Genomic DNA, 57671 nt, shown 5'->3' on the forward strand with positions numbered 1-57671 from the left:
GCCGGTCTCCTGCTCGCCCCAGCCGAAGCAGGCCTCGGTGAACAGGGCGAAGGTCGCCTCCATGGCCGCGAAGGCGCAGAAGAAGCCGAAGTAGATCGCGACCATCACGCCGATCTGTCCGCTCCAGAACGCCGGGTCGCGGGCGACCGCGAGCAGCGACGGGCGCGGCGGCGGCGGCCCGGCGAGCGCGCGCGGGCGGTGGCTCTCGGGCAGCCACAGCACCGCCATGAGGAAGTTGAGCAGGCTGAGGCCCGCGCCGACGAAGAACGGGAACTGCGGCCAGTCGGGCCGCGCCAGCAGGCCGCCGAGCGACGGGCCGACGATGAAGCCGAGGCCGACGGCGGTGCCCATCATGCCCATGTAGCGGGCGCGCTGGTGCGGCGGCACGCGGTCGGCGACGTAGGCGTGCGCGGTCGAGACGTTGGCGTTGCACACGCCGCTGATCGTGCGCGACAGGAACAACATCCACAGCGCCTGCGCGAACCCGAGGGTGAGCATCGCCAGCGTGCTGCCGGCGATCGAGATCAGCATCACCGGGCGGCGGCCGTGGCGGTCGCTGAGGCGGCCGAGCACCGGCGACATCACGAACTGCGCCGCCGAGTACGCGGTCGCCAGCAGCGCGATGAGCCCCTCCGAGGCGCCGGTGTCCTTGGCGTAGAAGGGCAGCACCGGGATGACGATCCCGAACGACACGAGGTCGAGGAACAGGGTGAACCACACCGTCGCCAGTGCGCGCGCGTGGCCGGTCGGCGCCGGTTCGGTGGGTGGTGCCGTGATTTCGGGGCCGGTTGTCATCGGCGACCGCGCGAGCCTACCGCGTCGGCGCCCGCTTGTCCTTCACGCACGCGCCTGCGCCACGATCGATCGCAGCCCGCGGAGCGCGCCGACGCTGCCGAGCGCGGTGAAGAACTCGTCGGCGTCGTCCCGCGGCCCGGTCCAGCGCGTGTGCGCGTGTAGGTCGAGCCCACCGAGCGGCACCGCGTCGTGCAGCCGCACCAGCGAGCGCGCGAGGAAGGCCGCCTCACGCCCCGCCTCGAGCCGGGCCGCGAGCCCCTTCGCGCCGCGCAGCGGCAGACCGGCGACCTCGCCGAGCGAGGCGTACAGCGCGTCGAGGTCGCCGAACGCGGCGAGCAGCGCCTGCGCGGCCTTGGGCCCGACCCCCGGCACCCCCGGCACGTTGTCGCTGGTGTCGCCGACCAGCGCCAGGTAGTCGACCACCTGCGACGGCCGCACGCCCATGCGCCGCACCACGCCGGCCCCGTCCCAGGTGTCCCCGGTGCGCGGGTCTTCGAGCACCACCGCCGGCGCCTCGTCGCGCACCAACTGACACAGGTCCTTGTCGACGCTGAGCAGCCGCGTGCGCAGACCGGCGGACGCCGCGCCGCGGGCGAGCGTGGCCATCAGGTCGTCGGCCTCGAAGTCGGGCACCGACAGCGTCACGAACCCCGCGGCCGCGCCGAACTGGCGCGCGCGCTCGAACTGCGGCGCCAGGTCGGGCGGCGGCTCGCCGCGGTTGGCCTTGTAGCGCGGGTCGATGCGGTTGCGGAAGGTCGTGCGCCCGGCGTCGTAGACCAGCACCACCCGCTCGGGCGCGCGCCGGAGCAGCCCGCGCAGCAGGTGCCCGAGCCCCAGCACCGCGCCGACCGGCTCGCCCGCGGGCGACAGCTTCGGCGGCATGCCGTAGTAGGCGCGGAACAGCAGCGCCGTGGCGTCGATCACCCACAGCTCCGGCGCCGGCGGAACGGACATGTCCGTCGCGACATGTCCCGTAGCTACTGTCTCCAGGGTCATCGTCGCCTCCGGCTCACTCGCCGGTGATCTCCTTGACCGCGGCCGCCGCGGCCCGCGCGGTGGCGGCCCGGCCGGCGTTGAGCTGCCCGACCATGGCCTCGACCTCGCGCTCGAACCGCTCCTTGGCCTCGCGCTCCTCGGCCTCGCGGTGGAAGCTGACGTAGTCGGAGATCTCGCGCTGGACGCCGGCGATGTCGACGCGGCGCGACAGCTTGTGGATGAGCGCCCTGCGGCCCTCGTAGTCGGCGCGGAAGTACTCGTCGGGGTACTCGAAGTCCTGCACGTAGGCGCGGATGTTGTTGGCGACGCTCTCGACCGAGCGGCCGCTGAGGTCGGCCTTGACCAGCGCCGCGCCGACCTCGGCCCAGCCGGCGTCCTCGCCCTGGGCGACGAACGGCCGGAGGTCACCGAGCAGGACGTCGCGCAGCAGGTGCACGTAGTCGTCGGCGGTGGTCGGCCCGCGCACGGTGAACGGGTTCTGGGCGATCCGCGAGCGCGTCGCCTCGTCCATCTGCATGTAGTTCGCGTCGCAGATCATGAACCACTTGCCGTCCTTCGGGATCAGCGTGCCGTCGAAGATCCCGAACACCGCGCCGAGGTTGTTCTTCTCCTCCGAGCGCAGGTCGCCCGAGCCGCGCGACGCGAACGCGGTGTCGATGTCGGGCCAGTAGACCCCGCACACGCCCTCGAAGCCGTAGACCTCCTCCTTGAAGATCTTCACCAGCGTGGCCGCGCTGGCGTTCTGGTACGACGAGGCCCAGTCGGTGCGGCGGATGACCTTGAAGCGGGCCGGGACGTCGCGCTGCTTGCAGAAGTCGAGGAAGTAGTTGCCGATCGCGTGGGCGGTGATCGTCTTGCCGCAGCCGGGCCGGCCGAGGCCGAACAGCACCGGGTTGAGCTGCTTGGGCCCGCGCCTGGCCTTGAGGTCATACGCGGCGACGTCGCGGGCCAGCTTGAGCCCGGCCTGCAGGTACTCCTGGTTGCCGACGATGTCGCCGAGCTTGACCGGCTTGAGGTCGCTGGCCGGGCCCTCGGGGCCGCGGGCGACGAAGCCCTCGTAGCGCAGATCGCCGACCACCACCTTGCGCTGCGCCAGGGCCACGCCGAACGGCCGCAGTCGCCCGGCGTGGGTCAGCCGGCGCAGCGCGCCCGCGAGCTGCAGCACGAACGCGTGCAACGTCGTCACCGCCCACACCTCGCGCTCGTCGAGCCGCGGCGCCGTGGCCCCGGGCTGGCGCTGGGCCTGGACCTCGAGGTACTTGCCGGTCAGCGCCAGCGCGCTCTTCAGACCCTCGCGCGTCGGCTTGACCAGCAGGTCCTCGAGGCCGTCCGACTCGAGCTCGCCGTGGACCTCCGGCGTCGGCGCGATCAGGGCCAGCCGCGGCGCCAGCACGTCGCCGAGCACCGTCAGCGTGAACGCGCCGACGAACATCCGCTGGTCGCGGGTCGGCTCCGGCAGCGCCAGCGAGCCGGCGCGGGCGATGTCCTCGAGCAGCGCGGCGTGCAGCGCCTCGCCGGCCTGCAGCGCCAGGTCGGCCGCCTCGATCGCCGCGTCGAGCGCCCGCAGGCTGAGCACCGTGTGCCCGAACGGCGCGCGCACCAGCTTGTGCAGGGCGGTGGCGAGACCTGACTCTTTGACCAGGTCACGCGCGGCCGCGCGATCGAAGCCGCCGGCCGGCGGGGTGACGAGCAGCGGAGGGAGATTGGCAGCGCTCGCGGTCATGGGCCGCGAGCCTATCAGTCCCGCCGGGGCTCGGGAGCACCACCGGCGCGACGCGGCGGCGGGCGGCGCCGACGCCCGCGGGCGCGCGGCCCCGAACCCGGCGGAGCTGCTGGACGCGCTCGTCGAGGCCGCGCGACGAGGAGCGGCACGCCGCGCGGATGCTCGCGCTGGCCGAGGCGCGCGGGGCGGTCGTCGCCGCGCCGGCGATCGTCGCCTGGCCCGACCGCGACCTGCGGGCCATCGCCGTCGAGAACGCGGTCGAGGGCTGCGTCCTCGAGACCTGGGCCGCGCTGGTCGCCGCGCATCAGGCCTGCGCCGCCGAGGACCTCGAGCTGCGCGTCGAGTTCGCGGCGATCGCCGGCGACGAGGCGCGGCACGCCGAGCTGGCGTGGCGGCTCGACACCTGGCTCTCGGGACAGCTCGACGAGGCCGCCCGGGCCGAGGTCGCGGCGGCGCGGCAGGCCGCCGCGCGCACGCTCGCGGCTGCGCTGGCGGCCGCCCCCGACCACGCCGAGGTCATCGCGCTGGGCGTGCCCTCGTCGCGCGCCGCCGCGCAGCTGTGCGCCGGCCTCGACGCCGCCTTGTGGTCGCAAGCCGCGTGAGCGCGCCACCGTGAGCTGCGACATGCACCAATGATCGTCGCGACTCGAGGCGAGGCGCGACGGAAGATCTGCCGCTCGAGGTGGATGTGAGATCTCAGGGCGCGGCTGCGGCGCCGGCCCCGGCACTGGCGACCGCGGCTTCCGGCACGTCGATGCGCCAGCGCGCCCGCACGCGCGCGACGGCCTCGCCGATGCTGTTGCGCAGCTCGCCCTGGACCTCGAATTCGTGGGTGCCGGGCCCGGCCGGGACCTCGACCTTGGCGTCGCCGGTGATCGTGCCGCGGGCCTTCTTCACGTAGTCCATCGACAGCTGGGTGACGATGCCGCGGGCGCCCGGGGGCAGCAGGCTCATCACCGCCAGGCCGGTCACGGCCTCGCCGAGGTTCATCAGCGCGACCGCGTGGACGCAGCGGAGGTGGTTGCGCACGCTCCAGCGGTCGCGCATCTGCACCTTGGCGCGGCCGGCCTCGAGCTCGAGCACCAGCGGGGCGATGCTGCCGGTGTAGGGCACCGCCAGGGCGATGGCGCGGGCGAACAGCTGCTTCCCGAATGTCTTTACGGACAGGCTCTTCCACATGTCGAGGACGCGAGTCGGGTCACGCAGCGATTCGATGCCGAGCTTCATGCGCGCGCAGTGTGTTGCCGAAGCCGGGGGCGAGTCAACGCGCGCGCTGCCGCGCGACGGGCGGCGCCTGGGCGGCTGTCCGTGAGGGGGGTGCGCAAGAGCGGGCGCACCTTCTCCGCGGTTGCCGGACACCATCGCATTGTGGATTATGCCCCCCATCCGAGGCGGAACAATGAACACGGCGGCAATCCTCCGGTCGCTCACGACCAGCACTTCGCGCTACGAGGAGCGCGCCGATGGCGTCATCGTCCAGCGGCTGCTGACCACGCGCACCCAGACCCTCACCGACGCACGCGAGAACACCGTCGCCTTCGTGCGGATCGCCGGCGGCATCGCGCGGCGGGTGCTCCTCGACCTCCGCATCACTCGCGCCATGCAGCCCGGCGTCCGCGAGCACTACGCCGAATCCGATCTCGCCAAGTGGTGCACCGCGGTGGCGCTGCTGGCCGCGACCCCGAGCAGCCACCAGCTGTGCCGCTACTACCTCGAGGTGAACAGGCAGGGCAGCAACCTGCCGATGATGCTGTTCACCGACGAGGCCGAGGCGATCGGCTGGCTGCACCTCGTGACCAGCGATCAGCCGACCTTCGCCGGCAACGCGGCGCTGTGACGCCGCGCCGCCCGGGCTCGCCGCAGCGGCGCGGCGAGCCCTCGTCCGTCGCTCACCAGCCGCACTGCTTGCCCTGGTTCTGCTCGTCGAGCCACTTCTCGAGCGGCGCGAAGTACTCGATCAGCGGCCCGGCGTCCATCTGCCTGGTGCCGGTGATCGCGGCCAGCGCCTCGGGCCACGGCTTGCTCGCGCCGAGCGCGAGCATGGCCTTGAGCTTGTCGCCCGCGGCGGTCTTGCCGTAGATCGAGCACTCGTGCAGCGGCCCGGTGTGGCCGGCCGCCTCGCACAGCGCCTTGTGGAACTGGAACTGGAGGATCCGCGCCAGGAAATAGCGGGTGTACGGCACGTTGGCGGGGATGTGGTACTTCGCGCCGGCGTCGAAGAACTCGGGGTCGGGCCGGTCCTCGGGCGGCGCGATGCCCTGGTACTTGGCGCGCAGGGCCCACCACGCCTCGTTGTACTTCTCGGGCGCGGTCTTGCCGGAGAACACGTCCCAGCGCCATTGGTCGATCAGCTTGCCGAACGGCAGGAACGAGATCTTCTCGAGCGCGTCCTGCATCTGCAGGTTGACGAGGCCCTTCTCGTCGGCCGGCACGTCCTTGATGAGGCCGATCTCCTTGAGGTAGGCCGGCGTGATCGACAGCGCGATCGCGTCGCCGATCGCCTCGTGGAAGCCGTCGTGGGCGCCGTTCTGGAACAGCACGGGCAGCTTGTAGTAGTAATGATAATAGTAGTTGTGCCCGAGCTCGTGGTGGACGGTGACCATGTCCTCCTGGTTGATCTTGATGCACATCTTGATCCGCAGGTCGTCGTTGAGGTCGACGTCCCAGGCGCTGGCGTGGCACACGACCTCGCGGTCCTTCGGCTTCTGCAGCATCGAGCGCTCCCAGAAGGTCGCCGGCAGCGGTTCGAGGCCCAGCGAGGTGAAGAACGACTCGCCGAGCTTGACCAGCTTGACCTCGTCGTACTTGGCCTTCTTCAGCGCGGCGGTGACGTCGAGGCTGGCGGCCCCGGGGAACGGCTCGACCAGCGGGTAGATGTTGGCCCACTCCTGCGCCCACATGTTGCCGAGCAGGTGCGCCGGGATGAGGCCCGCCTCCGGCACCTTGTCCTTGCCGTACTTGTCGCCGAGCTTGCCGCGCACGTAGCAGTGCAGCTTGTTGTAGAGCGGCTGCACCTGCGTCCACAGCCGCTCGGTCTCCTGCTCGAAGTCGGCCGGGCTCATGTCGTAGCCGGCGCGCCACAGCTCGCCGAGGTCCTTGTAGCCGATCTCCGCGGCGCCCTCGTTGGCGAGGCCGACGAACTCCTGGTACAGCGGCCGCAGCTCGACCGCGATCTTGTGCCAGCCGGTCCACGCCTTGAGCAGCTCGTCGTACTTGCGGCTCGAGGCCATGATGTCCTCGAGCGCGCCGAGGTCCTTGCACTTCGTGCCCTCGCACGCCTTGCCCTTGCCGTAGATGCCCTCCATCTTGGCGCCGATCTCGGCCAGGCGCTTGCGCTTGTCGGCGTCGCCGGGGGCCGGCGGCGGGCTGCCGGTGACCTTGAGCAGATGCAGCTTGCGCGCCGTCTCGGGGTCGATGTCCGAGCCGGTGAAGGTCGTGGCCTCCTTGATGGTCTTGGCCATGAACTCCATCAACTTCTCGTTGGCGTCGGCCGCGGCCTTCTCGGTGGCGTCGGTGATGTTGGTGTTCTTGTCCCACTCGGCCTTGCTGGCGGCCACGGCGAGGGCGCGCAGCTCGCTGTCGACGCGGTCGACGAAGGCCTTGGCGTCGGCGGCCTGGCTCGCCTTCTTCTCGACCTCCTTGCCCTCGACCTTGGCCTCGCCCTTCTTGTCCATGGCCCGCGCCGGCTTGCCCTTCGGCGCCGGCGGCGGCTGTTGTTCGGCGCCCTGACAGGCGAGCGCGGAGAGCAGCGGGAGGACCAGGAGTGCGGCGGCGCGTGGACGGAGCATGAGCGCGAGAGTACGCCGCGGCGCGACGCCCTGTCACCCGCAAATCAGCTCCCGGCGCCCTAGACCTGAACACCCGCGCAGATCGAAATCTACTGCCTCGTGATGTCCAGCGAATAGTTGTGCAGCGTCCTCTCGCTTCCCTGGCCGATCCACAAATCATACACCCCCGCCTCGAGCTGCAGCGTGGCATCCACGATGCCGACCTCTGATGTTCGAGGCGCCATCGACGCCACCACTCAGGACTGGCGGCAGACTCGTAACGATTCGTGGTCGTCGTGCCCGTGCACGCCAGCTCGCCCGTAAGATGCAATTCATCCCCGTCCCACGCCACCGGCTCGCCGCTGCCGCAAGCGAACGGCCCGACCCCAGGGTAAACCTCGGTTGCCGAGGTAGCGTACAGCGCGAGGATGTCGGTCATGTCTTCTCCCAGCGCCGCCTTGAAGAGCGCCGCCAGCCCGCTGGAGGTCATCCTGACCGTGGAACTGGCATAGAGATCGCGGATGCGATCGATTCCGTATCGTTCGATCGACCAATGCATGAAGTGACCAGCGATCGCGTACGACTCGGGAATGGCGGCCAACTCGGCGCTGCTCATGGACAGATAATTTGCAATTTCCTTCCTGAAGAACTCATGCCCGATCATCACGGTGCCCTGCATTCTCACGGCCAACCCCTCGCTGAAGAAGTCCAAGGGCTCCGGGTTCAGCGCGGAGGCGCGCGTATGCACGAGTTCATGTGACGCCGCGAGGTCCCACTTCGCATAGGCCGCCGCACCGTTCCAACAACCAGAAGCCCCGAAGATCTCCCCAATTTCGCATTCCGACGCCGTCTGATCGGATGTGTACAGCTTCAGCCACACCGGTTCCGTCTGCGGAACGCCGAGTGCGCCATCCAACCACGCCAAATGTTCGTCCATGAGAAGGAGACTGCCCGCGCAGAGCTCGGCATCGAACGCGGTCCCGACCCGAAGGCGATCCGTGGAGTACTTCGCCTCGAAGTCGATCTCGGGCGCCTCGATTGGATCGGAGACGCAGGACCACGTGCATAGACCAGGCGATCAGGCCATGTCGGACGCAGGTGCTCTCGCTCGATCTTGACGTCATGACGCTTCTCAGTGTGTGGTCAATGTCACGGACAGGTTCGCATCGACCATATTATACGTCGCATTGAGGGTGAGCCGACCCCGACGAACGAAGCAGGGCCTCTCCGGATGTCGCTCTGAGATAGCGTCCATGTGCGCCGCTCAGCGAACGATGTCCGGATCGACGGTCACGCTCACCGGGCAATGATCCGAGCCGAGCACGCTCGCGTGAATCGCCGCGGCCTTGACGAACGGCAGCGCCCCGGCGCACGCCAGCACGTAGTCGAGGCGCCAGCCGACGTTGCGCTCGCGGCAGCCGCCGCGCTGGCACCACCACGAATAGTGGCCCGGCCCCGGCTCGAAGCGGCGGAAGGTGTCGTGATAGCCGCGCTTCAGCCAGCGGTCGAGCTCGGCCCGCTCCTCCGGCAGGAACCCGCTGGTGCCCTGGTTGTCGCGCGGGCGCGCCAGGTCGATCTCGCGGTGCGCCGTGTTGAAGTCGCCCATCACCAGCACCCGCAGCCCCTCGCCGCGCAGCGCGTCGAGCCGCTTGCGCAGCGCGCGGTAGAACGACAGCTTGTACGGCACGCGGTCGTTGCTGCGGTCCTGCCCGTTGCCGTTGGGGAAGTAGACGTTGGCCACCACCAGCCGGCCGAAGCGCGCCAGCTGCAAGCGGCCCTCGACGTCGAACTTGGGCCCGAGCGCGGTGTCGACGCTGTCGGGCGCGAGCTTGCTGAACAGCGCGACCCCGCTGTAGCCCGGCCGCCTGGCCGGAGAGACATGCGCGAACGGCCAGCCTTCGGGCCGGGCCAGCTCGCCGAGCTGCTCGGCGCTGGCGCGGACCTCTTGCAGGCCGACGATGGACGGGCCGCTGGCGAGCCAGGGCTGCAGGGCTTGCTTGCGGGCGACGGCGCGCAGGCCGTTGACGTTCCAGGAGGCGATCGTCAGCACGGGAGGTCTCAGTGGGCGGGGCCGTCGCTGCGGGTCGTGACGAGCGGGGCGACCAGGAACACGAGGCTCATGAGCGCGTAGCCCTGCACGAACGGCCAGGCGGGCGACAAGGATAGTACGGTGTCGGCCGGGGTCCACACGTACGAGTGCATGAAACCCAGCGCCGACAGCGCGGCGCCGGCGAAGCACCACGCCGCGGCCTGGCGCAGCTTGCGTTCGATGACCGCGACCGTGGCCGCGGCCAGGAACATCGACGTGAAGATGAAGCCCTGCTCGAGCGCGAAGGCCCCGTCGATCCACACGTCGGCGCGCTGGAAGACCGGCACCAGCGCGGGTGACATGGCGCTCGTCGTGCCGTCGACGCCGCCGGCGCGCAGGCCCGCCTTCGCCATCATCGCGCCCCAGGCGCCGACGCCCGGCAAGATCCCGATCACCACCGCCGGCGCGTGGTGCCGCGGCGTGACCTCGAACGCCTGCGCGGTGATGACGATGCCGATCCACAGGATGATCGCCATGCCGGCCTCGATCGGCACCGCCCAGGCGATATACGTCAGCGTGCCGGTGAGGCACACGAGCGTGGCGAACACGCCGTTGAGGATCGAGTAGCCCGCGCGCGCCCCCATGGCCTTCCACCCGGGGTGGCCGATGTAGATCGCGGTCGGGAAGCACGAGCCGAACAGCGCCGCGGCGAGCGTGCCGAGGCCGTTCATCGCCAGCGACGGGGTGGTCGGGAACGGGTCGCCCGCGGCCTCGGCGGCCTCGATGTTCTGCAGCGAGCCGACCACGTTGAACACGCCCATCGGCACGATCACCGCCAGGTAGGCCCACAGCATGTCGCCGGTCAGCGCCTCGATCAGCGGGCCCAACACCGGCAGCGGGACCTGCAGCCCGTGGCCGTGCGCCGGCGCCTCGCCGACCGGCGCGATGCCGGTCAGCCACGCGATGACCGTGCCGAGCACGACGGCGACGAGGCCGCCGGGCACCCCGCCCTTGAACTTGAGGCGGCCGAAGTACACCAGCAGCAGCACGGCGAGCGTGACGAGGCCGACCACCGGGCGGGCGAAGCTGCGGTAGAGGAACCCGAGGCTGATAAACCCGAGCGCCACGCCCGACAGCGTCGACAGCAGCGCCGCCCGCGGCGTGGCCTTGCGCAGCCGCTCGGCGACGAAGGCGCCGGACAGCTCGATGAGGCCCGAGCCGAAGCAGGCCACGAGCCCGGCCTGCCACGCGATCGTCGTCGGGTCGGCCGCCCCGGCGGCGGTCGCCGCCAGCTTCGCCGGCAGCATGACCAAAAAGACATGTGCGAACACGGACACCGTGTTGATGCCGTAGGGCAGCGCGCAGATGTCGGAGCGGCCGAGCGCCTGGCCGAGCCGCCGCGCCTGCCAGGCGTAGTAGAGGTTGCCCACCAGCAGCGAGACCGCGGCGCCGGGCAGCACCTGTCCGTAGAGCAACGCGTCGGAGAAGCCGAGCACGTGGCGACACAGCGCGTCGATGAGCAGGAGCTGCACGAGGTTGTCGACCGCGAGGCCGAAGAACCCGTCGATGTCGCCGCGTTGGAACCAGCGCATGCCGCCCGATGTACCAAACCGCGCCCCGCTGGACCAGGACCCTGGGCCCGTGCTACGGAGACGAAGACATGCTGATCCGCGAGCGCCTGGCCCACAAACGGCCTGTGTTCAGCTTCGAGTTCTTCCCGCCCAAGACCGAGAAAGGCGAGGCCGTGCTGTGGCGCAGCCTCGAACAGCTCGCGCCGCTGTCGCCCGACTTCGTGTCCGTCACCTACGGGGCCGGCGGCAGCACCCGCACCCGCACCCTCGACATCGTCGCCCGCATCAAGCGCGAGCTCGGCATCGAGCCGATGGCCCACCTGACCTGCGTCGGCGCCACCCGCGACGACCTCGCCCGCACCCTCGACCAGCTCGGTGACCGCGAGATCTGCAACATCCTCGCCCTGCGCGGCGACCCGCCCAAGGGCGAGGCCGCCTTCGTCGCCGCCGAGGGCGGCCTCCGCCACGCCAGCGAGCTCGTCGCCTTCATCCGCGAGCGCGGCCCGTTCTGCATCGGCGCCGCCTGCTACCCCGAGACCCACCCCGAGGCCGACGACAGCGCCACCGATCTCAAGTGGCTCAAGCACAAGGTCGACGCCGGCGTCGACTTCCTCATCAGCCAGCTGTTCTTCGACAACGCCGCCTTCCACGACTTCTCCCGCCGCGCGGTCGAAGCCGGCATCACCGTGCCCATCCTCGCCGGGGTGATGCCGGTGACCAACTTCGAGCAGATCCAGCGCTTCACGCAGCTGTGCGGCGCGACCATCCCGGCCGCCCTGCACCAGCGCCTGCAGGGCACCGAGGGCGACCCGCAAGAGGTGTTCTGGACCGGCGTCTCGTACGCCGCGCACCAGTGCCGCGCGCTGCTCACCCCGCCCGTCGGCGACCCGTTCGCCACCCCGCGTCCTGCCGTCCCGGGCATCCACTTCTACACGCTCAACAAGTCGCCGGCGACCCGCGCGATCTTCGAGATCTTGCGGCTCGCCCACGTGGCGGTGTGACGATGCTGGTCGCGGCGCTCGTGGCAGCTCTGGCGGGTGGTTCGAGTGGTTCGGCCGCCGCGCCCGCGAGCCCCGACCTGTCCGCCTACGTGCAGCAGACCCCCCGCTGCGCCGCCGCGGTCACGCGCTGCTTCGGCGTGCACCTGCACCTCGTCGTCGACGGCGGCGCGGCCATCCAGACGGTCGAGTGGGTCACCTCGCAGGTCGCCGAGGCCAACGCCCGCTTCGCCACCATCGACGTCAATTTCGAAATCGTCGCCGCCGACGCGCTGCCGGCCGCCGACCGCGAGATCGACGACCGCGCCGAGCGCGACGCCCTCGGCGACCCGCACTTCAGCCGGGGCGTCGCGCACGTGTTCGTCGTCGGTCGCCTCGCCGACGTCGACATCGCAGGCGGCGAGATCCGCGGCGTCCACTGGCGCTTCCGCAAGGACCGCTCGCGCCGGTGGGTCATTCTCTCGAAGATCGCCGGCGCCCTCACCCTCGCCCACGAGCTCGGCCACTTCTTCGGCCTGCCCCACTCCGACTACGACGAGAGCGTGATGAACAAGGCCCCGCGCGCGGCCTGGCTCACCGGTGAGCTCAGCTTCGCCGAGCCCGAGTTCGCCCGCATGCGCCGCCACCGCGACCGCATGGTGCGCGAGGGCATGCTGGCCGACAGGACAGGTCCCGAGGGACAGCCAGCGAAGCTCCGCTGACCTGGTCCTCAGGACACCTCGCCTCAGAGCGACCAGGGCAGCGCGGGTCGCTCGACCAGCGGCATGAGGTCGGCGGCGCAGTAGCCGACGTCCTCGAGGCATTGCGGGGGCTCGAGGCCGAAGCCGCCGAAGTACTCGATGCAGGTCGAGCCCTCCGGGCACAGCGGGTCGTCGAGGATGCACAGCGGCGTGCAGCAGAACTCCGCGCCCTCGGGGCAGCCGCCCGGCACGAGTTCCGCGGCCTCGCACGAGTAGCCGGGGTCGCAGTCGTTGGCGAACTTGCACTCGTCGCGGAACACGCCGGTCTCGCCGGAGACGTCCATCTTGCAGTAGAAGTCCGCGAACCATTCGTCCTTGATGCACACCTCGCCGGCCTCGCACGAGCCGAGGTCCAGCGGGTCGCACAGGCGCTCGCACATCGGCAGGACGCCGGAGTTGTAGGTAACGCAGCGCTGGTTCTCGGGGCAGGTCGGGTTCGCCTCGCTGCAACCGCACAGCTCCCTGCAGAAAAAGGCGCCCTTCACGGCATCGTACTGGCAGATCGACCCGGCCTCGCAGTTGTCGGAGATATCGTCGGGCCAGCACCCCTCGCCAACCTTCGACGGGTACTCCGCCACCGGCACGCAGCCGCGCGAGCTCCAATTCTGGCCGAGCGCGGTGCACTTCTGGCCTTCGGGACAGTCCTGGCCGTAGATGTCGCAGTCCTCCTCGGCCACCGGCGTGTTCGCCTGCTTCACCCAGCCGGCCGGCGGACGCAGCGGGATCGGCGAGTGCGGGACCTGGCCGCTGCGCTCGACCAGCAGGTCGCACGCGACGTTGTCGTCGGCGAGGTGACACTCCTCGACCGGCGGCTCGTCGCTCGTGTCGGTCGCGCTCGGCTCCCCGCTCGGGTCGACCGTGGTCGGATCGCCGCCGGTCTCCGTCGTGCCGGTGCCGCTCGTCGGATCGGTCGACGTCGGCGTCCCCGTCGCGCCGCTCGTGTCCGTCGACGACGCCGTCTCCTCGCTCGGACTCACCTCGGTGGGCGACGTATCGCCGGGCTCGACCGTCGGGCAGCCGAACAACACCAGGCTCATCGCCCCGCCGAGCAACCGCCGGCCGAGCGCGACGGAGCGTGTTCGCGGACACACAGACCCATGAATGTGTTTATTAGTTCCAATCATCGCCAGGCTCGTCTCGCTGAAATGTCGTGACATCCGCACCACGACGGCTCGCGCACGCCGCCGCGGATGCCCCCCTCCGGACCGGTCCTCGCGCGCGGCGACATCGCTGCCGCGCCCGCACCGCGGCCGGATCTCATCGGGGTCAGTGACCGCTTGCCGCCGACCAATTGCGGCGGGCCGCCATTTTCTCGCCGGCGCTCGCCGTCAGGGCGCCACCGACCGGCGACACGCGCGCCGCCTCAGCCGACCAGCGCCGCTTTCGCCGCCTCGACGCACTCGTCGGGGTGCGTGTCGGCGAAGCGGTCGCGGATCGCCAGCACCTCGTCGATGTGCGTCAAGAACACCTCGGTGAGGTGCGGGTCGAAGTGCGAGCCCGCGTTCTTGCGCATCAGGTCGAGGGCGGCCTCGAGCGGCCAGGCCGGCTTGTACGGGCGCGCGCTGGTCAGCGCGTCGAACACGTCGGCGATCGCCGCGATCCGCCCGGCCAGCGGGATGTCCTCGCCGCGCAGCCCGCGGGGGTACCCGTTGCCGTCCCACTTCTCGTGGTGCGTGTGGGCGATCGTCGCCGCCAGCTCGAGCGGCTCCGCCGTCGAGCCGTGGAGGATCCGGTACCCGATCTCCGCGTGCGTCTTCATGATCGTGAACTCCTCCGGCGTCAGCCGCCCGGGCTTGAGGAGGATCCGATCGGGGATCCCCAGCTTGCCGACGTCGTGCATCGGGCTGGCGATCCGCAGCAGCTCACATGTACTCGGGGACAGGCCGATCTTGCTGCCGATCAAATGGCAGTACCAGCTCATGCGCTGCAGGTGCTGGCCGGTCTCGTCGTCGCGGAACTCGGCCGCGCGCGACAGGCGGTAGATCGTCTCCTCGTGCGAGGCCCGCAGCTCGTTCTGCACGCGCGTGAGCTCGGCGACCGCCGCCGCCAGTTCGGTCGTGCGGGCGTCGATCGCCTTCGCCAGCGCGCCCTTCTGCTGCTCGAGGTTGTCGTAGTAGAGCTTGACGCGCACGCTGTTGCGGATGCGGGCCATCAGCTCGACCTCGTCGAACGGTTTGCTCAGGAAGTCGTCGGCGCCGGCCTCCATGCCGCGGCGGCGCAGCTCGCGGTCGTTGACCGCGGTGATGAACACGATGGGGGTGTGTACCCCGCGTGGGTGCGAGCGGATCTGCCGACACACATCGAGGCCGCTCATGCCCGGCAGTCGCATGTCGAGGAGCACCGTATCGGCGCCTCGGGTGAACACCTCCTGCAGCGCTTGCTCTCCCGAGCTCGCCAGGGCCACCTCGTAGCCCTCGAGGCGCAGCAACTTCTCGAGCAGGCGGCGCATCGTCGCCTCGTCGTCGACGACGAGGATCCGGCCGCCACTGGCCCGCGGAGCGCCGCTGTCCATGGTCCGACGTTACCGCGGATCGTCGCGCCCGCGGGGCCCGCGGATCCGCGCCTCGTGCTACCCTCCCCGGCCATGCGTGAGGACTCGCGGCGAGCGATGCGTACCGCCCTGTGCGGCACACTCCTGGCGTTGGCGGCATGCGACTCGGCGCGCCGCCCTCCGACTGCGCAACAGGCCGCACGCCCGGCGGCGGCGAGCGCGGAGACCTCGGCCCAGCCCGCGACTCCGCCGCCCGCTGCAGCTCGAGCCACGCCGGCGCCGACGACCACGCGCCTGCCCGCGCCGCCGCGCCTCGTCGCGCTCGGCGACCTCCACGGCGACTTCGAGGCCACCCGCCAGGCCCTGCGGCTCGCCGGGGCCATCGACCCCCAAGACCGCTGGATCGGCAAGGATCTGGTGGTCGTGCAGACCGGCGACCAGCTCGACCGCGGCGACGGCGAGCGCAAGATCCTCGAGCTGCTCGAGCGCCTGCAGACCGAGGCGCGAGCGGCCGGCGGCGCGCTGCACGTGCTGAACGGCAATCACGAGCTGATGAACGCCGCCGGCGATCTGCGCTACGTGACCGCGGGTGGCTTCCTCGACTTCGCCGACGTACCCGGCGTCGACCTCGCCGACCCGCGCGCCGCCCGCCTGCCCGAGCCGATGCGCGCCCGCTGGCTCGCCTTCGCGCCGGGTGGCCCGTGGGCGCGCAAGCTGGCCGAGCATCCCGTCGTCCTCGTCGTCGGCGAAACGGTGTTCACGCACGGAGGCTTGCTGCCGCAGCACGTGCGTCGCGGCCTCGACACGATCAACGACGAGGTCCAGCGCTGGCTCCGCGGCGACGGAGAGATCTCCCCCGAGATCCTGCAAGACGACGACAGCCCGGTATGGGTGCGCCGCTACTGCCTCGAGCCCAAGCCGGCCGACTGCGACGTCCTGCGCGAGACGCTCGCCGCGGTCCCGGCCAAGCGACTGGTCGTCGGTCACACCGTGCACAAGGAAGGCGTGATGTCGGCCTGCGACGGCGCGGTGTGGTGCATCGACGTCGGCATGGCCGCGTACTACGGCGGTCACCCCGAGGCGCTCGAGATCGTCGGCGACAAGGTCACGGTGTTGCGCGAGCCGTGATGTGAGGGCCTGACGCAGTGAGGGCTCGCACTCCGAGCGCCCGCACGCGTGCCCCGGTGCCACACTGAAGGGGCCAGCGACGAGCAAGAGCCGCCCGAGTGCGCGCCTTTTTCGTGCGGTGGAAGGTGTCCTTATGTTCCTGTTTCGCGAGGCCGCGATGGCCGACGAAGACGCGATCTTCGAGCTCGCGCGCCACCTCAACAGCCTCAACCTGCCGCCCGAGCGGCCGTACATCCACGAGCTGCTGCAGCGCTCGCTGGCGTCGTTCCGCGGCAGCCCCGACTTCGACCCGACGCGTCGCTTCCTGTTCGTCCTCGAGGGCCCCGACGGCCAGGTCGTCGGCACCTCGATGATCCACGCGCAGCACGGCGACACCGACGAGCCGCACGTGTTCTTCCGCGTCATCCAGGAGGAGCGCTACGCCGACCTCCGCGTGACCCCGAACTCCGAGGTGCACGACGTGCACATGACGCACACGATGCTGTACCTCGGCCAGACCTACGACGGCCCGACCGAGCTCGGCGGCCTCGTGCTGCGCCCCGAGCTGCGCCACCACCCCGAGAAGCTCGGCCGCCTGCTGTCGCTCGCGCGCTTCGTCTTCATCTCGAGCCACCGCGGGTGGTTCCGCGACCGCCTGCTCGCCGAGCTGCTGCCGCCCCTGGTCCAGGGGCCAGGTGGAACCACGCGCTCGCCGCTGTGGGACGCCCTCGGCCACAAGTTCACCGGCCTGTCCTATCACGAGGCCGACCGCCTGAGCCGCTTCAACAAGGAGTTCATCTGGCGGCTGTTCCCGACCATGCCGATCCACGCCTGCCTGCTGCCCGAGGGCGTGCAGGACATCATCGGCCAGGTCGGCCCCAACACCGTCGGCGCCAAGCGGCTGCTCGAGAGCATCGGCTTCCAGTACAGCGGCCGCGTCGACCCGTTCGACGGCGGCCCGCACTACGAGGCCGACACCGACCAGGTGACGATCGTCCGCGACACGCAGGCCTACGCGCCGGTCGTCGGCGAGCCCGACCCCTCCGCGCAGCCCGGCATCGTCGCCGTCGTCCAGCACCGCTCGCCCCGCTTCCGCGCCGTCTGGACCCCCGCCCAGGCCGTGTTCGCCGGCGACACCCCGCCGGGCAGCCCGCCCACCCAGGTGCTCGTCCGCCGCGAAGCCCTCGAGCAGCTCGGCCTGCTCCGCCCCGGCCAGGACGCCCCGAGCCCCGACGCCCGCGTGCTCGTGGCCCTGCGCCCGCAACGCCGCTACTCCGACCGCGTCGCCAGCGTCCCCCCCGGCGCCCGCTCGCCCACCGGCACGCTGCGCCTCAGCTGATGCGGCCCCCGCGGTGAATCACGACCGCGCGAGGTCGCAGTCGGCCGCCGAGCTGTCCTTTCGGACACATTTACCGCATGCCCCGAGAGACAGCTCACCGAACCGCGCCGCCGGCCGCTACTTCGCGGCCGGCGCCAGGTCCCTGGCCCGAAGGACAGCCCGCCGCTCCGCCTCGACGTCGCCCGAGGCGCGGTAGACCTCCGCGGCCCGCTCGTACAGCGCCCGCGCCCGGTCCCTCGCGCCGCGCGCGACCGCCAGGTCGGCCTGCCCCTCGAGCACCGGCGCCAGCATCGGATGACTCAGACCGAGCGCGTCGGCCATCGTCACCGCCCGCGCGAACGCCTGCTCCGCCGCGGCCACCTGCCCGCGCCGCGCGTGCACCCGCCCGAGCCCGGCCAGCGGCTGCAACAGGTACAGGTGGCGCATCCCGTAGGCCGCCTCCATTCGCCTTAGCGCCTGCTCGTAATTGGCGAGAGCGCGCTCGTCCTCCCCGCGGCCCGCGTCGGCGTCGCCCAGCCCCGCCAGCGCGTGCGCGACGAACGGATGGGCGTCGCCGACGATCGCCGTGAACAGCTGCCTCGCCAGCGCGTAGTGCTCGCGCGCCTGCGCGAAGTCGTTGCGGTCGAAGTACATGTTGCCGAGGTTGTGGTGGGTGATAGCGATCAGCGGATCCGGCGGCCCCGGTCGCCGCTCCAGCCCGGCGATCGTGCGCTCGAAGTACGCGCGCGCCCTGTCCGTGTTGCCCTGGAGATCGTGGACCGCCCCGAGGTTGTTGCTCAGCAGCGCCGCCAGCCGCCCGTCGTCGTGTGCCCGCTCGATCAACGCCTCCGCGAACACCTCCGCCGCGAACGCCTCCGCGTGCCGGCTCAGACCCTCCCCGAGCACGAAGACCCGGACCGCCGCCGCCTCCGCCGCCACCGCGTGCATGTCGTGGGAGATCCCCAGCCGGATCGCCCGCACCAGCGCCGCCTCCGCCTCGCCCGGGTTCGCCGCCCCGAGCTGCAGTTTCCCCTCGATCAGCGCCGCCTCCGCCGACAACGGCGCGTGCGCGACCGCGTCGGCCTCCGCCCGCACGCCGCGGACCAGCGCCAACCCCGGCTCGAATTGCCCCGTCGACTCGAGGACATCCGCCCGCGCCAGCCGCTCGCGCAGCGCCTCGACCTGCGCCGCCGTGCGCGGATCGTCCGGCGGCGCCGCCCCGCGGACCAGCCCCTCCGGATCGTCGCACGCGCTGATGCTCGGCAGCGCCGCCACCGCTTGCACTGCGTGCTCGACGACATCGCGGTCGGCCGCCGCGAACACGTCGACCAGCGCCGCGAGGTGGGCCTTGCGCCGCCCGAGGCAAGCGCTGCGCAGATCGATCATCCGCCCGGTCTGGCTGCCCGAGACGTGCGCCTCGCACACCGCGCGGCTCTCGTCGATCCACGACTGCGCATAATCGTCGAGCCGACTCTTCACCCGGTCGAGCGCGTCCTGGGCGAACTCCGCCCGCGTCGCCGTGAACGCGCTCGCCACCGCCTCCGCGCGCCCGCCGTCCCACACCCCCGCGAGCTGATGCGTGACCGCCCCGCAGCGCGGCGGCTCCTGGGCCTGCCGACTCGCCACCGCGTAGCTGGCCGCCGACGCCAATCCCAGCAGTCCGACCACCGCCGCGATCCCCAGCGGTCGTCGCCACGGGTCGTGCTCGAGCGCCGCGATCATCGCCGTCAGGCTCGGCCATCGGTCCTCCGGGCGAAACGCCAGACCGCGCGAGATCACCTTGAACAGCCGCCACGGCACCGCCGAACCCGGCGGCGGCTGCGGGAGCATCCCCGCGCGGATCTGCTGGCGGATCCCCTCCCATGAATCGGAGCAGAACGGGTGCTCGCCGTAGAGCGCCTCGTACAGCGTCAGCGCGAAGCTGTATTGATCGGAGTAAGGCCCGACCGTCTGCCCGAAGTGCTGCTCGGGCGACATGTACAGCGGCGTCCCGAGCGCGTTGCCGCGCTGGGTCAGCCGCGCCGACCAGCGCACCCCGCCCGAGCGCTCGCCGCTCACTTGTCCGCTCGGCAAGGTCGTCTGCGGCGGCTCCTCGGTGACCTCGTCGGCGCTCTCGTCGGCGCCCTCACTCGCCTGCACCAGACCGAAGTCGACCACGCGCGCGCGGCCACCGGCGTCGACCAGCACGTTGTCGGGCTTGAAGTCGCGGTGCACCAGCCCCGCCGCGTGCGCCGCCGCCAGCCCGCGGCCGGCGTCGCAGATCGTGCGCAGCACCAGCGGCCACGGACGCGTGTGCGCGCGCAACCAGCTGCCGAGCGTCTCGCCCTCGATGTGCTCCATCGCCATGTAGAGGCTGCGCTCGTGCGCCCCCACCTGATACACCTGGACCACGTGGGGGTGCGACAGGCGGGCCATCGCCTGCGCCTCGCGGATCATCCGCTCGCGCGCCGCCTCGTTGCCCAGCAGGGACGGGCGCACCAGCTTGAGCGCCACCTTGCGGTCGAGCGCCAGGTCGTAGCCGGCGTAGACCACCCCCATCGCGCCCTCGCCCAGCTTGCGCAGGACGACGAACGGCCCGATCGCCGTCGGTTGTGGTGCCGCCTCCGTCATCTCGACTCAGTTCAGAGCCCGAAGACCCCCGTCTGGATCAGGCCGCCCGACGCGAACGATTCGCCGCAGGCCGCCAGCTCGCACGTCACGCTCGCCCCGCTCAGGCGCGTCGACTCGGGGTTCAGGCAGGTCGCGCCCGCCGAGCTCCACTCGGCCTCGATCGTGTAGATCGCGTTCGGGTCCACCTCCTCGATCCCGATCTCGTCGAGCACGTGGATCGGCACCCCTTCGATCGTGTGCGACACACCGTCGCCGCAATAGTCGGCACGCACCATTCGCGTGCACGCCTGATGATATTCCGGGACGACCCACGGGTAGTAGCCCCACTCCGCACACTTGCCGATCGCCCCGTCGAGACAGGCCAGCGTCACCAGATCGCTGGTCGTGGTCACCCGGCTGCCCGTCTCCGGATCCCACACATCGCCGACCATGATCGCTTGCACCGGGAGCCCGAGGCTGTCGACGCACAGCGGCTCCCACGCCCCGACGTTGTCCTTGATCTCGAGGTTGTAGAGCCACAGCTGGGAGCCCGGGCTCTGCTGCGTCGCGCCGGAGATCCTCACCTTGCGCTTCTTCGGCGCGCCTTCGACCAGCCCGAAGTGCAGCACCGCGCCGACCAACTGTGTCCCCCCCAGGCTCATGCCGTTCGTCGTCTGGACCCGCAGCTCGCCGCCCTCCAGCCACGCCTGCGCCACCGTCCAGCCCTGCGCTAATTGGAACTGCTCGAGGTCGATGTAGCTGCCGCTGCCCGCATCGCCGTTGAGCCGGAATCCATTGAGCCGGAACCCGTTGAGCCGGAACCCGTTGAGCCGGAACCCGTTGAGCCGGAACCCGTTGGCCTCGGTCTCCCGCACGCTCACCTCGTCCAGCTCGTCGGCCGTCCGGGGGTCGTCGTCCACATCACAGGCCATCGCCGCTGCCAAGAAACCCAACGCCGTCGCTCGCCGCCCCTGCATCTTCTCACCTCGCCGGCGATCAAGATGCGACGGCGCCGCCGGGCCGAGCCCCCGAGCGAACGGGACAGTGTCCCGACGCCAATTGCCCCTCGACCCCCAGGACCACCACGATGCGCATCACGAAGTGCGCCACCCTCGCAGTCATGCTGGGACACCCGTGCCTGCCGCCTGTAGGTCCAGGACGCCGAACCCGAACCCGAAAGACTGCCACTGACGCAGCTCACGCCGCGCGAACACGACCGCCCGACTGCTGGTCATTCCAATGTTGACAAGATGTTGATATCAACAATCGAGTGCGGCGATACAGGTGAATGTCGCACCGCCCGATGCGGCGCCCGAGGACAGCGCTCACCCGTCCACCCCCGGCAACCAACGCGCCCTCGTCGTTCGGCAACCGGCCCCCGGACGCTCTCCGCCGGCACCGCGAGTGCGACGACAACCACCGTATCCTCGTCGTTCGGCAATCGGCCCCCGGCCGCTCTCCGCCGGCACCGCGAGTGCGACGACAACCACCGCATTCTTCGAACCGGCACGAGGCCTCGCTCGACCCCGCGGCGCCGCCTTGCGCGCTTCCGCGCAGGCGTGTTATCTTCCGTGTTCCGTGCCGTCTGCCCGTTCCGCCACGCTCGTCGCCCTCGCCCTCGCGGCCTGTGGAGGCCCCGACCCGGGCGCATCCACGTCGTTCGGCGTCGGCACGCTGCCGGAGCTCTCGGGCACCGCGAGCTCGACCTCCTCCTCCACGAGCACCGGCTCGACGTCCACCACCACTTCATCAGGCCCCGGCACCGAAACCGGTTCCTCCGACACGGCCGGCGGCCCTCTCCTCGACCTCGGCATCCCCGATCTCGGCAACGGCGCCCCGCCCGGCTGCCAGGGCAAGATCGACTTCCTCTTCGTGATCGCGCGCCACACGGATGTCGTGAGTGTCTATTCACAGTTCATCGCGGCGCTCCCCGCTTTCATCGCCGCGATTCAGAGCAAGTTTTCGAACTTCGACTACCATATCATGGCCGTCGACGGCGATCCTGAATGGGGCATCGAAGCGTGTAATCAGCTCCCTTGCGCGCCCTGCCCGTACGAGCCGGACTATCCGTCTTGCAGCCTCATTGCATCCCGCACCGCCTGCGATTCTACGATGGGTGCGGGTACGATCTTCAACGCAGGTTCGGATGCTCCGAACGTCCCATGTGAGGTCCCTGAGGGGCGCCGCTATCTGGTCCGTGGCGATCCGAACTTCGACTCGACCTTCCTCTGCATGGCGCAGGTCGGGGGCTACGGCGGTGACCGACTCGGCGAAGCCTTCGTGCGCGCCATCCACCCCGACCTCAACGGCCCCGGTGGATGCAACGACGGGTTTCTCCGTGACGACGCGCTCCTCATGGTCACGCTCCTGACGCCGACAAAGGACAAGGACTCCGCCGGCACGCCCGAGACTTGGGCCGAGGCCGCGCTCGCAGCCAAGAACGACGACCCTAATTCGATCGTGCTACTTGGAATCACGAACGAGCCGACATACTCCTGGTGCGCCGATTCGTGGGACAACCGCGTCTGCCAGTTCATCGCCCAGTTCCCCTACTGGCACCACATCCATTACAAAATGCCCGACTACGCCCCCGGGTTCGGTGTAGCCACCGACCTCATCGAGGAAGCCTGTTCAAAGTTCATCGCTGCCTAGTCAGGGATGGGACATCTCGCGACTATCGCCGTTAGATCTCAACGGCCTTGGGAAACTTGCGCGGTTCCGCGCAGCCATGCTATCCTTCATGTTCCGTGTCGCCCGCCCGCCAAGCCATGCTCGTCGCCTGCGCCCTCGCGGCATGCGGAGGCGCTGACCCCAGCGCGTCCTCTTCTTTCGGCGTCAACACGCTCCCACCTCTGTCCGGCACGGCGAGCTCGACCTCCTCCTCTACCTCTACCTCCACCACCTCCACTTCATCAGGGCCCGGCACCGACACCAGTTCTTCCGGCACTGCCGGCGGTCCCCTCCTCGACCTCGGCGTCCCCGACCTCGGCAACGGCGCCCCGCCCGGTTGCAAGGGCAAGATCGACTTCCTCTTCGTGATCTCCGGCCACGGCTTCATGTCGGAGATCCAGGGGCAACTCGTCGACGCGTTCCCCAAGTTCATCTCGACGATCGAGGCGAAGTTCGCCGATTTCGACTATCACATCATGGTCGTCGACGGCGATCCGATCTGGGGCCACGAATGGTGCAACGGGCCGCCGTGCCCCGATCCCGCGTGCCAGATCCCCGAATTTCCGTCCTGCGACATGATCGCCTCCCGCACAGTTTGCGACTTCACGATGGGCGCCGGGACCGTCTTCAACGCCGGCTCGCTCGCGCCCAACGTGCCCTGCAATCTGCCGGAGGGCCGGCGCTATTTGACCCGCGACGACCCCGACCTCGAATCGACCTTCGCATGCATGGCTCAGGTCGGCGAGAGTGGCCGCGACTACCTGAACGAAGCGCTTGTCCGAGCCATCAGCCCCGACCTCACCGAGCCAGGTGGCTGTAACGAGGGATTCCTTCGCGACGACGCGCTGCTCATGGTCACCTTCATCACCATGACGGGCGACGGCTCTCTTACGGGCACGATCAAGGGGTTCAAGCAGGCCGTCCTGGATGCGAAAGGCGGCGATCCGGACGCCGTTGTGATGTTCGCCATCACCAGTTCGCCCGACAAGGCCGGCTGTGAAGTTGCCCTGTGGGATCGCGTCTGCCTGTTGATCCGCTTGTTCCCCTACTGGCACGCAATCTCTTGGAGCGAGCCGGATTACGGCCCAGGCTTCGAGACCGCCACCGACCTCGTCGTTGAAGCCTGCTCCCAGTTCATTCCCGGCTGAGTTCAGGGATACAGATAGGCGATCGCTGGATAACCATCACCATCGCGTCCGCCGGCGATCACCATTCCGGACGTTATCGCCAGCGCACTCGCCTGATACAGGGCTGCGGCCGTCGCCTTGTCGTAGCTCCATGCTGGATCGAACTCGCCGGGATAAAAAGCCTGCACGAGGAACTCTGTATAATCATCGCCGACCCGCCGCACCGAGGCCATCACCATGTAGCCGGCCGGGCTCCACGCAATCTCGCGAGGCGGCATCACGTCCGCCGGCAGCGGCGTGAGCTCCACCAGTTTCCCGCCCGGCTCGTAGATCCGTAGCTCACCAGCCGGCTGACATAGATCCATGCAAGTGGAGACACCGATCACGTATCGCCCCACCGCATCGATGACGAGTGCCGTCGCTCTGCTCTGGGTGTTCGTGCCCGGGCCGAGCTCCGCCACGTGCCAGGCGCCGTCTTTCGTCTCGAGCTCAGTTTCCAGCACGAACATTCGATCTCTGGCAGGAAGTTGAAACACCTCCTCGTCGTGAAAGCCGTTTGCCTCGCCGACCATCACGAGGCGGTCAGTATATTTGCAATCTCGAACAGTCTCGGCAAATTCGTTGGCCTTTCCATTTGGAGCGTAGTCAAACGCCTGCGATTCCCCGAGCCCCCAGATTCGCGCATCCCGGCTCATCCCCGGCGAGGGCCCCGTCCCGCACGCCACCACCTTCTCGCCGCCGCCGTACGCCAGCGCGAGAGCCACCTCGCCGGCCAGCCCCGTGCGGGCCACCACCGGCGCTGCGCCCCACGTCGTCCGCATCAGGCGCCAGCGCGTCTCGCCGTTCTCGATCACCGCCATCAGCATCCAGATCGACGCATCCTCTCCGATCACCAGGTCGATCGCCGCGCAGTTCGTATCCGCGTCGACCAGCGCGAAGTCATCGTCGGAGTATTGCCCGTGCAGGTCGCGTCGGTGCAAGAAGCAGCGCGGCGCGCCGTTCACCTGGAGCGTCCCGAACGCGATCACCTCCGCCTCGTCGAGCACCTCGATCGCCGCGATCTGGCCCTTGCCGAAGTCGGGCGGCGCGTCCCACAGCGCCTCGCTGCCCGGGCTCGGCAGCGCGATCGTGTAGTGCCCCGTCATCGGCTCGCCGACCGAGTCGTCGCTGCGCGGCACGAAGGTCGCAGCGTGCATCCCGTTGGCGAGGCCGGTCTCCACGGAGATCTCGCCGACGAACTTCCCCATCGGCGCCGGCGACAGCTCGATCGGCGCCGCGTCGTCCAGCTGCATCGCCACGCCCGCCGCGTGCTCGGCCGTCACCTCGACCGCGATCATCCCGGCCGCCGTGATCGGCTCCGGTGAGAACACGACCGCGAGCACCGCCGGGGCCGTCGCCAGCTCGTCCGTCGTCGCGCTCGAGCTCGACGCGACCTCCGTCGTCGACCCCGCGCCCGTCACCGTCTCGACCGGTCCCCCGGCCGTCCCGCCCGGAACCCATCCGGCCGTGCTCTCCTGCGCGGTGCTCGACGAGCTCGTCACCGGCAGCGCCCTCGCCTCGTCATACGCCGCTTGCACGCAGCCTGCGTGCAGCAGCGCCATCACCATCATCGACCCGGTTCGCGTCATCTCGACCTCCCTGTCTCGCATCGCTCAGAACCTCACGGTCCAGCCCGTCATGAACACGCCCCCGTGCGGCCGAAGCGAGAGCCGGCGACTCGCGTCTCTCCGCGTCACGAGCAGCGCGATCCCGGTGGCCAGGCTGACCGCGCCGATCACTCCGGTGGCGATCGCCGCCCCGCGCACCGCCATCGCCTCGTCGTACAGCGCGTCGATCCGCTGGCTCTCCCCGAGCGTGAGCGGCCGCCGATCCGCCCCCGCTTCGCGAGTGACGCTGCGGATCTGCGCGGCATGACTCCCCATCATCGCCAGCATCCCCGCCGACCCCGCCAGCGCGCCCGTCCCGAGCGCCGTGAGCACCCCGCCCGTCACCGTCTGCGCGTCGGGCCCCTGCTTCTTCTCGAGCGGCTCAGGGCGGCCGACCGGCGCCAGCTCGGGCAGCGGAGTCGGGCGCGGCGCCTCCACCGGCGGGCTCGGCGTCGGCGCCGGCGCCTCGGCGATCGAGCAGCTCGCCGTCGCCTCTGTCCTTACAATCATGTCCTTGCAGACAGACTCGGCCCGCGGCTTGGCCTTCGCGCGCGGCCGCGGTCGCGCGCATGGGTCCTGCCCGCCGAGCTGGGCGATGTACTCGGCGGTCTTGTCGGACAGCCCGGCCAGGACCGGCCCGTCTTCGCCGACGCCGAGCTCGCGCTCGACCTTTCGGATCAGCCGCCGCGCCGCGCACAGGCCTTCCACGTCGCGATTCGCCTGATACAGGCGGTGGTAGCCCGACACCGCGTAGAACGCCAGCTCGCGCCGCTGCCACGCCGCGAGGTCGCGCCGCTGGTAGGCCGCCTCGCCCTCGGCGGTGAGGGCGTGCCACAGCTGCTCCTCGACGAATCGTTGCAGGCGCAGCTCGAGCTCCGCGAACGTCGGCAGCGGCCCCACCTCGGCCGGTCTGGCCGCGATCACGGCCGCGAGGAACATGTACAGGCAAGGACCCACGGCGGCTTCATACCACGACCTCGCCTCGCGCTCGATCGCCGCGCATGCGGACGCGGGCCCCCGACAAGCGTGAGCCGCGCATTGCCTCGACCCCGTCGCGACGATGTCCCAAAGGTCAGCTCCTCGCATCATCGGCGTCGGGGCCGGCGTCGGCGGAGCGCCCGGCCGCCGCGCGCCGCCCGCGCCCGGATCGCCCGCCAGCGGCCCTGCAGGACCGATCTGCCGGGGCTGCGCGGCGGCCCGCGTGCGTGCTACTCCTTCGCGCCGTGATCGACGCGCTCGAGCTTGTCCGCCCCGACGACTGGCACCTTCACCTGCGCGACGGCGTGGTCCTCGCGGACGCCGTGGCTCACACGGCGCGGCAGTTCGCGCGGGCGATCGTCATGCCGAACCTGCGGCCGCCGGTGGTGCGGGTCGACGACGCCGCGGCCTACCGCGAGCGCATCGTCGCCGCCTTGCCGCCGGCGCTGGCCGGGCGGTTCACGCCGCTGATGACGCTCTACCTGACCGACGCCACCCCGCCCGACGAGGTCGCGCGCGCGCGCAGCAGCGGGTTCGTGCACGCGGTCAAGCTGTACCCGGCCGGGGCCACCACCAATTCGCAGTCGGGCGTCACCGACCTGGCGCGCGTCTTTCCTGTCCTCGAGGCCATGCAGCAGCTCGGGCTGCCGCTGCTGGTCCACGGCGAGGTCACCGACCCTGCGGTCGACGTATTCGACCGCGAGGCGGTGTTCCTGCAGCGCCAGCTCGCGCCGCTGCTCGAGCGCTTGCCCGACTTGCGCGTCGTCGTCGAGCACATCACCACCCGCGAGGCCGTCGCCTTCGTCCGCGCCGCCGGCCCGCGCGTCGCCGCCACGATCACCGCGCACCACCTGCTGTACAGCCGCAACGCCATGTTCACCGGCGGGGTCTGCCCGCACTACTACTGCCTCCCGGTGCTCAAGCGCGAGCTCCACCGCGAGGCCCTGGTCGAGGCGGCGACCAGCGGCGACCCCAAGTTCTTCCTCGGCACCGACAGCGCCCCGCACCCGCGCCGGGCCAAGGAGAGCGCCTGCGGCTGCGCCGGCATCTTCACCGCCCACGCCGCGCTCGAGCTGTACGCCGAGGCGTTCGATCGCGCCGGCGCGCTCGATCGCCTCGAGGGCTTCGCCAGCCGGTTCGGCCCGCGCTTCTACGACCTCCCGGTCAACCGCGACACCGTCCGCCTCGAGCGGGTCGCCTGGGACGTCCCCGCCAGCTATCCGTTCGGCCAGGACGACCTCGTCCCCCTGCGCGCCGGCGAGCGCCTGGCCTGGCGCCTCGCCGAGTGACCTGCGGGACATTTTATAAAGGACATGTCGTTGAAGACATGGCCGATCGGGCATGCTTATGAGGGCATGTCCGAACAGCCCTGTCGCCGCGCCTCAGCGCCCGGTCAGCAGCTGCCCGCTGCCGCGCTTGCCCTCGCGGGCGCGGACGGGCGGCAGCTGCCCGGCGGCGATCCAGTAGCGCAGGTACCTGGCGACGAGCGTCCGGTCCATGGCGACGAAGCGGATCCCGCTGCCGGCGAGCGCGGCGTTGGTGTTGCTGGTGTCGTAGGCCGGCATGTCCTCGTAGAGCTCCCAGCGGGTCAGCTCGTCGCGATAGACGCGCTCGAACAGCATCGGCAGCAGCGAGCACAGCGGGTTGTCGCGCTCGCGGGCGTCCTGGATGGTGCGGTCGACCCACTGCGCGTAGCTCCATTGCTTGAGGCGGTAGCCGAACTCGGAGATCAGCGCGAAGAACTCGTTGAGGTCGGGTGACTGCTGCGGATCGGGCGGCACCAGGTGGAAGGCGCGCCCGTGGTTGTCGGCGCTGCCGGCGATGTGGAGGATCGCCCGACTGACGAAGTCGACCGGCACGAACTCCTTGCGCTGGCGCGGCAGGTCGGGATACGCCCCGATCTGGATCGCCCCGCGCACCGAGCGACCGACGAAGTCGTCGGCGTTGCCGGCCCCGGTGCGGCTGTCGCCCATGATGAACCCCGGGCGGTACACCGCCACCGGCAGCCCGAGCTCGCCTGCCGCCCACACCACCTTCTCGGCGACCCACTTGCTGGCCGAGTAGCCGATGTCGAGGCCCAGGTACTCGAGGTGATCGTCGAGCGCGTCGTTCTCGTACACCACCCGCTTGCCGCCGAAGAACCCGCTCGGTCCGAACACCCCGACCGACGACACGTGGTGCAGCGGCTTGGCCCGGCCGGTCGCCGCGAACCGCACCACCTCGAGCGTCCCGCCGACGTTGCTCGCGCGGTGGGCCGCGTAGGGCTGGACGTAGTTGACCTGCGCTCCCGAGTGGATGACCGCGTCGACGGTGCCGGCCAGGCTCGTGAACGCCGCCTCGTCGAGGCCGAAGCGCGGCGACGTGAGGTCGCCGGGCACCACGCAGATCCGCGCGGCGTACGACGACTGCCACAGCCCGTACTTCGCCAGCGCCTGCCGCACTCGAGCGGCCCCCGAGCGCACGTCCTGTGCGCGCACCAGGCAGTGCACACGGGCCTTTGTGTGCACCATCAGGTCTCGCAGCAGGAACGACCCCAAAAACCCCGTCACGCCGGTCAGGAACACGTCACCGGTGCGCCACGCGTCGGCGGCCGGGCGCGGCAGCTCGGCCGTGCGCAAGATCTGCGCTCTGACATCTTCGGGGAGGCGCGCGTCGGCTTGCCAGACCTGCGGACCCTCGGGCGTCGTGCTGCCGATCGCCTCGCCGCGCAGGGCCCGCCGCAGCAGCGCCACGCACTCGCGCAGCGTGCCCCCCTCGTACAGCGCATAGATCGGCAGGCGCACGCGGTACACGTCGCGCACGCGCAGCACGAGCCGCGCGGCCAGCAGCGAGTTGCCGCCGAGGCCGAAGAAGTCGTCCTCCGGCAGGACCACCTGGACGCCGAGGAGCTCGGCCCAGATCGCCGCGAGCTCGCCGGTCAGCGGATCGTGGGTCGCCGCGATCATGGCATTGAGACTGAACACCCCCGATTGCGCCTGGCCGGCGACCAGCGCCTTGCGGTCGACCTTGCCGTTGGCGTTGAGCGGCAGGGCGTCGAGGCTCACGAACCGCGACGGCACCATGAACCGCGGCAGCTTGGTCTGCAGGTGGACCTGCAGCTGCGAGGAGAGGAAGCCGGCGCGGTCGCGCGGGACCACGTGGGCCACCAGCGACTTGTCGCCCGCGGGGCTCTCGTGCACCGTGACCGCCGCCGCCGCCACCAGCCCGCTCGCCACCAGCGCCGACTCGATCTCCTCGAGCTCGATGCGATGACCGCGGATCTTCACCTGGAAGTCGGTGCGGCCGACGAATTCGATCAGGCCGTCGGGGCGCCAGCGGGCCTGGTCGCCGGTGCGATACAGGCGAATCGCCGCATCACCGCGCAGCCCTGCCACCGAGACGAAGCGCTCGGCGGTCAGCTCGGGTCGATTGTGATAACCGCGGGCGAGGCCGTCGCCGCCGATGTACAGCTCGCCCAGCTCGCCGACGCCGACGGGCCGCTGCTGCTCGTCGAGGATGTACGCGAGGGTGTTGGCGATCGGCCGCCCGATCGGCACGTTGCTGGTGGCCACGTGCTCCAGGCCGAGCTCGCAGGAGACCGCGAAGGTGGTGCTCTCGGTCGGGCCGTAGATGTTCTGCAGGTGCCGCGGCGGCGCGGCCTCGAGGACGGCGCGGAGCGCCTCGGCGTTGGCCTTCTCGCCGCCGACCAGCAGGTAGCGCAACGAGCTGAACGCGTCGGGGCAGGCCCCCGCCACCAGGTTGAACAGCGCGGTGGTCAGGAACATCACGGTGACGCCGCGCCGGACCAGCTCGGCCCGCAGCTCGCTGGGGTCGAGGGCGCTGCGGCGGGGGATCAGGACAATCTCCGCACCGTTGAGGAGCGGGCCCCAGACCTCGAAGATCGCGGCGTCGAACGAGAAGTTGGCGATCTGGGCCACCCTGTCGGTCGGCTCGAACTGCACATAGTTCGTCGCCATCACCAGGCGCGTGACCCCGCGGCCCACGATCTCGATGCCCTTCGGCTTGCCCGTCGAACCCGAGGTGTAGAGGATGTGGGTGCGCCGCTCCGGCCCGCCGGCGACCCACTCGAAGGTGGCCGGGTTTCGCTCGAAGTTCGCCCGCTCGCGGTCGACGCACAGCTCGGGGCGGCCCCCCAGCTGCAGCCCGAACTGTCGCCGTTCGGTCAGCACCAGCTCCACGCCGGCGTCGGCGATCATGAACTCCAGGCGCTCCCGGGGGTAATCGGGGTCGAGCGGGACGTACGTGCCACCCGCCATGCAGATCGCCACCTGCGCGACGATCTGCTCGATGCGAGGACTCATGAAGACCCCGACCGGCGTCTCCACCCCGACGCCCGCCGCTCGCAGCGCGTGCGCCATTCGGCTGGCACGTCGGAACAGCTCCGCGTACGAAAGCCGCTCCTCTCCGGCGTCGACCGCCAGCGCGTCCGGGCGGCTCCGGACTTGCCGGACCAGCAGCTCCGCGAGGCCCTCCGCGCTCGGGTAAGGGGAAAACCCGCCGTGCCACGCTGCGTCGATGAGTGAGGCGTTCGTGTCGCTCATTACCCGTCTCCTTCGGCGATTCAAAGTCATGGCGCCGAGCCGACACGCGCGCGGCGCGTGACGTCCTCAGTGAACCAGATCGCTGTCTTGATTATATAGACTGCTATCATTAAAGCATACACATTTTTAATCCGGGCGCAAACCGGGATGCCCACGATCGTCCGACTTTGCGGGTCAGGCGCTTTTGTCGGGCTGTCTCTATTGCGTGAAGACCAAACCCGGGCGTAGGCGTCGACAATCACCACACTCGCCGTGACCGGCACACACATCGCCGTGCCCTGCGCAGGCCGCTTTCGCCGGCCTGCCCCCTACGACAAATCAACGCACGACGTTATTGGGTCGATCCGCCCCCGCGATCTGCCGGGGGCGAATCACCCGAACTTGTACTTATGGACGCGTCAGCCTTGCTGCATGGCGAAGGCGATACCGCTCTGCAGCGTCGCCCGGGTGACGATGCCCTCGAGATTGGTGCCGAGGTTGACCAAGGTCTGGGCGACGTCGGGGCGAATCCCCGTGAGGATCACCTCGGCGCCGAGCAGCCGCACCGCGCGGGCCGCCTTCAACAGCGCGTCGGCGACCTGGGTGTCCACGACCGCGACGCCCGTGATGTCGAGGATCGCCGTGGTGGCCCGGGCCTCGCTGATGCCTGAGAGCAGGGTATCGATGATCCGCTGGGCCCGCGCCGCGTCGATCGACCCGATCAACGGCATGGCGACGATCTTTCCGCTGATCGGGATCAGCGGCGTCGACAGCTCGGCCAGGGTCGCCGCCTGCACGGCGATGATCTCCTCCTGCAGGCGCCGGCGCTCGTTCTCCTCGCGCTTGCGTTCGGTGATGTCGACCCCGAACGATACGACCTCCTGCAGCGTGCCGTCGACCCCGAACCGGTGATACGAGTTCCAGGCCAGCGTCCTCCGCTCGCCGGTGTGCGACTGAATGGTCAGCTCGTAGTCGCTGACGTCGCCGCCCTCGGCCGCGATCTTGAAGTACTCCTCGACCGCGGCGTACAGCTCGCCGGGGTACAGCACGGACATGATGTTGGTGCCGGCGATCTCCTCGCTGGTCTTGCCGACCAGCCGCTCGCACGTGGCGTTGGCGTAGATCGTGCGCCCGTCGGGCGTGAGCCGCGAGATGAAGGCGGGCGCGTGCTGCACGACGTGCTTGAACACGTCACGCTCCTGCTCGAGCTGCGCGTTGGCCCGCTCCAACTCGGCCACACGGCGACGCAGCGCCTGGATCTCGCTGTCGGACTCCTGGGGGGGGGAGGCGGTGGTGTCGTGCATCGGTCGACTCCGACCCGCGAAGCGGGCGAAGTTCCAGCGTATCGACCCCGCTCCGCGGACACCAGCCCTTCGCGATTGGTGAACGGCGCTATCCGCGATCGCGCAATGCCCGATGCGGTTCGCTTCCGCGCGGGGTGGGCATCGGCACACACTCGCAGGTGCAGTCAATACATTGTTCCGCGCAGCCCGCTACATGTCTCTTGACACATGTGTAAACAGACATTGAACGTGGTCAGAACAACAATTCGCGGTACCACTGCAGCGAGCGCGTCGGCTGCGAACCGGCGCCGCGGAGCTAGAGATGGTCGATGAGCCGCGAAACCAGCGAGCTCAGCAGCCCGGCGGCGAGGACGCGCCACGAATCGGAGCCACGGAGGGCGCGCTGCCAAAGGACACGCCCGACGTCGCCGCCCTGAGCGAACACTGTCTCGTACCCTGTGCGACGAGGTCGCGGCCACTGATCATACGGATCATCGCCGCGCTCGTGGTCGCAGACCACCCACACGCGAGCACCGGTGCGGACGCTGAACTCGCGCAGAACACCCATCGCGTGCAGACTCGGGGCGGGATAAAGCCGCTGTCGTGGTCCCCACACGCGCTGGGGAACTCCCGAGCGAGGCGGGCCGTCGATGCTGCACCGCGTCCACGTCGGTTCGACGTCCGGCGGCGACTCGTGCGCGGGACACAGCCGCGCGCGGTCACGCGCCGCCACAAGCCCCATCGGGGGCGCGACGATCCCCGGCGTCCGGTACGGCAGCAGCCAGCGCGCCCCGGCGAAGATCGTCACCTCGATCGCCGCCGCGGCGATCATGGCAAGACCCGCGTCGCCCTCGCGCGCCGCGCCGCGCCCCGCTACCATCGGCGCCATGTCCGGGCCGCACTTGCGCGATTTCAATCGGATCGTCTTCTTCACCGGCGCCGGCATGTCCGCCGAGAGCGGCGTGCCCACCTACCGCGGCGCCGGCGGGATCTGGAAGGAGTACGACTACCGCCGCTACGCCTGCCAGGACGCCTTCAACCGCGATCCCGCGGCCGTGTGGGAGTTCCACAACTACCGCCGCCGCCTCGTCGCCGCCTGCGCGCCCAACCTCGGCCACCGCATCATCGCACGCGCCGGGCAGCGCGAGGCCCGCGTCACTGTCGTCACCCAGAACATCGACGGCCTGCACGCGCTCTCCGGCAGCCGCGACATCCTCGAGCTCCACGGCAACCTCTGGCGCGTCCGCTGCGACACCTGCGGCGTCAAGCAGCAGGACTCGCACGAGCCGCGCGAGCAGCTGCGCTGCGACGGCTGCGGCGGCTGGTGGCGGCCCGACATCGTGTGGTTCGGCGACTTCCTCGACGACGCCACCCTGCACTCCGCCAAGCAGCTCATCTCGAGCTGCGACCTGTTCGTGTCCGTCGGCACCTCGGCCGTCGTCTACCCGGCCGCCCAATTGCCCGAGTACGCCCGCGCGGGCAAGGCCCTGCGCGTCGAGATCAACCCCGACGAGACGCCGGCCTCGGACCTCTACGACGTCCACCTGCGCGGGCCGGCGACCGAGATGCTCACCCGCCTCGCCGACGGCGATCCGCATCTGCTGGACCCGGCGTGACCCTCGCCCCCGAGACGCTGACCACGGCGCGTCTTCGCGGCGCCCGCATCACCGCCGGGGACCGCCCGCTCTACCGCGCGCTGTGGCAGGACCCCGACGTCGTGCGCACGCTCGGCGGCCCGCGCTCGCCGGCGCAGATCGACGCGAAGATCGACCGGCTGGTGGCGATGTGGCGCGAGCGCGGGTTCGGCGTGTACACCCTGCGCGAGGGCGACTGCGACTGTGGCTACGCGGGCCTCGCACCGACCGACGCGGGCGGGCGCGACAGCGTCGAGATCCTCTATGGATTCCCGCCGACGGTGTGGCGCCGCGGCCTCGCCACCGAGGTCGCCACCGAGCTCGTCCGCCTCGCCCTCGACGTCCTCGGCCTGCCGGAGGTGTGCGGATTCACCTGGACCGAGAACACCGGCTCGCGCCGCGTGCTCGAGCGCGCCGGTCTGGTGTATCGATTCGACTTCGATCGCGCCGACCTGCCGCACCGCTATTACAGCCTGACGCGCGACGGCCGAGCAGACCGGTGATATGTCCGTTCGGACATGATTAAACATACCGCCGGACACGGCCCCTTCGCCGCGCGGCGCTGCGGCGGATGGTCACCGGCGCGCACGCGTCCGCATTGGCGGCTCCCGCCTCCGACTCACTCGTGGAGGGCGACTTCGTCGTCGTGGCCGAGCCGAGGTCGAATCCGCCATCATGTCGCCGGCGACAGGCGAGAGCGACGTCGCGGACGTCGTCACGCCGGCGGTCGGATTCGCCTTTGTCTCGCCCGTGGAAGCCCCCGAGGCGCACGCCGAGGCGAACAGCCGTCCGGCGCGGCGGGGTCGAAGCGCGACGGGGGGCCATGCCTGGTCATCTTACGCGAGCCTCGCGGCTCGGTGCGCATGGGTCCTATGGTGAGTGCTGTGCCCGAGCATCCCCACATGCACATCTCTGCACCGCGTCGATTCGCCTCCCTCGGCTCGCTCCTGCTCACGATCGCCGCGTGCAGCGACGACGGCCGCGGAGGCGCCAGCGCCCAGATCACCGGCGTGTCGTCGATCGCCAGCCTGAGCACCCTCCCGGGCACCGACGGGCCGGCCACCGACAGCGAGACCGGGGCCGGCACCGGCACCTCGAGCAACAGCGGCGCGCCGACCGAGGCCACGACCTCCGCGAGCGACTCGGCCCCCAAGTTCGACTTCGGCAACGACCCGCAGCCCGACTTCGGCGGCGGCGGGGACGAGGGGCCGATCATCCCCGAGACCTGCGACCAGGCCGCCGCCGGCAAGAGCACCGTCGGCTGTCGCTTCTACGCCGTCGACATGGACTCGCACGACGGCGTCGAGACGTCGCAGTACGCGGTCGCGGTCGCCAACGTGCAGCTCGCGGCCACCGCCAACGTCGTCGTCGAGACCAAGAACGGCGGCGTGTGGAGCGCGGTCGCCGGCCCGCAGCCCGTGCCTGCGCTGTCGCTCTTCACCTTCAACTTGCCCGACCGCCACATCGACGACTCCGGCGTCAACCCGGGCGGGGCTTACCGCGTCACCTCCGACGTCCCGGTCGTCGCCTATCAGTTCAACCCCGTCGACGGCGCCTCCTCCTTCCTCTCCGACGCCGCCATGCTCTACCCCGCGGCCGCGCTCGACACGATCAACCGCGTCACCGCGTGGAAGTCGATGTACGACAACTCCAACACCTTCCAGCACAGCTACGTCACGGTCATCGCCACCGTCGACGGCACGATGGTGCAGGTCGATCCGAGCGTCGTGACGGCGGCCGGACCGAGCGTGCCGCAGGGCGCCCCGGGCGCTCCGTTCACGATCCCGCTCAACGAGGGCGACGTGCTCTCGGTCGCCGTGCAGTCGATCCCCGACAGCATGACGGGCACCAAGATCAACAGCAACGACGGCCACCCGGTGGCCGTGTTCGCCGGCCAGGAGTGCGCGCTGATCCCCGAGACGACCTGCTGCTGCGACCACATGGAGGAGCAGCTGGCCGGCGTGCGGCTGTGGGGCAAGCGCTTCATCGCCTCGCGCATGCCGATCCGCAGCGGCGGCGCGCCCGAGCAGACGCTGTGGCAGATCTACGCCTCCGAGGACGGCACCAACGTCACCATCAACGCCGACCCCGGCGTGTCCGGCATCCCCGCCGCCAACTTCGTGCTCAACGCCAACCAGATGAGCGAGTTCTACGCCACCGGCCCCTCGGCCGAGCCGGGCGACTTCGAGGTCGTCGCCGACAAGCCGATCGCCGTCTACGGCTACATGGTCGGCGCCGAGGCGTTCGGCAGCTCGATCGGCGACCCGGCGATGGTGGCGATGGCCCCGGTCGAGCAGTACCTGCCGCGCTACGTCGTGCTGGTGCCGGGCACGTGGGTCAACGACTTCGCCATCGTCACGCGCCCGGTCGGCGCGTCCATCTCCATGGACGGCGTCAACCTCCCCGACCTCGACTTCAACCCGGTCGCCGGCAGCGGCTACGAGGTCGCGCGGATCCCCTGCGCCGACGGCATCCACGTGTTCGACGGCGGCGATTCGCCGTTCAGCGTCATCATCGTCGGCTACGACCAGCACGACTCCTACGCCTACCTCGGCGGCACCGGCACGGGGAAGATCAACCCCAACCCGCCCGGCTGAGCCATGGGCCTGCGCGCCCTCGTCGAGACCCGCCTCGCCGCCCATCAGGCGAGTTCCTGTGGTTCTCGCAGTACTTCCAGCTGGCGCGCAGCAACATGTCCTTCGAGACATCTCGTGCCGGCATCGCCGGCGAGTACGTGCGCGAGCTGACCCGAAGCCGACCCGGCCTCCGCGCGCCGGCTCGAGCCGGCGTGCGCGCGCGAGATCGCCGAGGTCGTCGCGGCCACTCGCAACCAACCCGGCGCCCGAGCTCACGGACGCCGCCGCGCTGGCCGCCTGCCCCGAGCCTGGCGCCGAGGGCTTCGAGGCCCGCCGCGTCCTCCGCTCGCGTGAACTCGGGACCGGCGCCCAGCGCCGGCGCCACCTCTCGTGACCCGCAGTCGTCCGCTCCGCCGTCGAGATCTCCGACCCGCTACCTGGCGCCGTCGCAATCTGTCCGAACGGACAGGATTCGAGGCGGACCCGCGAGTCACGAATCAGCGGCGGCGACCTGGTGGCGCGACCGGGTCATTTCGCGTCGTCCTCGCGCCGGGCTCCGATAGGCCGGCAAGACGCGAGGAGGGGCATATCGGGCCAATATGGGACCGACGAGCGACGCGGCTGCTCGAAATGGCCCGGTCGGGGCACTAGCTCTTGACGATCAGCTGCAACAGGTCGCCGACCTCGCGGTGGCGTGCGATCGACCGCCGCAGCGGCTGTCGCTGATGCACCAGATAACGGTTTCGCCGGCCGTTGCGCTCACGCGTGATGTAACCCGAGGTCGCCAGTTCCTTCACGATCCTCTGCACACCCCGCTCGGTCAGGCCGACCTCTGCGGCGACGTCACACAGTCGAATCTCTGGATCTTGCGCAAGGCACAGCAAGACGTGCGCGTGGTTGGTCAGGAAAGTCCAGCCTTCTGGGTTCTCGGACATGAGTTCGCTCATCATTCTGGGGCGTCCTGGAGGGTCTTTGATGTTGCGGCAAGGCTCCGGGAGCGTCAACGGCGGGACGCGCCCCTGGCTCACGCGTCTCCCACATGCGCACCGGAGATCACGCTCAGGCGCACACCGGCGCGACGACGGCGCAGTTCCGCGAGCTCATCGGAATAGAAGAACTCGCGTGCGCCGAACGCCGGGCGCAGGTCGCTCAACCAGGCGGCGTCGGGGTCGTACTCGGCGAAGAACAAGCGCCCCACCCACTCCGGGTTGCGCCCCTGGAGCATGCGCAGCACAAAGTACCTTCTATTGTCGAGCTCGGTGACTCCGTCGAGGACGACCTTGCCCGGCGTGGCCGACATCGACGGGCCGCGCACGCTGCGACAGAGGCCCGAGAGCTGGCGGTACGCGCCCTGGTAGATCTGCAGCGCGCGCGCCAGCGGGACCTTGAAGTACTCCTTCGGGCCCGTGTCGCGCTCGATGAACATGTAGTAAGGGACAGCGCCCTGCCGCACCTGCGCGCGCCACAGGTCGGCCCACACCGCCGGGTCGTCGTTGACGCGGCGGATCAGCGGGGCCTGGCAGCGCACGACCGCGCCGGCCTCGCGCACGCGCTGCAGCGCCGCGGCCGCGGCGGGGGTGGCGAGCTCGCGGGGGTGGCTGTAGTGCGCCATCACGGCGACGTGCTTGCCCGCGGCCTGGATCTCGCCGAACAGCCGCAGCAGGTCGTCGGCGTCGGGATCGGTGAGGAAGCGCGCCGGCCAGTACGCCAGCGCCTTGGTGCCGAAGCGGATGTGCGCGAGGTTCGGCAGGTCGGCGCGCAGGAGCGGCTCGACGTAGCGGCGCAGCACGCTGGTGCGCATCACCAGCGGGTCGCCGCCGGTGAACAGCACGTCGGTGACCTCGGGGTGGCGCGCGAGGTAGTCGACCAGCGTCTCGGCCTCGCGCGCGGCGAACTTGAGGTCCTCGAGGCCGACGAACTGGGCCCAGCGGAAGCAGTACGTGCAGTACGCGTGGCAGGTCTGGCCCTGCGCCGGGAAGAACAGCACCGTCTGGCGGTACTTGTGCTGCAGCCCGCGCCGCTCGACCCCGTCCTCGATCGGCACGTTGAGGTCGATCTGGCCCGCCGGGTGCGGATTCATCGCCATCTGGATCGCGCGCGCCCGCGCCTGCAGCTCGGCCTCGCTGCCGCCGCGCAGGAGGTCGACCAGCGCGCTGACGTCGCCGTCGTCGAGCATCTCCGCCTGCGGGATCGTCAGCTGGTAGATCGGGTCGTCGGGGACGCGCGACCAGTCGATCAATTGCTCGAGCACGTACGCGTTGACGCGGAACGGCAGCACCTGGGCCACCGCTCGCAGCCGCAGCCGCGCGTCGGCCGACAGGCCGCGCAATTGAGGAATTGCATCGATGTCACGGGCCGTGAACGCCCGATATGTCCCCAGATTCAACGCACCATCCGGCATCGGATACCCTCCGAGCAAAGCGAACGATCGCGCCGAGGACGCCGATCGTGCAGGTGTCTTTTGGGACAGGCGCGTGCGACTTCGGACGCGGTCGACTCAAGGAGCCCACGAGACCGTCCGACGCCGGGCCAGCGCCCGCCGCGTGTGATTTGAGCGCCAACTTAACACGCAAGGCAGGCACACCGCAAGGCTGAACCTCCAGGATCTCCGCGTAATTTGATTGACGAACCGAGATTCAGCGCAACCTCGACTTTTTTGTTACGCTACCGTAATGAGAGCCGGGCGCCGTTCCGGCAATCATTCATATGTCCTTATGGACATGTCCTCCTAGACATCCGGCTTGCCGCGCCGGGGGACGCGCGATATACCAGCCGCCTGTGCGGGAGCCGGCGACGGATGCGCGCCCCGGCGGAAGGAGAACGAGCATGTGTGGAATCCTCGCGGTCTTCGGGGCCGTCGACGACGCGCTCCTCTCGCAGGCGATGACCGCGAGCGAGCGCCTGAGCCACCGCGGCCCCGACGGCCACGGCGTGCACTACCAGCCGGGGGTCGGCGCGCTGCTGCACCGGCGGCTGGCGATCATGGACCCGGGCGCGGGGCGCCAGCCGCTGTTCGGGCGCGACGGCGGCGCCCTCATCCACAACGGGGAGATCTACAACCACGCCGCGCTGCGCGCCGGGCTGCAGGCGGCGGGGCGAGTGTTCCGCAGCGGGTCCGACAGCGAGGTGCTGGTCCACCTCTACGAGGCCCGCGGCGACGCGTTCGTCGCCGACCTCGACGGCGTGTTCGCGGTCGCGGCCATGCGCGACGACGACTGGCTGGTCGCGCGCGATCCGATCGGGGTCAAGCCGCTCTACTACGGCCGCGACGGCGCCGGCAACCTGTGGTTCTCCTCCGAGCTCAAGGCCCTGGTCCGCCACTGCGCGTGGTTCAAGGTGTTCCCGCCCGGCCACGTCTACACCCGCCGCGGCGGGCTCCGCCGCTGGTACGAAAGGACATGGCTCGAAGGACATGTCGACTATCGCCGCGACGCCGCCGGCCTGCGCGAGCGCTTCGAGGCCGCGATCGACAAGCGGCTGATGAGCGACGTGCCGCTCGGCGTGCTGCTGTCGGGCGGCCTCGACTCGAGCCTGGTGGCGGCGCTGGCGGCCCGGCTGGTCCGGCGGCGCGACCCGGGCGCGCGGCTGATGTCGTTCGCCATCGGCGTCGACGGCGACGCGCCCGACCTGCGGGCCGCGCGGGACGTCGCCGCGTACATCGGCACCGAGCACCACGAGGTCCGCCTCGACCTCGACGACGGCATCGGCGCCCTGCGCGACATCGTCTGGCACACCGAGTCGTACGACATCCCGACGGTGCGCGCGAGCATCCCGATGTACCGCCTCAGCCGCTACATCCGCGACCAGGGCATCAAGGTCGTGCTCTCCGGCGAGGGCTCCGACGAGGTGTTCGGCGGCTACCTCTACTTCTACTTCGCCGAGGGCCCCGAGGCGTTTCACCGCGAGACGGTCGAGCGGGTCAAGAACCTCCACTTCAGCGACGTCCTGCGGGCCGACAAGAGCACGATGGCGCACGGCGTCGAGGCGCGGGTGCCGTTCCTCGACCTGGCGTTCCTCGACCTGGCGATGACGATCGACCCGGCGCTCAAGCGCCCGCTGCAGCCCGAGGCCGGGCGCGAGGGGCGGATGGAGAAGGCGCTGCTGCGCGCGGCCTTCGCCGACCCCGCCGACCCGCTGCTGCCGCCGGCGGTGCTGTGGCGGCAGAAGGAGCAGTTCTCCGACGGGGTCGGCTACGGCTGGGTCGACCGCCTCAAGGCCCACGCCGAGGCCGTCGTGTCCGACCTCGAGCTCGCCGAGGCCGGCGAGCGCTTCCCCCACGAGACGCCGACCACCAAGGAGGGCTACCTCTACCGCGCGCTGTTCGCCGAGCTGTTCCCCGGCGAACACGCGGCCCGTTGTGTGCGACGATGGGTCCCGCGCTGGCAAGCCGACGGCGACAGCTCCGGCCGCGCCAACCCGCTCCACGCCAATGCTGTCCGAAAGGCCAGGTGAATCGTGCAAGGACGTCCGAGCCTCAACCTCCAGGTCCGCGGCCTCGCGCCGTCGGCCACCGTGTCGATCAACGAGCGCAGCAACGACCTCCTGGCCGCCGGCCGCGAGGTGTTCAAGCTCGGCCTCGGCCAGTCGCCGTTCCCCGTGCCCGACAGCGTCGTCGAGGCCCTCCGCGCCAACGCGGCCCGCAAGGAGTACCTGCCCGTGCGCGGCCTCCCGGCCCTGCGCGACGCCGTCGCCGCCTACCACCAGCGCGGCGTCGCCGACGCCCACGAGTACAGCGGCGAGCACGTGCTCGTCGGCCCCGGCAGCAAGGAGCTGATGTTCATCACCCAGCTCGCGTTCTACGGCGACCTCGTGCTGCCGTCGCCGGCGTGGGTGTCGTACTCGCCGCAGGCGCGCATCATCGGCCGGCAGGTCGTGTGGCTGCCGACGCGCGCCGACAACGGCTGGAAGCTGACCCCCGCCGACATCGACGCGCTGTGCCGCCGCGACCGCGGGCGGCCGCGCGTCCTCATCCTCAACTACCCGTCGAACCCGACCGGCCAGACCTACGACGGCGACGAGCTGGCCGCCCTCGCCGAGGTCCTGCGCGCCCACGACGTCCTCGTCGTGTCCGACGAGATCTACGGCGAGCTCCACCACGACGGCGCCCACACCTCGATCGCCCGCTTCTACCCCGAGGGCACGATCGTCAGCTCCGGCCTCAGCAAGTGGTGCGGCGCCGGCGGCTGGCGCCTCGGCACCTTCCTGTTCCCGCGCGAGCTCGAGTGGCTGCAGCGGGCCATGGTCGCGGTCGCCAGCGAGACCTACACCTCGACCAGCGCGCCGATCCAGTGCGCCGCCGTGGCCGCGTTCGCCTTCGGGCCCGACATCGCCGCCTACGTCGCCCACGAGCAGGCGATCTTGAAGGCCCTCGGCGGCTGGTGCCACCGCCGCCTGCTCGCCGGCGGCATCGCCTGCGCCGCGCCCCAGGGCGGCTTCTACCTGTTCCCCGAGTTCCACGCCCAGGCCGACGCGCTGCGCCGGCGCGGGATCGCCGGCGGCGAGGCGCTGTGCGAGCGCCTGCTCGAAGAGACAGGTGTGGCGATCCTGCCCGGCAGCGAGTTCGGCCGGCCCTTCGGCGACTTCACCGCCCGGCTCGCCTACGTCGACTTCGACGGCGGCCCCGCGCTCGCCGCCCACGACCCGCAGCGGCCGATCGACGACGCCTGGCTGCGGCGGTTCGCGCCGCGCGTGCTGACCGCGATCGAGCGCCTGGTCGCGTTCGTCGCCGCCTGACGCGTCCTCGCCCGGCACGCTTGCGCCGGCGCCCGCGTGCGTCATGCCGGGGTGATGGCGCGCGCGGCCGCGAAATCACATGTCCGAGCGGACAGCTCCGACCGGGCCGCCAACACGCGGGTCGCCGCGGTGTTCGGCGAGATCGCCGACCTGCTCGAGGTGGAGGGCCAGAACCCGTTCCGGGTCCGCGCCTACCGCAACGCGGCGCACGAGCTCGGCGCGCTCGGTCGCGACCTCGCGGCGATGGTCGCCGCGGGCGAGGACCTGACCGAGCTGCCCGGCGTCGGCGAGGACCTCGCCGGCAAGATCTGCGAGATCGTCGACACCGGCAGCTGCGCCGCGCTCGACGAGCTGCACGCCACCTGGCCGGCCTCGATCCACGACGTCATGCGCGTCCCCGGGGTCGGGCCCAGGCGCGCGCGCACCCTGTTCGAACGGCTCGCGGTGCGCACGCTCGCCGACCTGCACGCGGCCGCGACGAAGCAGCAGATCCGCGAGCTGCCCGGGTTCGGCGCCACCAGCGAGCGCAACATCCTCGACGCGCTCGCCGGCCTGCTCGGCACCGGTCGCCGCCTGCCGCTCGCCGAGGCGCGGGTCCACGGCGAGCGCCTGCTCGCCCGCCTGCGCGGCGCGCCCGGGGTGATCGAGGCCGTGATCGCCGGCAGCTATCGCCGCGCCCTGGCGACCGTCGGCGACCTCGACTTCCTCGTCACCGCGCGGGCCAAGAACGGCGCGATCGCGGCCCTCGTCGGCGCCCCCGACGTCGCCCACGTGCTCGCCGAGGGCGACACGCGCGCGACCGTCGTCCTGCGCTCGGGCCTGCAGATCGACCTGCGCGTGGTCGGGCGCGACAGCTTCGGCGCCGCGCTCCACTACTTCACCGGCAGCAAGGCCCACAACATCGCCGTCCGCCGCCTCGGCGTCGCCCGCGGGCTCAAGATCAACGAGTACGGGGTGTTCCGGGACGAGTGCCGCGTCGCCGGCCGCACCGAGGAGTCGGTGTTCGCCGCCGTCGGCCTGCCGTTCATCCCGCCCGAGCTGCGAGAGAACCGCGGCGAGATCGCGGCCGCCCGCGCCGGCGAGCTGCCGCAGCTCGTCACCTCTGCCGACCTCCGCGGCGACCTCGTGCTCGTGCCCGCGAAGAGCGAGCCGAGCGGCCTCGTCACCGCCGCGGCCGTCGCCGCCAGGGCGCGCGGGCTCGCCTACCTGCTCGTCGTCCACGAGGTCCCGGCCCGCTCGCACGCCGCCGTCGACTGGCCCGCGCGCATCCACGCCGCCGCCGAGGCCTGCGCCGAGCGCGGGCTCGCGGCGCTCCAGGGGCTCGAGCTCGACATGGCCTCCAAGACATGTCCCGAAGTAGTTGTCGACTTCGTCGCCGCGCGGCTGTCGCACGTCGCGCACGCGCCCGCGCACGCGGCCCTGCTGCGGCTCGTCGGCCCCACGCGCGCGAGCGACGAGGGCCCCGACCCGACGCCGCTGGTGCGTCTGGCGCTCGGCGCCGCGCTGGCGGTCGTCGGCGAGCCGGCGCAGCTGCCCCGGCTGGAGCCGCAGCTGCGGACCGCCCGCGCCGAGGGCGTGGCGGTCGTGCTCGGCTCCGGCGGCGAGCCGGGCGGCGGCGAGGCCTCGCGCCTCGACCTCGCGGTCAGCCAGGCGCGGCGCGCGTGGATCGAGCCCGGCGAGGTCGTCAATTCCCGGCCGCTCGCCGAGGTCCGGGCCGTGCTCGCCCGGCGAGGCGCGTCGCGGCGGCGCGCCGGTCCGTGATACCCTGCGGCCCGCTGTCCGATGAACCAGCTCTTCGAGACATGTACGATCGGCCCTGTCCGATTGCGCAACCGCAGCATCCGCGCCGCCGCCTTCGAGGGCATGTGCCCCGGACACGCGCCGTCGCCCGAGCTGCTCGCCTACCACCGCGAGGTCGCGCTCGGCGGCGTCGGCATGACGACCGTCGCCTACGCCGCGGTCGAGCAGAGCGGGCTGTCGTTCCCGCACCAGCTGTGGCTGCGCCCCGAGATCGTCCCCGGCCTGCGCGCGCTCACCGACGCCGTCCACGCCGCCGGCGCGCGCGCGTCGATCCAGATCGGTCACTGCGGCAACATGGCCAAGGCCGCGGTCGCCGGCGGCCGCGCGATCGCCCCCTCGGCCCGCTTCAACCTCTACGGGCCGGTGTGGCCGCGGGCCATGGACCAGTCCGACATCCACCGCGTCGCCGCCAGCTTCGGCCGCGCCGTCGAGCTCGCCCGCGACGCCGGCTTCGACGCGGTCGAGGTCCACGCCGGCCACGGCTACCTCATCAGTCAGTTCCTCTCGCCGGCCACCAACCACCGCCGCGACGTCTACGGCGGCCCCCTGGCCAACCGGATGCGGTTCATGCGCGAGGTGATGGAGGAGGTCAAGGAGGCCGCGGGCAGCGACATCGCCGTGCTGGTCAAGGTCAACATGCGCGACGGCTTCCGCGGCGGCGTCGAGCTCGACGAGGCGATCGAGGTCGCGCGCACGCTCGAGCAGGACGGCGCCGACGCGCTGGTGCTCTCGGGCGGGTTCGTCAGCCGGGCGCCGATGTACATCATGCGCGGGGCCATGCCGACGCGCGTCATGGGCCGCCTCATGACCGACTGGACCCTGCGCGCCGGCCTGGCGCTGTTCGGCCAGACCCTGATCGCCCCGTTCCCCTACACCGACAATTACTTTTTAAAGGACGCCCTGGCGGTCAAGCAGGAGGTGAAGTTGCCGCTGGTGTACATCGGCGGGGCCGCCTCGCGCGCGGCGATCGACGAGGCGCTCTCACACGGCTTCGTCGCCGTGGCGATGGCGCGCGCCCTGATCCGCGATCCTGGCTTCATCAATAATTTGGCGGCGGCGGAGGGCCGCGAGGCCGCCTGCGATCATTGCAACTACTGCGCGGCGCGGATCTACACCACGCACATGGCCTGCCACCACCGCGAGCCGCCGCCGGCGAGGTTACTGCCATGAATGCGAATGTCGACACCGCGCTCGTCACCGGCGCCTGCTCCGGCATCGGCCTGGCGATCGCCCGCCGGCTGGCCGCGCGCGGCCACGCGTTGATCCTCGTCAGCAACCGCGACGAGCCGCTCGCGCGCGCGGCCGCCGAGATCGACGCGGCCCACGGCGTCCCCGTGCACACCGTCGTCCAGGACCTCGCGGCCCCCGACGCCGCCGAGGCCCTCGTCGCCGCCGTCGACGCCCGCGGGCTGCAGGTCGACATCCTCGTCAACAACGCCGGCGTGTTCTTCTTCGGCGAGGCCGCCGACGCCGACCCGGCGCGCGCGCGGGCCATGCTGCAATTGCACGTCACCACCCCGTCGCTGCTGTGCACATTGTTCGGCGCGCGCATGCGGGCCCGCCGGAGCGGACGGATCCTCATCGTCTCGAGCATCTCCGCCTGGCGCCCGTTCCCCGGCATCAGTTATTACGGCAGCAGCAAGACCTACCTGCGCAGCTTCGCCGCCGCCCTGCGCTCCGAGCTCGGCGTCTACGGCGTCGGCGTCACCTGCCTCGCGCCCGGCGCGACCGCCACCGGCCTCTACGACACCGAGGTCGTACCTGTCGCAAGGGCCAGGCAGCTCGGCGTCATGATGGACCCCGAGATCGTCGCCGAGGCCGGCGTCCGCGCCCTGCTGCGCGGCGACGCGGTGTGCATGCCCGGGCTCGTCACCCGGGCGATGACGACCGCCGCCGTGCTGACCCCGCAGCCGGTGATCGACTGGGTGCGCCGGCGCGCCCCGTGGCTGCGCCCGCCGAAGCGATGAACGCAAAGAATCACTGGGCGGCGACCGGCAGCGTCAGCACCGGCCCGGCGCCCTTGAGCTCGCCCGACTGCATCTCGAGCACCTGGGTGATGAACGAGAACGTCGACTTCGAGTCGAGGTCGTTGTCGGCGATCCAGAACCACAGCCCGCGGTAATACACCGACACGTACGCGCCGGCCGGTTCGCGCCGGCCATAATGCACGCGCATCAGCGCCCTGGTGAGGCGGGCCCAATCGAACAGCTCGCCGTCCTTGTCGCGGGTGATCGGCACCCGACCGATCGCGTAGTCCTCCCCGGGGACCTCGACCCCGTGCGAGACGTAGTACATCCCGCCGAGCAGCGAACGCGGCACCAGCAGCACCGCGTTCGGCTCGCCGGGGCGCGGCGCGTCGGTCAGCGTGATCGTCGAGGCCGGGCCGGGCAAGCCGAACAGCGCGCACAGCCGGGCGATCCGCTCGGTCGAGTCCGTCCGCGACACCAGCGTCAAGCTGAGCGCGTTGCCGGCGACGCTCGGGAGGTAACTGAGGTCGACGAGGCCGTCGGCCCACAGCGACCGCAGCAGCTCGGTCGCGGTGAAGAACGCCTGGAACTCGGGCGCCTCGAGCGGCGTCGGCCCCGAGGCCCGCGGGGCGTTCTGCATCGGCCCGAGCCGCTGCACGAACACTTTAAAGATGCGGTCGATCGCCCAGCCGGCGTGGTAGAGCAGCAGGATGTCGCCGAGCTCGACCGGGCTCAGGAACTGCTTGCCGAAGCGCGAGCCCTGCAGCGGCGCGTAGGTGATCGTCGGGCGGTCGATGTACGTCACCGCGGTGCCCGGCGCGACCGAGCTGTTGCCGCCGGGGGCGATCGTGCCGCCGAGGCCGGCGCCGAGCTCGACCGAGAGGCTGCTCGAGATGCTCGTCACCTCGAGGAACAGCGGCGCGTCGCGGTAGCGCAGGCGCACCAGGTTGAGCAGCAGCTGCTCGCTGTTGGTCTGCTGGATCGCCGCGTTGTAGGTCCCACGGCCGTAGCGGAGCGAGCGCGGGCCCACGGCGGTGCAGGCGGTCAGCAGAGTCGCGGCGGCGACCAGAAGCGAGAGCGCGCGTCTCACGGCGAGCGCGAGGATACTCGAGATCCGGCCGCGCGCGGCGCAGCTGCGAGGAGCTCGCCGCACCGAGCGAGCGGCACATTGCAGCGGTGAAAGAGCCGCGGGCCGCAGCGCGGCGGGAGCCCGCCATGCCCCCGACGACCAAGACGACCGGCGGGCGAGACCACGAGGACGTGCAGTCGGCCGGCGCGTGCGTCGTGCGCCGTAATGCGGTCACGGCCCGCGACCGCTCGACTGCGGCTGGCCCGGGCGCGAGCGCGGGTCGCGGCTGCAGAGGCGACGATCGCCGACGCGTGACCCTTGCCCCGCGAACACGACCGACGCACGCGGAGGCTGTACGCGCCGCCAACGCCGCCCGCGACCCGGGTACCGCGGCCCATGGTTCGGCCTGTATGAAACGAGTCGCGCTCTTCTCGCTGCTCCTGACGGCGGGACTCGTGCTGTCGCAGGTGCTCCCCGGACTGAGGTCGCGCGACTCGGCGCTCTCGCTCGCGGTCAAGCTGCTGACGATGACCGCTCGCGTTCATCATGATCCACGTCGGTCGCGAGTTCGAGATCGACAAGGGTCGACTGCGGGCGTACGGCTGGGACTACGCGATCGCCATGACGGCGGCGACGTTCCCCTGGCTGATGATCCCGCTCAAGATGCCGATCGTCGGCCTCGCCTGGCAGATGGGCGCGACGCTGGCGATCATGCTGATTCAGCTGTGGATCGCCTGGCGCTGGCTGCACAGCCTGGCCCTTCCCCGCACGTGGCCGTGGGTCTTGACGTACGCCGCGGCCCTCACGGCCTTCTGTGAAGCGATCTATCTCGTCAGCGAACTGATCGACGAGACGGTGCCGATCTACCTCGAGGTTCTGCTGCCGGCATTCGTGCTCGGCTGCGTGATGCGGCGGGACGGCGAGGACGCCGGCCCGCGGGAGCGGTCCGTGGCGAACGCGGTGTCGGCCTGCTTCATGGCGCTGGTCGGACTGAGCATGCCGCCGTTCACCGGACACGCGCCGACGAGCGAGGCGCCCACCAGCGTCTCGGCGGGGCTGCAGATCCCGAGCTGGGGTTCGCTGGCGCTGCACACCCTCGCGGTCACGATCCTGTCGAACATCGGCAAGCTGTTCCCGCTGGCGTGCTACCGGCGCGAGGCGTCGCTCGCCGAGCGTGCCGCGCTCGCGGTGGCGATGTGGCCGCGCGGCGAAGTCGGAGCCGGCGTCCTCGTGCTCGGCATCAGCTACGGCCTCGGCGGCCCGATGCTCGCGGTGGCCTCCTTCAGCCTGGCACTGAACCTCCTGTTGACCGGGCCCTACATCCTCCTCGTGAAGCGCCTGGTCACGCGCGCGGCTTCCGGGGCGCCCGATCGCCGGCCACGAGCACGAGCAGCAGCAGCAGGCTGAACACGCCGAGGAACAGCACGAACGACCACGACGACGCGAGCTCGTCGGCGCCGGCCGTCCGCCCGACGTCGACGAGGTAGACCACGACGATGACGAACAAGAACAGGAAGAAGACTGCCCAGCGGGACATGGCGGACCACCTGCTCCTTCTGTACCCCGGCCGGAGGCGCGACGCGGGCGCAGCCGCCTCCCCGGCCGAATTTCCGCGGCGCGGCCCGGCGTCCATACCGCCCCGCACCGCGGGTGCCAGCCGCGCCGGCGCTCTCGACCGAGCTCGCTACAGGCCTGTGATATGACCTTTAGGACAGGTCCATAAGCTCGCTTCACTCGTATCCCCCGCATCGTGACACCGGCGCAGCCGACGCAGCCGCGGGCGAGCCGCGAACGGCCGCTTCAGCGCGCAGCCGCCCGCGAAGTCTTGCGCCGCCGTGGCAGGGCCGCGAGCGCGAGCAGCAGCCAGGCCGACGTCGTGCCGTCATTCGTCGCGCAGCCGCAGCCGGCGTCACCGGTCGCGGGCGCTCCGCCGTCGCTCGCCTCGCCGCCGCCGTCCGGGTCCGTCGCGCCGGTCGTGCCCGTCGGGGACGGCTCGCCGCCCTCGCCCGACTCGCTGTCTCCGCCCGTGCCCGAGGCGCCGGTGGTCGGAGCGCAGGCGGGCTCCGCCTCTCCGTCGCAGTCGTTGTCGATGCAATCGCCTGCCACCTCGGCCGCGCCCGGCCGGCGCGCGGGGTCGGCGTCGTCGCAATCACCGGCGCACAGGCGGACCCCGTCGCCGTCGCCGTCCGCCTCGTCGGCCGGCACGGCGTCGTCGCAGTCGTTGTCGCGCCCGTCGCACACCTCGGCCGCACCGGGGTGGCGCGTCGCGTCGCCGTCGTCGCAATCATCGCCGCCGCAGGCGACCGCGAAGTGCCCGTCGCCGTCGCCGTCGGTGCACGTGCAATAGAGCCCCGCCGCCGCCAGCCCGTCGATCATGCCCCAGCCGCCCTCGTTGTCGGGCGCGTCGGGGTGCGACGCGGTCGCGCGCAGCAGCGCCAGCATCTTCGCCGGGGTCAGATCGGGGTACGCCTCGAGCAGCAGCGCACCGACCCCCGCGGCCAGCGGCGTCGCCAGACTGGTGCCGTTCGCCTGCTGATATTCGTCGACTGTGCCCGGCCGGACCACCCACACGTCCTTGCCGGGCGCCAGCAGGTCGGGCTTGATCCGCCCGTCGAAGGTCGGCCCGCGCGACGAGAAGTCGGCGATCACGCCGTCGAGGTTGGTCGCCCCGAGCGCGATCACGCCGTCGACGTCCGCCGGCGCGATCAGGGTCCCCGGCTCGGGCCCATAGTTGCCGTTGGCGGTGAACATGATGAGCCCGTTGGCCAGCGCCACCGCGGCCGCCTGCGACACCACCGCGGTCTCGCCGTCGTAATGCTCCCACGTGTACCACTCGTGGTAGCCGAGCGAGGCGGTGAACATGTCGGCGCCCATGCCCTCGAGCCACTCGAGGCCGGCGACGTACAGATCTTCCTCGTACGGCATCTCTTCGCCGATCCGCTCGGTCTTGGTCAGCAGCACCGAGACCCCGGGCGCGACGCCGGAGAAGCTCTCGCCGTCGTCGCCGGCGAGCAGGGACAGCACGACGGTGCCGTGGCGGTCCTGGCCGACGTCGTCGCCCGGCTCGTCGGCGACGACGTCGTCGCCCTGCACGAAGTCGCGGGCGGCCAGCACGTTCAAGCCGGCGAACGCCTGGTGCCCCAGCGAGAACCCGCTGTCCTGCACGCCGACGACCACGCCGGCGCCGGTGAGCCCGCACGCGCGCATCGCCGGGACATTGAGTATTTCCAGCTGGACCTCGGCGACCCCGAACGCGGCGGTCGTCCGCGCCTCGTCGGCCAGCGTCGACCTATGATCATTGCGCCGCGTCCGCGCGACCGGCTGGAGCCGCGTGACGAACGGCAGCCCGGCGATCGCCGACCGCTGCACCGCGTCGGCCTCGACGCTCACCGCATTCAGCCAGCGCGAGGACATGCGGACCCGCGCCCCGGTCGCCGCCACCGATTGCACGTACGCGTCTGCAGGCGGGAGGTCGCGGACGTCGACCCCACGATCGCCGCGGACCCGCATTCGCCGGCGCAGCGCTCGCGGCGCCAACTCTCGCTCCTGACGCGACAGCGCCGCCTCCAGCTCCGTCGCCGACACCTGCTTGCCGGCGAAGAACACCCACATCGGCGGCTCCACCGCCGGTGATGACGGGGCCCGGGCCACGAGGCCCGTGGCGATGACGAGAGCGGCGATCTGCAGCACGGGGAGCGTCCTTTCCTGGCGAGCGCGCAAACCGCCGCGCGACACGACGCGGCATTATGGCTGCCGCGTCACGCAGGATCCGCAGGTCTCGCTCCAGTTTTCGTGAGTCTCATCTCGGCTCATTACCCCCTACCTGCAATGATGGCACCGTGCCGATGATCTCAGCCGCGCGCGATCTCGCGCGGCGATCGTCACCCAGCGCCTTCTTCCTCGCGTTCGCGGCGCCTGTCTTGTTAAACTGCCGCAGATTGACGGACTCACGTGAGGAGATGGAAGCGCTGCGAGCTGCGCTGCGCGCAGCGGAGGCGCGGGCCGACGGGCTCGCCGCGGCGATCACCGGAGCCTCGGGGGCGGCCGTGACCCTGCACGCGGTCGACGGGGTCCACCGGGCGCTCGCGGTCGACGGCAGCGAGGCGCTGCTCGGTCACACCGCCGCCGAGTGCCATGATTGGCCCGACTTCTGGCGCGCCGTGGTCCACCCCGACGACCTCGAGCGCGTGCTCGCGGGGCTGACGGGCTCCGGCCCGATCTCCGCGCGCCTGCGCCGGCGCGACGGCAGCCACGTCGACGTAGCGATCCACACGGCGACGCGCGCCGACCGGCCCGACCTCGTCCACGCGCTGCTGCTCGCCTGCGGCGAGTCGCGCCGGCTCGCCGCCGAGAACCGCGTGCTGCGCCAGCGGCTCGACGGATTCGTCACCAACATCCCCGGGATCGCGTGGGAGAGCTACTTCCAGCAATCGGCGGAGATGATGACCGTCGATTACGTCAGCGAGGTGATCGAGCCGATGTCCGGCTACACGGTCGAGGAGTGGAAGCAGCCCAACTTCTGGCTCGAGCTGGTCCACCCCGACGACCGCGCCGGCGCGAGGGCCGAGGCCGAGGCGATCTTCCACCGCGGCCGCGGCAGCTCGTCGTACCGCTGGATCACCCGCGACGGGCGCACGCTGTGGGTCACCAGCCGGATGTCGATCATCTTCGCCGACGACGGCGCGCCGATCGGCCTGCGCGGCGTGACGATGGACGAGACCAGCATCAAGGAGGCCGAGGCCCAGCGCCACGAGGCGCGCGTGCGCGAGGAGGTCATCCGCGCCCAGGAGGCGACGTTGATGGCGCTCTCGACCCCGCTGATCCCGATCGACGACGAGACCGTGGTCATGCCGCTCATCGGCACGCTCGACCCGCGACGCATCGAGCAGGTGCAGCAGACCCTGCTCGACGGGGTCGCCGGCGCGCGGGCGAAGACGGTGATCCTCGACATCACCGGCGTGCCGAAGATCGACGCCCGGAGCGCCGAGGCGCTGCTCCGGGCCGCCCGCGCCGCCGCGCTGCTCGGCGCCGAGGCGGTGATCACCGGCATCCGCCCCGACGTCGCCGCCGCGCTCGTCGGCCTCGGCGCCGACCTGCGCTCGCTCGTCACGCTCGGCACCCTCAAGGCCGGTATCGCCTATGCGATGAATCGCCGGCGCTGACCGCCGGCCAATCATGGCACCGCCAGGGCGGCGCGGATCTGCACCGCCGCGCACGATGGCGCCGGCGCGAGGTCGGCCGACCACTGGTGATATTCTCCGCGACAGCGGATAGTCGCAGCGACGATGCCCCTGTCGCCCGCACCGCCCACGCCCGTCGGCGCCTTCGCGCGCGTGCTGGCCGGCGGCTACGTCCTGGCGGTGGCGCTCGGCTTCCCCTCGATCGGGGCGGCCTCGGCGATGAGCAGCACTCCGCTCGGGGTGCTGCCAATCGTCAAGGCCGCCGCCTATGCGATGGTCGGCGCCGCGCTGACGACCTGGCTCGTGCGCGGCGCCGTGCGCGAGGTCTGGGTCGCGTGGCTCGGCCTTCTCGGCGGCGTGGTCCCGGAGTCGCAGGTGGCCCCGCGCGGCCGCTGGCTCGGCCTCGCGCTGGCCCACCTCGGCGCCGGCGCCCTCGTGTCGCTCGGCGGGCTCCGCCTCGCCGGCCTCGGCGCCGGCGCGGCCTCGGACAGCTGGGCCTTCTTCGGCGTCGTCTCGGCTCTGGTCGGCCTCGGCCTCGGCCTCGGCGGCGCGCTGCCGCGATTGTGGTGGGTTTGGCGGGCCGGCCCGGTCGAACCCGACGACGACGCCGTCGGCCGCCACCTCGGGTGGTTCGTGTTCCTCGCCCTGTCGGCGCTGGCGCTCTCGTCGGGCTTCGCCGAGACGCTGCCGGCGAAGTTCTCTCCCTCGGAGATCCCGCTGCGCCGCGGCAGCTGGGAGCGCGGCTGCGCGTCGACGCTCGCGCCCGGCCAGGAGTATTGCCCCGAGCGCCACCGCTACGTCGTGCGGGCCCGTCGCGCCGAATCGATGCACATCGAGTGGGACTTCCCGCGCGATTGCGCGGTGGCGATCGAGGCCGACGGGGCCACGAAGACCTTCGACGCCCCATATTCGTCGTACCGCGTCGACGTCGCGCCCGGGCGCGCCGTGTTCGTCACGATGATCGGGCTCACCGACGACGGCTGCTGGTTTCGCCTGCGCGCGCTCCCCGACCCGGAGGGCGCGCGGTGAGCCTGGCGATCCTCCGTTGCGAGCGCTGCGGCGCCGCGGCCCCGCTGCGGGCCGCCGCCTCGGTCGATTGTCGTCACTGCGGCGCGCAGGTGCCGATCCCCCACGAATGGCAGGTCGCCGCCGAGGCCCACGAGGCCGAGGCCCGGGTCCGCCGCGAGGTCGAGCCGCGCTGGCGACGCTTGTCGTCCAAGGTCGGCCGCGAGATCACGGCCGTCGCGATGACGCTGCTGTTCGTGCTCCCGCCGCTGTGCACGTGGCTGGCCCAGTCGCGCCTCTCCCCCCCGCCGGCGCCCGTCGAGAACCTCGGCTTCGTCGCGTTCCCGGCCCTGCTGCCCGGCGCGCTGCTGTGGCTGTGGGCCGCGACCGTCGACGCCACGGTGCTGCGCGTGCGCCGGGCCCTCCGCGCCCGCGACGACGGTCCCGCCGGCGCGCTCGCCTGCCGCAGCTGCGGCGCCCCGCTGGCCCCCGAGCCCGACGCGCCGGCGACCACCTGCCTCTACTGCGGCACCGACAGCGTGGTCCGCGATCTGCCCGCCGCCTCCGCCAGCGTCGCGGCGCGCGACCAGGCCCTGCGCACCCTGGCCGAGGCGGCCCGGGTCCTCCGGCGCCGCCGCGTCAACCTCGGCCTCGGCGTCGCCGTGCTCGGCCTCGGCGTCGCCGCGATCGTCGCCGCGACCGCCACGGCCCTGTCGCTCGCGTTCGGCGGGTGATCGAAGGACATGTCGCAAGCGACATGTCCACAAGAACATGCTCTGTCGTTCATGTCGATCGCGCCGCTCAGAACGCGGAGACCATGACCCCGGCGTCGCGCGGGTCGCGGGCGGTCGCGGGCACCTGCACGCGGAACACCGTGCCCTTGCCGAGCTCGCTCTCGACGCTGATCTCCCCGCCGAGCAGGGTGCAGTAGTGGCGGCACAGGGCCAGGCCGACGCCGAGGCCGCCGAAGCGGCGGGTCGGCGAGTCGTCGGCCTGCGAGAACGGGGTGAACAGGCGCGGCAGGTAGGCCGGGTCGATGCCGACGCCGGTGTCGCGGACGCTGAGCAGGTACACCGCGCCGGTCGGCAGGGTCATCGGCTCGACGCGCAGCTCGACGAGCCCGCCGTGGGTGAACTTGCAGGCGTTGCCGAGCAGCTGCACGAGGACCTGGCGCAGGCGCGTGCGGTCGCTGCGGATCGAGCCGAGCTCGCGCGACAGCTTGAGCTTGAGCTTGTTGCCGCCGCGGTCGGCCAGCGGGGTCACGGCCGCCACGCACTCGTGGACCAGGTCGTGCAGCGCGAACTCTTCGATGTGCAGCTCGAACTTGCCGGCCTCGAGCCGCGCGAGGTCGAGGACGCTGTCGATCAGCGCCAGCAGCTCGTGCGCCGCGCCGAGGATCCGCGTGAGGTCGGCCTCCAGCTCGTCCGGCTCGGACTCGTCGGGGTGCTCGAGCAGCAGCTCGGTGTAGCCGACGATCGCGTTGAGCGGCGTGCGCAGCTCGTGGCTGATCTTGAGCAGGAAGGACGTCTTGGTCCGACTGGCGTCGAGCGCCTCCTCGAGGACCCGGCGCCCGCGCTCCACCTCGGACTGCAGCGCCTGATTGGCGCGGGTGAGCGCGACGATCCGGCCCTCGGCCCCGGCGACGTGCTGCCCCCGGAGATCTCGCAGCTCGCTCCGCACCCCGGCGAGCTCGTTCTCGCGGCGACGGAGGGCGTCATCACGACCCTCGCCGCGCCGCTGCGCGACCGCCGTCAGCAGCCCGACCCCCGCGACCCCCGCCGTCGCGAGCCACGCGATCGTCCCTGCCCCCGCGATGAAGAGGCCCGCACCCGCGGCGAACCCGAGGACGACGGCGGAGATCCCCGTAGCCGTGCTGGTGGCGTGCACCGAGACCGCCGCGATCGGCAGCAACAAACACCAGATCGGGGTCGTCGCTCCGGCCACACTCGGCCCCACGATCGCAGTCACTGCCACGAGTGACGACCAGACGATCGCACCGACGCGAGCCCGCGAACCCGCGTCATGCCCCAGGAGCACCGCCGCAGCGAGGTGTCCGCCGACGAGGATCGCACCGACGATGATCGCGGTCAAACGATGTTCGCCAGGCGCGACGAGCACGACTCCCGCGAGCATCGCGAGGCCTACGATCACCAACACCACGCGCGACCCGTTGTCGACCGACGACACCGCACTTGTGGATCGGTTATCTCGTCGCGCGTGGTCGTCGCCGGTCGTCATCGAGGTGCAGGTCCCTCCATCATAGAAGGTGCGACCCGCGGCGCGCCACGTCCCGGCGTGAGTCGACCCTACGACCGCCTCTGCAGCCACCGGCGCCCGTGAAACACGCACGCGCGTTCTCGCCCGGCGCCCCGGGCTTCACGCCGCTGCGGCCGACGGATAGGATCGATGATCGGCAAGGCTTCTTTTCGCGGAGGAAAGGGATGATGGGGTTCAAGACTGGCGTGGTCAGTGGTGCTGTTGCGCTCGCGCTCGGATGTATCGGCTGCGACGGGGCGGAAGAGGAGTTCATCGGCGACGATGGCATCCTCCACGCGCGCGACGCCCAGTGGAATGATTTCAAGCTCAACGACTTCAAGCTCAACGACTTCAAGCTCAACGGGGCGCGCCTCAACGACTTCAAGCTCAACGGCGACGCCGGCTCGACCGACTACATCGAGTTCTACGACGTCGAGAAGGACGACGGCAGCTACACCGAGAGCGCCAGCGTCGTCGGCGGCATGCTCAAGGTCGACGGCCTGGGCCAAACAGACGTGCTGTGGTCGATCTACAACTTCAGGGTCAAGGACGGCGCGACCACGCAGTGGCGGCACCTCTATATCCGTGACGTCGACCAGATCGCCAACACCGACGTCTGGGAGTACGACCTCGACTTCGCCACCAACTACGGCTACTGGTCAGAGTTCTGCACCGACGAACAGGGCAACCCCGTCAAGGCGCTGGCGCTGCCGGACGTGTGGGACCCCAACACCGGCGCGAAGATCAGCCCCAGGCCCGACGGCGCGGTCACGTTCGCCTGCAAGAACGCCGCGCTCGCCAAGTGCGTGCTGTTCGGCTACCGCCCGTGGGCCAGCAAGAACGGCACCTCGCTCGCCGACTACCATCAGGCGTGCACCCGCATGGTCCGCGCCGACTACTGCGGCAACGGCCAGCCGCACACCGTCTCCGGCACGCCGATCCACGTCCTCGACCAGATCGGCATCCAGAACGTCGACCCGGTCACCCCGTACGTCGTCGAGGCCGAGTGGGGCCCGAACGGCGCGACCTGTCTGAATCCGAGCAACACCCGCCTGGCCGGCCAGACGATCACCTGCCCCAACCGAACCATCCCGACCTGCGGCGCCTCGTTCGCCTCGGGTGGTTTGATTCAGAGCGGCAAGATCGTACCCTGAGGCGTGACCGAAGGCGCAGAGCCCGCCGCGATCGGCCCCTTCGTCGTCCTTCGCAAGCTCGGCGAGGGCGGCATGGGGATCGTCTACGCGGGCTACGACGTCGCGCTCGACCGCAAGGTCGCGCTCAAGCTGATCCGCCGCTCGCTGATCGACCGCAGCGAGGTGCGAGCCCGCATGGTCCGCGAGGCCCAGGCGATGGCTCGCCTGTCGCACCCCAACGTGGTGCAGGTCTATCAGGTCGGCGAGCACCGCGACGAGATCTACGTCGCCATGGAGTACGTCGAGGGCCAGACCCTCACGTCGTGGCTGCACGCCGAGAAGCGCCCGTGGCAGCTCGTCCTGCGCACCGTGATCGCCGCCGGTCGCGGCCTCGCGGCGGCCCACGCCGCCGGCCTCGTGCACCGCGACTTCAAGCCCGACAACGTGCTCGTCAGCAAGGACGGCCGCCCCTGCGTCCTCGACTTCGGGCTCGTCCACGCCGAGAGCGGCCCGGCCCTGCCGCTCGGCCACGTCGACGTGCGCACCTCGGCCACCGGCCTGCCGACGATCTCCCGCATGACGACGCAACCATCGATGGGCGCGCCGATGCTGGCGACCGGACCCGGTCAGAGCGACCGCGCCGACATCCTCGACATCCGCCTCACCCGCGCCGGCAAGGCGCTCGGGACCCCGGCGTACATGTCGCCCGAGCAGCACTTCGGCGACGAGGCGGTCGGCCCCGCCTCCGACCAGTTCAGCTTCAGCACCACGCTCTACGAGGCGCTCTACGGCGCGCGTCCGTTCCCCGGCACGACGTGGGAGGAGATCAAGCGCGAGGTCCGACGCGGGGTCGTGCCGCCGCCGCCGCGCGACTCGGCGGTGCCGGGGCGGATCTTCCGCATCATCGTCCGCGGTCTGGCGCCGACGCCCGACATGCGCTGGCCGAGCCTCGAGCACATGCTCGACGCGC

The 57671-nt window shown here is 71.1% G+C and carries 45 protein-coding genes (2 of these 45 running past the window's edge); 23 read left to right on the forward strand and 22 right to left on the reverse strand.

Annotation, left to right across the window (positions count from 1 at the left end; all coding sequences use genetic code 11):
* The 3 genes in view from K7C98_RS26350 to K7C98_RS26360 are tightly spaced (at most 55 nt apart) and all read right to left on the reverse strand, a layout consistent with a single transcriptional unit that may run on beyond the window.
* Positions 1-795 carry the 5' portion of an MFS transporter gene (locus tag K7C98_RS26350; protein ID WP_224194537.1) on the reverse strand. 444 nt of this gene lie to the left of the window's left edge, so the window shows 795 of its 1239 coding nt (coding positions 1-795); it begins with the start codon at positions 793-795; the stop codon falls past the left edge of the window.
* A gap of 42 nt (positions 796-837) precedes the next feature.
* On the reverse strand, positions 838-1749 hold the full coding sequence (locus K7C98_RS26355) for a 5'-3' exonuclease (protein ID WP_224194538.1): 912 nt from the start codon (positions 1747-1749) through the stop codon (positions 838-840).
* A 55-nt stretch (positions 1750-1804) separates the two neighbouring features.
* Positions 1805-3514, reverse strand: a complete 1710-nt coding sequence (locus K7C98_RS26360) for an AAA family ATPase (protein ID WP_224194539.1) — start codon at positions 3512-3514, stop codon at positions 1805-1807.
* Positions 3515-3672: 158 nt separating this feature from the next.
* Between K7C98_RS26360 and K7C98_RS26365 the strand changes: the two genes are divergently transcribed.
* A complete protein-coding gene (locus tag K7C98_RS26365) occupies positions 3673-4116 on the forward strand; it encodes a hypothetical protein (protein WP_224194540.1) in 444 nt (147 codons plus the stop codon).
* A 94-nt stretch (positions 4117-4210) separates the two neighbouring features.
* Here K7C98_RS26365 and K7C98_RS26370 read toward each other — a convergent pair whose 3' ends face one another.
* Entirely contained in the window at positions 4211-4741 is a 531-nt protein-coding gene (locus tag K7C98_RS26370; RefSeq protein ID WP_224194541.1) for a DUF4442 domain-containing protein, read from the reverse strand.
* A 172-nt stretch (positions 4742-4913) separates the two neighbouring features.
* On the opposite strand from K7C98_RS26370, the gene K7C98_RS26375 reads away from it, so the two are divergent.
* Positions 4914-5351: a hypothetical protein gene (locus K7C98_RS26375; RefSeq protein WP_224194542.1), complete on the forward strand. Its 438-nt coding sequence runs from the start codon at positions 4914-4916 to the stop codon at positions 5349-5351.
* A 52-nt stretch (positions 5352-5403) separates the two neighbouring features.
* On the opposite strand, the gene K7C98_RS26380 is transcribed toward K7C98_RS26375, so the two are convergent.
* The 3 genes from K7C98_RS26380 to K7C98_RS26390 form a co-directional block, all read right to left on the reverse strand.
* Positions 5404-7302, reverse strand: a complete 1899-nt coding sequence (locus tag K7C98_RS26380; RefSeq protein ID WP_224194543.1) for a M2 family metallopeptidase — start codon at positions 7300-7302, stop codon at positions 5404-5406.
* A gap of 1243 nt (positions 7303-8545) precedes the next feature.
* Positions 8546-9328, reverse strand: coding sequence for an exodeoxyribonuclease III (locus tag K7C98_RS26385; protein WP_224194610.1), 783 nt, complete (start codon positions 9326-9328; stop codon positions 8546-8548).
* Positions 9329-9339: 11 nt separating this feature from the next.
* Positions 9340-10902 (reverse strand): NCS2 family permease, encoded by a 1563-nt coding sequence (locus tag K7C98_RS26390; RefSeq protein WP_224194544.1) that lies wholly within the window; start codon positions 10900-10902, stop codon positions 9340-9342.
* A 68-nt stretch (positions 10903-10970) separates the two neighbouring features.
* Between K7C98_RS26390 and metF the strand changes: the two genes are divergently transcribed.
* Entirely contained in the window at positions 10971-11882 is a 912-nt protein-coding gene (gene metF, locus K7C98_RS26395; protein ID WP_224194545.1) for a methylenetetrahydrofolate reductase [NAD(P)H], read from the forward strand.
* Complete coding sequence (locus K7C98_RS26400) at positions 11879-12580, forward strand: matrixin family metalloprotease (protein WP_224194546.1); 702 nt, start codon at positions 11879-11881, stop codon at positions 12578-12580. The genes metF and K7C98_RS26400 overlap by 4 nt, the downstream gene beginning before the upstream one ends.
* 23 nt (positions 12581-12603) lie before the next feature.
* On the opposite strand, the gene K7C98_RS26405 is transcribed toward K7C98_RS26400, so the two are convergent.
* Positions 12604-13656 (reverse strand): hypothetical protein, encoded by a 1053-nt coding sequence (locus K7C98_RS26405; RefSeq protein ID WP_224194547.1) that lies wholly within the window; start codon positions 13654-13656, stop codon positions 12604-12606.
* 326 nt (positions 13657-13982) lie between these two features.
* Positions 13983-15131: a response regulator gene (locus K7C98_RS26410; protein ID WP_224194548.1), complete on the reverse strand. Its 1149-nt coding sequence runs from the start codon at positions 15129-15131 to the stop codon at positions 13983-13985.
* A 72-nt stretch (positions 15132-15203) separates the two neighbouring features.
* On the opposite strand from K7C98_RS26410, the gene K7C98_RS26415 reads away from it, so the two are divergent.
* Both K7C98_RS26415 and K7C98_RS26420 read left to right on the forward strand, forming a co-directional pair.
* The gene (locus K7C98_RS26415; RefSeq protein ID WP_224194549.1) at positions 15204-16238 is read left to right on the forward strand and encodes a metallophosphoesterase; all 1035 of its coding nucleotides are present in this window, start codon (positions 15204-15206) and stop codon (positions 16236-16238) included.
* A gap of 133 nt (positions 16239-16371) precedes the next feature.
* Positions 16372-17556: an arginine N-succinyltransferase gene (locus K7C98_RS26420; protein WP_224194550.1), complete on the forward strand. Its 1185-nt coding sequence runs from the start codon at positions 16372-16374 to the stop codon at positions 17554-17556.
* Positions 17557-17673: 117 nt separating this feature from the next.
* Here K7C98_RS26420 and K7C98_RS26425 read toward each other — a convergent pair whose 3' ends face one another.
* Positions 17674-20145: a serine/threonine-protein kinase gene (locus K7C98_RS26425; RefSeq protein WP_224194551.1), complete on the reverse strand. Its 2472-nt coding sequence runs from the start codon at positions 20143-20145 to the stop codon at positions 17674-17676.
* 11 nt (positions 20146-20156) lie between these two features.
* A complete protein-coding gene (locus tag K7C98_RS26430; protein WP_224194552.1) occupies positions 20157-21044 on the reverse strand; it encodes an ADYC domain-containing protein in 888 nt (295 codons plus the stop codon).
* A gap of 658 nt (positions 21045-21702) precedes the next feature.
* Between K7C98_RS26430 and K7C98_RS26435 the strand changes: the two genes are divergently transcribed.
* Positions 21703-22776: a hypothetical protein gene (locus K7C98_RS26435; protein ID WP_224194553.1), complete on the forward strand. Its 1074-nt coding sequence runs from the start codon at positions 21703-21705 to the stop codon at positions 22774-22776.
* A 95-nt stretch (positions 22777-22871) separates the two neighbouring features.
* Positions 22872-23942, forward strand: coding sequence for a hypothetical protein (locus tag K7C98_RS26440; protein ID WP_224194554.1), 1071 nt, complete (start codon positions 22872-22874; stop codon positions 23940-23942).
* Positions 23943-23944: 2 nt separating this feature from the next.
* Here K7C98_RS26440 and K7C98_RS26445 read toward each other — a convergent pair whose 3' ends face one another.
* A complete protein-coding gene (locus tag K7C98_RS26445; RefSeq protein WP_224194555.1) occupies positions 23945-25528 on the reverse strand; it encodes a hypothetical protein in 1584 nt (527 codons plus the stop codon).
* Positions 25529-25573: 45 nt separating this feature from the next.
* Positions 25574-26524, reverse strand: coding sequence for a hypothetical protein (locus K7C98_RS26450; RefSeq protein ID WP_224194556.1), 951 nt, complete (start codon positions 26522-26524; stop codon positions 25574-25576).
* Between the two features lie 266 nt (positions 26525-26790).
* Here K7C98_RS26450 and pyrC point away from each other — a divergent pair, with 266 nt between their 5' ends.
* Positions 26791-27834: a dihydroorotase gene (pyrC, locus tag K7C98_RS26455; RefSeq protein WP_224194557.1), complete on the forward strand. Its 1044-nt coding sequence runs from the start codon at positions 26791-26793 to the stop codon at positions 27832-27834.
* Between the two features lie 93 nt (positions 27835-27927).
* On the opposite strand, the gene K7C98_RS26460 is transcribed toward pyrC, so the two are convergent.
* The 3 genes from K7C98_RS26460 to K7C98_RS26470 all read right to left on the reverse strand — a co-directional run bounded on the left by K7C98_RS26460 (position 27928) and on the right by K7C98_RS26470 (position 33282).
* Positions 27928-31086 (reverse strand): amino acid adenylation domain-containing protein, encoded by a 3159-nt coding sequence (locus tag K7C98_RS26460; protein WP_224194558.1) that lies wholly within the window; start codon positions 31084-31086, stop codon positions 27928-27930.
* A 398-nt stretch (positions 31087-31484) separates the two neighbouring features.
* Positions 31485-32369: an STAS domain-containing protein gene (locus K7C98_RS26465; RefSeq protein WP_224194559.1), complete on the reverse strand. Its 885-nt coding sequence runs from the start codon at positions 32367-32369 to the stop codon at positions 31485-31487.
* A gap of 295 nt (positions 32370-32664) precedes the next feature.
* Positions 32665-33282 carry a hypothetical protein gene (locus K7C98_RS26470; RefSeq protein WP_224194560.1) on the reverse strand — a complete coding sequence of 206 codons (618 nt, stop codon included), beginning with the start codon at positions 33280-33282 and terminating at the stop codon, positions 32665-32667.
* Between K7C98_RS26470 and K7C98_RS26475 the strand changes: the two genes are divergently transcribed.
* From K7C98_RS26475 to K7C98_RS26485, 3 genes are all read left to right on the forward strand, one after another.
* Positions 33236-33964, forward strand: coding sequence for an SIR2 family NAD-dependent protein deacylase (locus tag K7C98_RS26475; protein WP_224194561.1), 729 nt, complete (start codon positions 33236-33238; stop codon positions 33962-33964). The genes K7C98_RS26470 and K7C98_RS26475 overlap by 47 nt on opposite strands.
* Complete coding sequence (locus K7C98_RS26480) at positions 33961-34485, forward strand: GNAT family N-acetyltransferase (protein ID WP_224194562.1); 525 nt, start codon at positions 33961-33963, stop codon at positions 34483-34485. The genes K7C98_RS26475 and K7C98_RS26480 overlap by 4 nt, the downstream gene beginning before the upstream one ends.
* 399 nt (positions 34486-34884) lie before the next feature.
* A complete protein-coding gene (locus K7C98_RS26485) occupies positions 34885-36579 on the forward strand; it encodes an IgGFc-binding protein (RefSeq protein ID WP_224194563.1) in 1695 nt (564 codons plus the stop codon).
* 626 nt (positions 36580-37205) lie between these two features.
* Here the strand turns inward: K7C98_RS26485 and K7C98_RS26490 are convergent.
* Complete coding sequence (locus tag K7C98_RS26490) at positions 37206-37493, reverse strand: helix-turn-helix transcriptional regulator (protein WP_224194564.1); 288 nt, start codon at positions 37491-37493, stop codon at positions 37206-37208.
* Between the two features lie 89 nt (positions 37494-37582).
* Positions 37583-38959 carry a KamA family radical SAM protein gene (locus K7C98_RS26495; protein WP_224194565.1) on the reverse strand — a complete coding sequence of 459 codons (1377 nt, stop codon included), beginning with the start codon at positions 38957-38959 and terminating at the stop codon, positions 37583-37585.
* 425 nt (positions 38960-39384) lie between these two features.
* On the opposite strand from K7C98_RS26495, the gene asnB reads away from it, so the two are divergent.
* From asnB to K7C98_RS26520, 5 genes are read left to right on the forward strand one after another with little or no spacing between them, the layout of a single operon-like run.
* A complete protein-coding gene (gene asnB / locus K7C98_RS26500; RefSeq protein ID WP_224194566.1) occupies positions 39385-41010 on the forward strand; it encodes an asparagine synthase B in 1626 nt (541 codons plus the stop codon).
* A 3-nt stretch (positions 41011-41013) separates the two neighbouring features.
* Positions 41014-42291 (forward strand): pyridoxal phosphate-dependent aminotransferase, encoded by a 1278-nt coding sequence (locus K7C98_RS26505; RefSeq protein WP_224194567.1) that lies wholly within the window; start codon positions 41014-41016, stop codon positions 42289-42291.
* 54 nt (positions 42292-42345) lie between these two features.
* A complete protein-coding gene (locus K7C98_RS26510) occupies positions 42346-44052 on the forward strand; it encodes a type-X family DNA polymerase (protein ID WP_224194568.1) in 1707 nt (568 codons plus the stop codon).
* A gap of 21 nt (positions 44053-44073) precedes the next feature.
* Entirely contained in the window at positions 44074-45261 is a 1188-nt protein-coding gene (locus K7C98_RS26515) for an NADH:flavin oxidoreductase (protein ID WP_224194569.1), read from the forward strand.
* Positions 45258-46058 (forward strand): SDR family NAD(P)-dependent oxidoreductase, encoded by an 801-nt coding sequence (locus K7C98_RS26520; protein ID WP_224194570.1) that lies wholly within the window; start codon positions 45258-45260, stop codon positions 46056-46058. The genes K7C98_RS26515 and K7C98_RS26520 overlap by 4 nt, the downstream gene beginning before the upstream one ends.
* A 10-nt stretch (positions 46059-46068) precedes the next feature.
* Here the strand turns inward: K7C98_RS26520 and K7C98_RS26525 are convergent, their stop codons facing one another.
* Entirely contained in the window at positions 46069-47148 is a 1080-nt protein-coding gene (locus K7C98_RS26525; RefSeq protein ID WP_224194571.1) for a hypothetical protein, read from the reverse strand.
* 525 nt (positions 47149-47673) lie between these two features.
* Between K7C98_RS26525 and K7C98_RS26530 the strand changes: the two genes are divergently transcribed.
* Positions 47674-48534: a hypothetical protein gene (locus K7C98_RS26530; protein WP_224194572.1), complete on the forward strand. Its 861-nt coding sequence runs from the start codon at positions 47674-47676 to the stop codon at positions 48532-48534.
* On the opposite strand, the gene K7C98_RS26535 is transcribed toward K7C98_RS26530, so the two are convergent.
* The gene (locus K7C98_RS26535; protein ID WP_224194573.1) at positions 48470-48664 is read right to left on the reverse strand and encodes a hypothetical protein; all 195 of its coding nucleotides are present in this window, start codon (positions 48662-48664) and stop codon (positions 48470-48472) included. The genes K7C98_RS26530 and K7C98_RS26535 overlap by 65 nt on opposite strands.
* Before the next feature lie 263 nt (positions 48665-48927).
* Positions 48928-50817, reverse strand: coding sequence for a S8 family serine peptidase (locus tag K7C98_RS26540; RefSeq protein WP_224194574.1), 1890 nt, complete (start codon positions 50815-50817; stop codon positions 48928-48930).
* A gap of 248 nt (positions 50818-51065) precedes the next feature.
* Between K7C98_RS26540 and K7C98_RS26545 the strand changes: the two genes are divergently transcribed.
* The 3 genes from K7C98_RS26545 (at position 51066) to K7C98_RS26555 (ending at position 54046) form a co-directional block, all read left to right on the forward strand.
* A complete protein-coding gene (locus K7C98_RS26545) occupies positions 51066-52289 on the forward strand; it encodes a PAS domain-containing protein (protein ID WP_224194575.1) in 1224 nt (407 codons plus the stop codon).
* Between the two features lie 123 nt (positions 52290-52412).
* Positions 52413-53336 (forward strand): hypothetical protein, encoded by a 924-nt coding sequence (locus tag K7C98_RS26550; protein WP_224194576.1) that lies wholly within the window; start codon positions 52413-52415, stop codon positions 53334-53336.
* Positions 53333-54046, forward strand: coding sequence for a hypothetical protein (locus K7C98_RS26555; RefSeq protein WP_224194577.1), 714 nt, complete (start codon positions 53333-53335; stop codon positions 54044-54046). Before K7C98_RS26550 ends, K7C98_RS26555 begins: the two co-directional genes overlap by 4 nt.
* 67 nt (positions 54047-54113) lie before the next feature.
* Here the strand turns inward: K7C98_RS26555 and K7C98_RS26560 are convergent, their stop codons facing one another.
* Complete coding sequence (locus tag K7C98_RS26560) at positions 54114-55256, reverse strand: sensor histidine kinase (RefSeq protein WP_224194578.1); 1143 nt, start codon at positions 55254-55256, stop codon at positions 54114-54116.
* A gap of 500 nt (positions 55257-55756) precedes the next feature.
* Between K7C98_RS26560 and K7C98_RS26565 the strand changes: the two genes are divergently transcribed.
* Both K7C98_RS26565 and K7C98_RS45020 read left to right on the forward strand, forming a co-directional pair.
* A complete protein-coding gene (locus K7C98_RS26565; RefSeq protein ID WP_224194579.1) occupies positions 55757-56722 on the forward strand; it encodes an ADYC domain-containing protein in 966 nt (321 codons plus the stop codon).
* A 3-nt stretch (positions 56723-56725) separates the two neighbouring features.
* Positions 56726-57671, forward strand: the start of a protein-coding gene (locus K7C98_RS45020) for a protein kinase domain-containing protein (protein WP_224194580.1). It continues 1802 nt past the right edge of the window; only the first 946 of its 2748 coding nucleotides appear in the window; the start codon lies at positions 56726-56728; its stop codon lies beyond the right edge, outside the window.

This window comes from Nannocystis pusilla (assembly GCF_020073745.1).
GTDB lineage: Bacteria > Myxococcota_A > Polyangia > Nannocystales > Nannocystaceae > Nannocystis > Nannocystis radixulma.

What these genes read in the sequence shown, in the direction of transcription:
- K7C98_RS26390 (WP_224194544.1), bottom strand. Translation starts at nt 10,902, where the DNA reads ATGCGCTGGTTCCAACGCGGCGACATCGACGGGTTCTTCGGCCTCGCG.
- K7C98_RS26365 (WP_224194540.1), top strand. Translation starts at nt 3,673, where the DNA reads ATGCTCGCGCTGGCCGAGGCGCGCGGGGCGGTCGTCGCCGCGCCGGCG.
- K7C98_RS26360 (WP_224194539.1), bottom strand. Translation starts at nt 3,514, where the DNA reads ATGACCGCGAGCGCTGCCAATCTCCCTCCGCTGCTCGTCACCCCGCCG.
- K7C98_RS26515 (WP_224194569.1), top strand. Translation starts at nt 44,074, where the DNA reads ATGAACCAGCTCTTCGAGACATGTACGATCGGCCCTGTCCGATTGCGC.
- K7C98_RS26490 (WP_224194564.1), bottom strand. Translation starts at nt 37,493, where the DNA reads ATGTCCGAGAACCCAGAAGGCTGGACTTTCCTGACCAACCACGCGCAC.
- K7C98_RS26530 (WP_224194572.1), top strand. Translation starts at nt 47,674, where the DNA reads ATGATCCACGTCGGTCGCGAGTTCGAGATCGACAAGGGTCGACTGCGG.
- K7C98_RS26415 (WP_224194549.1), top strand. Translation starts at nt 15,204, where the DNA reads ATGCGTGAGGACTCGCGGCGAGCGATGCGTACCGCCCTGTGCGGCACA.
- K7C98_RS26520 (WP_224194570.1), top strand. Translation starts at nt 45,258, where the DNA reads ATGAATGCGAATGTCGACACCGCGCTCGTCACCGGCGCCTGCTCCGGC.
- K7C98_RS26425 (WP_224194551.1), bottom strand. Translation starts at nt 20,145, where the DNA reads ATGACGGAGGCGGCACCACAACCGACGGCGATCGGGCCGTTCGTCGTC.
- asnB (WP_224194566.1), top strand. Translation starts at nt 39,385, where the DNA reads ATGTGTGGAATCCTCGCGGTCTTCGGGGCCGTCGACGACGCGCTCCTC.
- K7C98_RS26535 (WP_224194573.1), bottom strand. Translation starts at nt 48,664, where the DNA reads ATGTCCCGCTGGGCAGTCTTCTTCCTGTTCTTGTTCGTCATCGTCGTG.
- K7C98_RS26510 (WP_224194568.1), top strand. Translation starts at nt 42,346, where the DNA reads ATGGCGCGCGCGGCCGCGAAATCACATGTCCGAGCGGACAGCTCCGAC.
- K7C98_RS26370 (WP_224194541.1), bottom strand. Translation starts at nt 4,741, where the DNA reads ATGAAGCTCGGCATCGAATCGCTGCGTGACCCGACTCGCGTCCTCGAC.
- K7C98_RS26485 (WP_224194563.1), top strand. Translation starts at nt 34,885, where the DNA reads ATGCACATCTCTGCACCGCGTCGATTCGCCTCCCTCGGCTCGCTCCTG.
- K7C98_RS26465 (WP_224194559.1), bottom strand. Translation starts at nt 32,369, where the DNA reads ATGCACGACACCACCGCCTCCCCCCCCCAGGAGTCCGACAGCGAGATC.
- K7C98_RS26405 (WP_224194547.1), bottom strand. Translation starts at nt 13,656, where the DNA reads ATGAGCCTGGTGTTGTTCGGCTGCCCGACGGTCGAGCCCGGCGATACG.
- K7C98_RS26420 (WP_224194550.1), top strand. Translation starts at nt 16,372, where the DNA reads ATGTTCCTGTTTCGCGAGGCCGCGATGGCCGACGAAGACGCGATCTTC.
- K7C98_RS26375 (WP_224194542.1), top strand. Translation starts at nt 4,914, where the DNA reads ATGAACACGGCGGCAATCCTCCGGTCGCTCACGACCAGCACTTCGCGC.
- K7C98_RS26565 (WP_224194579.1), top strand. Translation starts at nt 55,757, where the DNA reads ATGGGGTTCAAGACTGGCGTGGTCAGTGGTGCTGTTGCGCTCGCGCTC.
- K7C98_RS26410 (WP_224194548.1), bottom strand. Translation starts at nt 15,131, where the DNA reads ATGGACAGCGGCGCTCCGCGGGCCAGTGGCGGCCGGATCCTCGTCGTC.
- K7C98_RS26550 (WP_224194576.1), top strand. Translation starts at nt 52,413, where the DNA reads ATGCCCCTGTCGCCCGCACCGCCCACGCCCGTCGGCGCCTTCGCGCGC.
- K7C98_RS26495 (WP_224194565.1), bottom strand. Translation starts at nt 38,959, where the DNA reads ATGCCGGATGGTGCGTTGAATCTGGGGACATATCGGGCGTTCACGGCC.
- K7C98_RS26355 (WP_224194538.1), bottom strand. Translation starts at nt 1,749, where the DNA reads ATGTCCGTTCCGCCGGCGCCGGAGCTGTGGGTGATCGACGCCACGGCG.
- K7C98_RS26445 (WP_224194555.1), bottom strand. Translation starts at nt 25,528, where the DNA reads ATGGTGATGGCGCTGCTGCACGCAGGCTGCGTGCAAGCGGCGTATGAC.
- K7C98_RS26460 (WP_224194558.1), bottom strand. Translation starts at nt 31,086, where the DNA reads ATGAGCGACACGAACGCCTCACTCATCGACGCAGCGTGGCACGGCGGG.
- K7C98_RS26475 (WP_224194561.1), top strand. Translation starts at nt 33,236, where the DNA reads ATGTCCGGGCCGCACTTGCGCGATTTCAATCGGATCGTCTTCTTCACC.
- K7C98_RS26380 (WP_224194543.1), bottom strand. Translation starts at nt 7,302, where the DNA reads ATGCTCCGTCCACGCGCCGCCGCACTCCTGGTCCTCCCGCTGCTCTCC.
- metF (WP_224194545.1), top strand. Translation starts at nt 10,971, where the DNA reads ATGCTGATCCGCGAGCGCCTGGCCCACAAACGGCCTGTGTTCAGCTTC.